General features: G+C 64.9%; 56 protein-coding genes and 1 pseudogene (1 of these 57 only partly in view). 19 read left to right on the forward strand and 38 right to left on the reverse strand.

All coding sequences use genetic code 11. From position 1 onward, the window contains the following. Nucleotides 1–961 (forward strand): annotated as a pseudogene (locus AC1RQK_RS30685) (hypothetical protein); the annotation flags it as partial. 738 nt (nt 962–1699) lie between these two features. On the opposite strand, the gene AC1RQK_RS30690 reads toward AC1RQK_RS30685, so the two are convergent. Then, complete coding sequence (locus tag AC1RQK_RS30690; protein ID WP_492375297.1) at nt 1700–2491, reverse strand: tyrosine-protein phosphatase; 792 nt, start codon at nt 2489–2491, stop codon at nt 1700–1702. Between the two features lie 59 nt (nt 2492–2550). Beyond that, nucleotides 2551–2805, reverse strand: a complete 255-nt coding sequence (locus AC1RQK_RS30695; protein ID WP_416050438.1) for an RNA-binding protein — start codon at nt 2803–2805, stop codon at nt 2551–2553. 401 nt (nt 2806–3206) lie between these two features. On the opposite strand from AC1RQK_RS30695, the gene AC1RQK_RS30700 reads away from it, so the two are divergent. The 3 genes from AC1RQK_RS30700 to AC1RQK_RS30710 are packed head-to-tail and all read left to right on the forward strand — an operon-like array spanning nt 3207 to nt 6578. Further along, nucleotides 3207–4748 carry a DASS family sodium-coupled anion symporter gene (locus AC1RQK_RS30700; RefSeq protein ID WP_477134319.1) on the forward strand — a complete coding sequence of 514 codons (1542 nt, stop codon included), beginning with the start codon at nt 3207–3209 and terminating at the stop codon, nt 4746–4748. Nucleotides 4749–4773: 25 nt separating this feature from the next. Beyond that, nucleotides 4774–5823 carry an Ldh family oxidoreductase gene (locus AC1RQK_RS30705; protein ID WP_492813083.1) on the forward strand — a complete coding sequence of 350 codons (1050 nt, stop codon included), beginning with the start codon at nt 4774–4776 and terminating at the stop codon, nt 5821–5823. Nucleotides 5824–5882: 59 nt separating this feature from the next. Further along, on the forward strand, nt 5883–6578 hold the full coding sequence (locus tag AC1RQK_RS30710) for a transglycosylase domain-containing protein (protein ID WP_309409935.1): 696 nt from the start codon (nt 5883–5885) through the stop codon (nt 6576–6578). A gap of 886 nt (nt 6579–7464) precedes the next feature. Here the strand turns inward: AC1RQK_RS30710 and AC1RQK_RS30715 are convergent. The 5 genes from AC1RQK_RS30715 to AC1RQK_RS30735 all read right to left on the reverse strand — a co-directional run bounded on the left by AC1RQK_RS30715 (nt 7465) and on the right by AC1RQK_RS30735 (nt 13537). Next, entirely contained in the window at nt 7465–7689 is a 225-nt protein-coding gene (locus tag AC1RQK_RS30715; protein WP_492375294.1) for a formate dehydrogenase subunit delta, read from the reverse strand. Further along, entirely contained in the window at nt 7686–8531 is an 846-nt protein-coding gene (gene fdhD / locus AC1RQK_RS30720; protein ID WP_492813086.1) for a formate dehydrogenase accessory sulfurtransferase FdhD, read from the reverse strand. Before fdhD ends, AC1RQK_RS30715 begins: the two co-directional genes overlap by 4 nt. Further along, nucleotides 8528–11383, reverse strand: a complete 2856-nt coding sequence (gene fdhF, locus AC1RQK_RS30725) for a formate dehydrogenase subunit alpha (protein ID WP_492813088.1) — start codon at nt 11381–11383, stop codon at nt 8528–8530. Before fdhF ends, fdhD begins: the two co-directional genes overlap by 4 nt. 88 nt (nt 11384–11471) lie before the next feature. Next, nucleotides 11472–13025: a formate dehydrogenase beta subunit gene (locus tag AC1RQK_RS30730; protein ID WP_492813089.1), complete on the reverse strand. Its 1554-nt coding sequence runs from the start codon at nt 13023–13025 to the stop codon at nt 11472–11474. Continuing rightward, nucleotides 13022–13537, reverse strand: coding sequence for a formate dehydrogenase subunit gamma (locus tag AC1RQK_RS30735; protein WP_492375290.1), 516 nt, complete (start codon nt 13535–13537; stop codon nt 13022–13024). The genes AC1RQK_RS30730 and AC1RQK_RS30735 overlap by 4 nt, the downstream gene beginning before the upstream one ends. A 287-nt stretch (nt 13538–13824) precedes the next feature. Between AC1RQK_RS30735 and AC1RQK_RS30740 the strand changes: the two genes are divergently transcribed. Next, a complete protein-coding gene (locus tag AC1RQK_RS30740) occupies nt 13825–14922 on the forward strand; it encodes a substrate-binding domain-containing protein (protein WP_492375289.1) in 1098 nt (365 codons plus the stop codon). Nucleotides 14923–14943: 21 nt separating this feature from the next. Here the strand turns inward: AC1RQK_RS30740 and AC1RQK_RS30745 are convergent, their stop codons facing one another. The 3 genes from AC1RQK_RS30745 to AC1RQK_RS30755 all read right to left on the reverse strand — a co-directional run bounded on the left by AC1RQK_RS30745 (nt 14944) and on the right by AC1RQK_RS30755 (nt 18495). Then, on the reverse strand, nt 14944–15267 hold the full coding sequence (locus tag AC1RQK_RS30745) for a hypothetical protein (protein ID WP_492375288.1): 324 nt from the start codon (nt 15265–15267) through the stop codon (nt 14944–14946). A gap of 98 nt (nt 15268–15365) precedes the next feature. Beyond that, entirely contained in the window at nt 15366–17036 is a 1671-nt protein-coding gene (locus tag AC1RQK_RS30750; RefSeq protein ID WP_492813092.1) for a M30 family zinc metallopeptidase, read from the reverse strand. A 145-nt stretch (nt 17037–17181) separates the two neighbouring features. Continuing rightward, on the reverse strand, nt 17182–18495 hold the full coding sequence (locus AC1RQK_RS30755) for a cation:proton antiporter (protein ID WP_492375286.1): 1314 nt from the start codon (nt 18493–18495) through the stop codon (nt 17182–17184). 208 nt (nt 18496–18703) lie between these two features. Between AC1RQK_RS30755 and AC1RQK_RS30760 the strand changes: the two genes are divergently transcribed. Both AC1RQK_RS30760 and AC1RQK_RS30765 read left to right on the forward strand, forming a co-directional pair. Further along, a complete protein-coding gene (locus AC1RQK_RS30760; protein ID WP_492813094.1) occupies nt 18704–19591 on the forward strand; it encodes an alpha/beta hydrolase in 888 nt (295 codons plus the stop codon). Further along, nucleotides 19588–19713, forward strand: a complete 126-nt coding sequence (locus tag AC1RQK_RS30765; protein ID WP_492813096.1) for a hypothetical protein — start codon at nt 19588–19590, stop codon at nt 19711–19713. The genes AC1RQK_RS30760 and AC1RQK_RS30765 overlap by 4 nt, the downstream gene beginning before the upstream one ends. Here AC1RQK_RS30765 and ppk2 read toward each other — a convergent pair. The 4 genes from ppk2 to hisN all read right to left on the reverse strand — a co-directional run bounded on the left by ppk2 (nt 19707) and on the right by hisN (nt 24425). Beyond that, on the reverse strand, nt 19707–20624 hold the full coding sequence (gene ppk2 / locus AC1RQK_RS30770; RefSeq protein ID WP_492375283.1) for a polyphosphate kinase 2: 918 nt from the start codon (nt 20622–20624) through the stop codon (nt 19707–19709). The genes AC1RQK_RS30765 and ppk2 overlap by 7 nt on opposite strands. 82 nt (nt 20625–20706) lie before the next feature. Continuing rightward, a complete protein-coding gene (locus AC1RQK_RS30775; RefSeq protein WP_492813098.1) occupies nt 20707–21726 on the reverse strand; it encodes a transporter in 1020 nt (339 codons plus the stop codon). 516 nt (nt 21727–22242) lie between these two features. Continuing rightward, the gene (locus AC1RQK_RS30780) at nt 22243–23496 is read right to left on the reverse strand and encodes an Hsp70 family protein (RefSeq protein WP_459372993.1); all 1254 of its coding nucleotides are present in this window, start codon (nt 23494–23496) and stop codon (nt 22243–22245) included. A gap of 137 nt (nt 23497–23633) precedes the next feature. Then, nucleotides 23634–24425 carry a histidinol-phosphatase gene (hisN, locus tag AC1RQK_RS30785; RefSeq protein ID WP_492813100.1) on the reverse strand — a complete coding sequence of 264 codons (792 nt, stop codon included), beginning with the start codon at nt 24423–24425 and terminating at the stop codon, nt 23634–23636. Between the two features lie 384 nt (nt 24426–24809). Here hisN and AC1RQK_RS30790 point away from each other — a divergent pair, with 384 nt between their 5' ends. The 4 genes from AC1RQK_RS30790 (at nt 24810) to AC1RQK_RS30805 (ending at nt 28566) form a co-directional block, all read left to right on the forward strand. Beyond that, on the forward strand, nt 24810–25454 hold the full coding sequence (locus AC1RQK_RS30790) for a cytochrome b/b6 domain-containing protein (RefSeq protein WP_492373378.1): 645 nt from the start codon (nt 24810–24812) through the stop codon (nt 25452–25454). A gap of 69 nt (nt 25455–25523) precedes the next feature. Next, the gene (locus tag AC1RQK_RS30795; RefSeq protein ID WP_459372991.1) at nt 25524–26297 is read left to right on the forward strand and encodes a molybdopterin-dependent oxidoreductase; all 774 of its coding nucleotides are present in this window, start codon (nt 25524–25526) and stop codon (nt 26295–26297) included. 61 nt (nt 26298–26358) lie between these two features. After that, nucleotides 26359–26649 (forward strand): pentapeptide MXKDX repeat protein, encoded by a 291-nt coding sequence (locus AC1RQK_RS30800; RefSeq protein WP_492373377.1) that lies wholly within the window; start codon nt 26359–26361, stop codon nt 26647–26649. A 414-nt stretch (nt 26650–27063) separates the two neighbouring features. Next, a complete protein-coding gene (locus AC1RQK_RS30805) occupies nt 27064–28566 on the forward strand; it encodes a tripartite tricarboxylate transporter permease (RefSeq protein ID WP_006157964.1) in 1503 nt (500 codons plus the stop codon). A gap of 371 nt (nt 28567–28937) precedes the next feature. On the opposite strand, the gene AC1RQK_RS30810 is transcribed toward AC1RQK_RS30805, so the two are convergent. Continuing rightward, the gene (locus AC1RQK_RS30810; protein WP_043344159.1) at nt 28938–29159 is read right to left on the reverse strand and encodes a hypothetical protein; all 222 of its coding nucleotides are present in this window, start codon (nt 29157–29159) and stop codon (nt 28938–28940) included. 228 nt (nt 29160–29387) lie between these two features. Next, complete coding sequence (locus tag AC1RQK_RS30815) at nt 29388–29525, reverse strand: hypothetical protein (protein ID WP_006157962.1); 138 nt, start codon at nt 29523–29525, stop codon at nt 29388–29390. A 225-nt stretch (nt 29526–29750) separates the two neighbouring features. Here AC1RQK_RS30815 and AC1RQK_RS30820 point away from each other — a divergent pair, with 225 nt between their 5' ends. After that, on the forward strand, nt 29751–30020 hold the full coding sequence (locus AC1RQK_RS30820; RefSeq protein ID WP_006157961.1) for a hypothetical protein: 270 nt from the start codon (nt 29751–29753) through the stop codon (nt 30018–30020). Nucleotides 30021–30130: 110 nt separating this feature from the next. Beyond that, nucleotides 30131–30373, forward strand: coding sequence for a hypothetical protein (locus tag AC1RQK_RS30825; protein ID WP_043344153.1), 243 nt, complete (start codon nt 30131–30133; stop codon nt 30371–30373). A gap of 27 nt (nt 30374–30400) precedes the next feature. Here AC1RQK_RS30825 and AC1RQK_RS30830 read toward each other — a convergent pair whose 3' ends face one another. Further along, a complete protein-coding gene (locus AC1RQK_RS30830; RefSeq protein ID WP_150988681.1) occupies nt 30401–30601 on the reverse strand; it encodes a hypothetical protein in 201 nt (66 codons plus the stop codon). Nucleotides 30602–31085: 484 nt separating this feature from the next. Here AC1RQK_RS30830 and AC1RQK_RS30835 point away from each other — a divergent pair, with 484 nt between their 5' ends. The 3 genes from AC1RQK_RS30835 to AC1RQK_RS30845 all read left to right on the forward strand — a co-directional run bounded on the left by AC1RQK_RS30835 (nt 31086) and on the right by AC1RQK_RS30845 (nt 32022). After that, the gene (locus tag AC1RQK_RS30835; RefSeq protein WP_492813105.1) at nt 31086–31391 is read left to right on the forward strand and encodes an isochorismatase; all 306 of its coding nucleotides are present in this window, start codon (nt 31086–31088) and stop codon (nt 31389–31391) included. A gap of 74 nt (nt 31392–31465) precedes the next feature. After that, on the forward strand, nt 31466–31687 hold the full coding sequence (infA, locus tag AC1RQK_RS30840) for a translation initiation factor IF-1 (protein ID WP_006157957.1): 222 nt from the start codon (nt 31466–31468) through the stop codon (nt 31685–31687). Nucleotides 31688–31767: 80 nt separating this feature from the next. Then, nucleotides 31768–32022 carry a translation initiation factor 1 gene (locus AC1RQK_RS30845; protein WP_150988684.1) on the forward strand — a complete coding sequence of 85 codons (255 nt, stop codon included), beginning with the start codon at nt 31768–31770 and terminating at the stop codon, nt 32020–32022. Nucleotides 32023–32094: 72 nt separating this feature from the next. Here AC1RQK_RS30845 and AC1RQK_RS30850 read toward each other — a convergent pair whose 3' ends face one another. The 6 genes from AC1RQK_RS30850 to AC1RQK_RS30875 form a co-directional block, all read right to left on the reverse strand. Continuing rightward, a complete protein-coding gene (locus tag AC1RQK_RS30850) occupies nt 32095–32469 on the reverse strand; it encodes a hypothetical protein (protein WP_150988687.1) in 375 nt (124 codons plus the stop codon). A 213-nt stretch (nt 32470–32682) separates the two neighbouring features. Continuing rightward, nucleotides 32683–32967, reverse strand: a complete 285-nt coding sequence (locus AC1RQK_RS30855) for a hypothetical protein (RefSeq protein ID WP_150988690.1) — start codon at nt 32965–32967, stop codon at nt 32683–32685. A 95-nt stretch (nt 32968–33062) separates the two neighbouring features. Beyond that, nucleotides 33063–33386, reverse strand: a complete 324-nt coding sequence (locus AC1RQK_RS30860; RefSeq protein WP_416047718.1) for a hypothetical protein — start codon at nt 33384–33386, stop codon at nt 33063–33065. Nucleotides 33387–33578: 192 nt separating this feature from the next. Next, complete coding sequence (locus AC1RQK_RS30865) at nt 33579–33863, reverse strand: hypothetical protein (RefSeq protein WP_043344135.1); 285 nt, start codon at nt 33861–33863, stop codon at nt 33579–33581. Nucleotides 33864–33933: 70 nt separating this feature from the next. Next, the gene (locus AC1RQK_RS30870; RefSeq protein WP_492373374.1) at nt 33934–34830 is read right to left on the reverse strand and encodes a trypsin-like peptidase domain-containing protein; all 897 of its coding nucleotides are present in this window, start codon (nt 34828–34830) and stop codon (nt 33934–33936) included. A 97-nt stretch (nt 34831–34927) separates the two neighbouring features. Continuing rightward, nucleotides 34928–35131 (reverse strand): cold-shock protein, encoded by a 204-nt coding sequence (locus AC1RQK_RS30875; protein WP_006157950.1) that lies wholly within the window; start codon nt 35129–35131, stop codon nt 34928–34930. Nucleotides 35132–35476: 345 nt separating this feature from the next. Here AC1RQK_RS30875 and AC1RQK_RS30880 point away from each other — a divergent pair, with 345 nt between their 5' ends. Further along, nucleotides 35477–35716, forward strand: a complete 240-nt coding sequence (locus tag AC1RQK_RS30880) for a hypothetical protein (protein WP_267605672.1) — start codon at nt 35477–35479, stop codon at nt 35714–35716. 191 nt (nt 35717–35907) lie between these two features. Continuing rightward, complete coding sequence (locus AC1RQK_RS30885) at nt 35908–36786, forward strand: lipid A biosynthesis lauroyl acyltransferase (protein WP_492373373.1); 879 nt, start codon at nt 35908–35910, stop codon at nt 36784–36786. 37 nt (nt 36787–36823) lie between these two features. On the opposite strand, the gene AC1RQK_RS30890 is transcribed toward AC1RQK_RS30885, so the two are convergent. From AC1RQK_RS30890 to AC1RQK_RS30910, 5 genes are all read right to left on the reverse strand, one after another. Beyond that, the gene (locus AC1RQK_RS30890) at nt 36824–37018 is read right to left on the reverse strand and encodes a hypothetical protein (RefSeq protein ID WP_043344120.1); all 195 of its coding nucleotides are present in this window, start codon (nt 37016–37018) and stop codon (nt 36824–36826) included. Between the two features lie 91 nt (nt 37019–37109). Continuing rightward, nucleotides 37110–37409 (reverse strand): hypothetical protein, encoded by a 300-nt coding sequence (locus AC1RQK_RS30895; protein WP_492373372.1) that lies wholly within the window; start codon nt 37407–37409, stop codon nt 37110–37112. Between the two features lie 284 nt (nt 37410–37693). Then, entirely contained in the window at nt 37694–38728 is a 1035-nt protein-coding gene (locus tag AC1RQK_RS30900) for an alpha/beta fold hydrolase (protein WP_492373371.1), read from the reverse strand. Nucleotides 38729–38769: 41 nt separating this feature from the next. Continuing rightward, a complete protein-coding gene (locus tag AC1RQK_RS30905; RefSeq protein WP_492813111.1) occupies nt 38770–39753 on the reverse strand; it encodes a glutathione S-transferase family protein in 984 nt (327 codons plus the stop codon). Nucleotides 39754–39790: 37 nt separating this feature from the next. Beyond that, a complete protein-coding gene (locus AC1RQK_RS30910; RefSeq protein WP_492813112.1) occupies nt 39791–40744 on the reverse strand; it encodes an alpha/beta fold hydrolase in 954 nt (317 codons plus the stop codon). A 166-nt stretch (nt 40745–40910) separates the two neighbouring features. Between AC1RQK_RS30910 and AC1RQK_RS30915 the strand changes: the two genes are divergently transcribed. Next, nucleotides 40911–41828 carry a LysR family transcriptional regulator gene (locus AC1RQK_RS30915; RefSeq protein ID WP_174427085.1) on the forward strand — a complete coding sequence of 306 codons (918 nt, stop codon included), beginning with the start codon at nt 40911–40913 and terminating at the stop codon, nt 41826–41828. A gap of 155 nt (nt 41829–41983) precedes the next feature. Here the strand turns inward: AC1RQK_RS30915 and tagF are convergent, their stop codons facing one another. The 10 genes from tagF to AC1RQK_RS30965 form a co-directional block, all read right to left on the reverse strand. Further along, nucleotides 41984–42715 (reverse strand): type VI secretion system-associated protein TagF, encoded by a 732-nt coding sequence (gene tagF / locus AC1RQK_RS30920; protein ID WP_492813114.1) that lies wholly within the window; start codon nt 42713–42715, stop codon nt 41984–41986. Continuing rightward, the gene (tssM, locus tag AC1RQK_RS30925) at nt 42712–46536 is read right to left on the reverse strand and encodes a type VI secretion system membrane subunit TssM (protein WP_492813116.1); all 3825 of its coding nucleotides are present in this window, start codon (nt 46534–46536) and stop codon (nt 42712–42714) included. The genes tagF and tssM overlap by 4 nt, the downstream gene beginning before the upstream one ends. Nucleotides 46537–46549: 13 nt before the next feature. Further along, a complete protein-coding gene (tssL, locus tag AC1RQK_RS30930; RefSeq protein WP_492813118.1) occupies nt 46550–47830 on the reverse strand; it encodes a type VI secretion system protein TssL, long form in 1281 nt (426 codons plus the stop codon). Then, on the reverse strand, nt 47827–49170 hold the full coding sequence (gene tssK, locus AC1RQK_RS30935) for a type VI secretion system baseplate subunit TssK (protein WP_492813120.1): 1344 nt from the start codon (nt 49168–49170) through the stop codon (nt 47827–47829). Before tssK ends, tssL begins: the two co-directional genes overlap by 4 nt. Nucleotides 49171–49174: 4 nt before the next feature. Then, on the reverse strand, nt 49175–49723 hold the full coding sequence (gene tssJ, locus AC1RQK_RS30940; RefSeq protein ID WP_492813122.1) for a type VI secretion system lipoprotein TssJ: 549 nt from the start codon (nt 49721–49723) through the stop codon (nt 49175–49177). Beyond that, nucleotides 49720–49995 carry a PAAR domain-containing protein gene (locus tag AC1RQK_RS30945; protein ID WP_492813124.1) on the reverse strand — a complete coding sequence of 92 codons (276 nt, stop codon included), beginning with the start codon at nt 49993–49995 and terminating at the stop codon, nt 49720–49722. Before AC1RQK_RS30945 ends, tssJ begins: the two co-directional genes overlap by 4 nt. A 64-nt stretch (nt 49996–50059) precedes the next feature. After that, complete coding sequence (locus AC1RQK_RS30950; protein WP_492813126.1) at nt 50060–51649, reverse strand: hypothetical protein; 1590 nt, start codon at nt 51647–51649, stop codon at nt 50060–50062. 2 nt (nt 51650–51651) lie between these two features. Further along, nucleotides 51652–53220 carry a hypothetical protein gene (locus tag AC1RQK_RS30955; protein WP_492813128.1) on the reverse strand — a complete coding sequence of 523 codons (1569 nt, stop codon included), beginning with the start codon at nt 53218–53220 and terminating at the stop codon, nt 51652–51654. A gap of 2 nt (nt 53221–53222) precedes the next feature. Beyond that, a complete protein-coding gene (locus AC1RQK_RS30960; protein ID WP_492813130.1) occupies nt 53223–54785 on the reverse strand; it encodes a hypothetical protein in 1563 nt (520 codons plus the stop codon). A 6-nt stretch (nt 54786–54791) separates the two neighbouring features. Then, nucleotides 54792–55542, reverse strand: the 3' portion of a protein-coding gene (locus AC1RQK_RS30965) for a T6SS effector phospholipase Tle3 domain-containing protein (protein WP_492813132.1). 1544 nt of this gene lie beyond the right edge of the window; 751 of the gene's 2295 nt are visible here — the last part of the coding sequence; its start codon lies off the right edge, out of view; the stop codon is at nt 54792–54794.

Genomic DNA, 55542 nt, shown 5'->3' on the forward strand with positions numbered 1-55542 from the left:
GCTCGTGTTGCCACCGGAGCTGCCGCTGGAAGAACCACTGTTGCCGGACGAAGAGCCGCTACCCGACGAGCCGCTGCCACTCGATGAACCCTGGCCGTCGCTCGTGTTGCCACCGGAGCTGCCGCTGGAAGAACCACTGTTGCCGGACGAAGAGCCGCTACCCGACGAGCCGCTGCCGCTCGATGACCCCGGGCCATCGCTCGTGTTGCCGCCGGAGCTACCGCTGGAAGAGCCACTGTTGCCGGACGAAGAACCGCTGCCCGACGAGCCACTGCCGCTCGATGAGCCTGCGCCATCGTTCGTGTTGCCGCTGGACGAACCACTGCTCCCGGATGACGAACCGCTACCGCTCGACGAGCCCGCGTCATCGGGCTTGCCGCTGGAGCTGCCACTCGACGAACCGCCGCTGCCGCTCGAACTGCCGGAGGACGGATCCAGTGGCGGCGGCGACGGCATCGGCACGGGAACGGGCGCCGGAGGCGGCGGAATTGGCACCGGGAATCCACCCGACGAGCTGCCGGATGAACCGCTACCGCTAGAAGAGCCCGATCCGCTGGAGGAACCCGAGCCACTCGACGAACCTGAACCACTCGATGAACCCGAGCTACTCGACGAGCCCGAGCTACTCGACGAACCCGAACCGCTCGATGATCCCGAGCTACTCGACGAACCCGAACCACTCGACGAGCCCGAGCCGCCAGACGAACCGGAGCCACTCGACGAACCCGAACTGGAGCTGGTGGCACACCCGCCGAAAACGCAAAGGACAGGAGCGCTGGTCCCTGACGCAGCCGCCCCCCAGATCGGCGCCTTGGCGGTGGTATCACTTGCAGACGTGGAAATCTGGGTGACGGTCTGGGTCGTCTGGAGGAGCTTTGTCCATGCCGCATTGGTGGGATCCTTCATCTGCGCTGGAGTCAACGCGGTCCCTCCTACCTGTGCAACGGCTTGCTTGTTTTGATTGTTCCAGACTCCCCACGCGGTATCGGGGGGAGGAAGGGAGCCGCTCGGCCCGCCGATCAAGCCGCCTCCACTGCCATTGTTTACCAGCCCGCTCGCATAGCTCGTATCGATCTCTTGCAGGGGTAGGTTTGCAGTCTCCAATTGCCCCACCAATCCACCTGCATAGACCGAGCTCTTGCCGGAAATCGTGGCAGTGACGTCTCCCGTGGCATAGCTGTTAAGGATCAGCGTCGAGCTTGAATAGCCGACCAGGCCACCTGCTCTGGCGGCATAGGACTTGACACCGGTGGCCGCTACGGATCCCGTGGCATAGCTTTGCTCGATGTGCCCCAAAGCGTTCCCGATCAGGCCACCAACAGCGTCGCCCCCACTGACCGCTCCCGTGGCAAAAGAGGCCGACAGGTAATCAGAAAAAGGACTGACGTATTGCCCGAACAGCCCGCCGACCGCGAGCTTGCCGGTGACCGATCCGGTTGCGTAACAGGAAATAGGACTACGCATTGGAGAATGAAATCGGAGACTTTTATATAGGCTCCGACTCTATCCAACGGCCAGCCAGAAAAGCTGACAAGTCCTGACATTGGCAAAAACGACCCCACGAGCGACCGCGCTGGGCTAAAGTCCCGCCGGCCGTCCGCCTCGCACTGCTACGATGGCCGGCGCTGCGCTAACGGTCCGTTGGGGGATGACGCGCTCGGGATGACGCGCTCGCAAAGCACCTTGGAGACAAGGATCGCTAAGCGCGTACGAGATAGGCCTGGCGCAGGCGCTCGGCATCCACCTTGAGCACGTCGCCCAGGTAGGCATCGATGCCGCCGTAGTCCTGCTCGATGGCGTGCATCGAGGCTTCCAGGTAAGAGGCCTTCACCGCCAGCAGCGGCCACATCACCGCGGGATCGACACCGAACTGCGCCGCGCCGGCGCTCATCTTCTGGTTGAAGCCCTGGTTCCAGTGATTCGATTCCAGGTAGTTGGCCATGATGATGCCGCGCTCCACGCCCAGGCCGGCCAGCAGCAGCATCGAGGCAAAGCCGGTACGATCCTTGCCCGCGGTGCAGTGGTACAGCAGGTTGCCGCCCTGCTCCGCAGTCTTCAGGAAACCGCCAAAGGCGGCCTGGTACTTGCGCGGAAAGTCACCATAGACCTCCAGCATGAAGGCTTCCATCTGCTGCGCGCTGCCGTCGCGCAAACGCGGCATCAGCTCGGCCATCGACATACTGCCTTCGAGCACCGGCGTGGCGACCCAGCGGAAGGCCTCGCCAAAGGGGCTTTCCGCAGCGGTCTTCTCACCGGCCGAGCGGAAGTCGATCACCATGTCCAGCTGCAATGCGCGCAGCCGTTCCATATCCGCCGCGCTGGCCAGGCCCGGGTTGCCGCTGCGAAACAGCTTGCCGGCACGCACGCGGTGGCCGTCGCGCGTGGCGAGGCCGCCAAGGTCGCGCAGATTGACTACATTGTCCAGCGCAAGCGCTGCGTTGCCCGGCACGCCGGCACCTTGTGATGGCGCATCGGCCATGTTTTCCTGCATCGTGTGTCCCTGCCCTGTCTTTGTCGTTCGGTGGCGCGCGCACCGCACGTGTCGGCGGCTCAGCGCGCGCGATAGGCCGGCACATGCCAGCGCGTATGGCATCCAGCAATATAACGGCGATCGAGCTTCGCCACCAGTTTCCACACGCTCATCGGGTCCACATCGTCCAGATCCAGGTCGACCCAGGCCCAGGGATGCGCACCGTCGCCCTCGCAGATCAGCTCGATGTCCTTGACCCGCACGTAGGCGGCCAGCGCCGTGCGCAGCGCGGATGCGTCGACTTCGGCGCGTAGTCCTCTCACTAAAACCTTCATCATGCACTCCAAAGTTTTCAGATCACGTTCGGGCGGCTCATTAGTGTGCGGGGCTGCCGGTTGTTGTGCTCGCTGCGCAACGCCCGCAAGCCCTTGTATCGCAATGATCTGAAAGTCTGACCGCTTGGCGCATCGAAATTTCCCTGTGCGAGCCGGTTCTTTGATCCGCGTCATATGCGCCCGGATCCACCCTCGACAGGCACTGTTGGCCGGCACGATAATTTCCCCATGTCGAACGCGGCAGCCCGGCCGCAAGCCGGTCTCCCGCCTTCGCCAGGTCTTCACGGAACGCCGCCGAACGACGCCGCCACCCTGCCAGTCACAGGCTAGCCATCTGCCCGCGCGTGACGTCCGCCTTCCCGTGTCGAACCAAGATCAACAAGACAAGAAAAGGGAAAGCGATGACAGACCCGCGCACTCCAACCCAAGCCGTCCGCGCAGCCGCCCCCACCGCTATCGGTGTGGCTGCCGCCGTGCCGCAAGCCGCGCCCGGCAAATCCACGCCATGGGGGCTCTACGCCGCCGTCCTGGTACTGATCGGCATACTCGCCCTGCCCCTGCCCCCGGACCTGCCGGTGGCGGGACATCGCATGCTGGCAATCCTCGCCTTTGCCATCGTGGTGTGGATCACCGAGGCGGTCTCCTACGAGGCCAGCGCCATCATGATCACGTCGCTGATGGCCGCACTGATCGGCTTTGCGCCCACGGTGGCGGACCCGGCCACGCAGTACGGCACCTCCCGCGCGCTCGGCATGGCGCTGGCAGGGTTCTCCAACACCGCGCTGGCGCTGGTTGCCGCCGCCCTCTTTATCTCGGCGGCAATGACGGTGACCGGGCTCGACCGGCGCATCGCGCTGGTCACGCTGTCGGCCATCGGCACCAGCACGCGGCGCATCCTGATCGGCAGCATCGTGGTGACCATCGCGCTGTCGCTGGTGGTGCCGAGCGCGACCGCGCGCAGTGCCTGCGTGGTGCCGATCATGATGGGCGTGATCGCGGCCTTCGGGGTCGACAAGAAATCCAATATCGCCGCCGGCATCATGATCACCGTGGCTATGGCCACCAGCATCTGGAACGTCGGCATCCAGACCGCCGCCGCGCAGAACCTGCTGACGGTGGGCTTCATGGACAAGCTGCTGGGCGAGCGCATCACCTGGCTGCAATGGCTGATCGCCGGCGCGCCGTGGGCCATCGTGATGTCGGTCGTGCTGTATTTCCTGGTGCGGTTCCTGTTGCCCGCTGAAACCGAGGCCATCCCCGGCGGTAAGGAAGCCGTGCAAAAGGAACTCGCCGGGCTGGGCCCGATGAGCGGCCCGCAGAAGCGGCTTGCCGCCGTGTCCATCGGGCTGCTGCTGTTCTGGGCGACCGAGGGCAAGCTGCACCAGTTCGACACCGCCACCGTGACCTTCGTCGGCCTGGTGATCCTGATGATGCCGCGCATTGGCGTGATGGACTGGAAGACCATGCAGCAACGCACGCCGTGGGGCACGCTGATCGTGTTCGGGGTAGGCATCAGCCTGGGTACCGCGCTGCTCACCACGCAGGCCGGCCAGTGGCTGGGCAAGTTCGTGGTGGCCAACTCCGGGCTCGCCACGCAAGGCCCGATCCTGGTGTTCGCCATCCTGGCCGCCTTCCTGATCCTGATCCACCTCGGCTTTGCCAGCGCCACCGCGCTCACCGCGGCGCTGCTGCCGATCCTGATCTCGGTACTGCAGACGCTGCCGGGCGATATCAACCAGATCGGCCTGACGATGCTGCTCGGCTTCACCGTGAGCTTCGGCTTCATCCTGCCGATCAATGCACCGCAAAACATGGTTTGCCTGGGCACGGACACCTTCAACGGCAAGCAGTTCGCCAAGGTCGGCATCCCCGTGACGGTGATCGGCTACGCCCTGATGCTGCTGTTCGCCGCCACCTACTGGCGCTGGCTGGGCTGGATCTGAGCGCACACCGGGACAAGGAACGAACATGAAGATAACACTGCAATCCGCCACCCGGCTCGCCCGCGACCTGCTCGCCGCGCAAGGCGTGCCGACCGACATCGCCAACGACGTGGCCGAGCACCTGGTCGAGGCCGACCGCTGCGGCTACACCAGCCACGGCCTGTCGATCCTGCCCAACTACCAGCGCTCGCTGGCAACCGGCAACGTCAACCCGGCGGGCCGCGCCGAATGCGTGCTCGACCGCGACAGCCTGCTGGTGTTCGACGGCAACGGCGGCTTCGGCCAGCACGTGGGCAAGCGCGTCATCGAGACCGCCATCGAGCGCGTGCGCCAGCACGGCCACTGCATCGTCGCGCTGCGCCGCTCACACCACCTGGGCCGCATGGGCCACTACGGCGAGATGGTGGCCAAGGAGCGCTTCGTGCTGCTGAGCTTCACCAATGTGATCAACCGCTCCCCGGTGGTGGCCCCCTACGGCGGCCGCACCGCGCGGCTGACCACCAACCCGCTGTGCTTCGCCGGGCCGATGCCCAACGGCCGCCCGCCCCTGGTGGTGGATATCGCCACCAGCGCCATCGCCATCAACAAGGCCCGCGTGCTGGCCGAGAAGGGCGAGCCCGCGCCGCAGAACAGCATCATCGACAGCGAAGGCAACCCCACCACCGATGCCGGGGCCATGTTCAGCGAACACCCGGGCGCGCTGCTGCCCTTCGGCGGCCACAAGGGCTATGCGCTCGGCGTGGTAGCCGAGCTGCTCGCGGGCGTGCTGTCGGGCGGCGGCACCATCCAGCCGGAGAACCCGCGCGGCGGCGTGGCCACCAACAATATGTTCGCGTTGCTGATGAACCCGGAACTGGACCTGGGGCTGAGCTGGCAAGGCGCGGAGGTGGAAGCCTTCGTCAACTACCTGCACGACACCCCGCCCGCCCCGGGCTTTGACAGCGTGCAATACCCGGGCGAGTTCGAAGCCGCCAACCGCGCGCTCACGACCACCCACCTGGACGTGAACCCTGCGATCTGGCGCAACCTGGAAACCCTGGCAAAGGAGCTTGGCGTGGCGCTGCCGGCGGACTGAACCGGCGGGGCGGCTTGAGCCGGGGCAGGGACATGGCCGGTGCTGGCACAATACGGCCCATGGAACGTCTCTGGTCGAATTTTCTCAAGCTGGTGCTGCTGCTCATCCTGGGCGCGGCCCTGCTCGGCACGCTCACCGTGCTCGTCGCTCAGCGCCAGCTGCCCACGCTGGACGCGCTCACCACTTTCCGCCAGTCGCCCGGCTACGTGCCCATCGGCGAGATACCGCCCAAGCTGACCCAGGCGGTGGTAGCCATCGAGGACGACCGCTTCTACCTGCATGACGGCATCGACTATGTCGGCGTGATCCGCGCCGGCGTGGCCAACCTGTCCGATGAGCTGTCGCAGGGCGCCTCCACCATCACCATGCAGGTGGCGCGCAATTTCTTCCTCTCGCGCGAGAAGACCTACACCCGCAAGCTGTATGAGGTGCTGCTGGCTTACCGGATCGAACACGCCATGAGCAAGGATGAGATCCTCGAGCTCTACATGAACAAGGTCTACCTTGGGCAAGGGGCCTATGGTTTTGCCGAGGCCGCCGAGACGTATTTTGGCAAGCCGGTGGGCGAGCTGACTTTGGCGGAATGCGCGATGCTGGCCGGATTGCCGAAGGCGCCTTCGGCGAATAACCCGGTGGTGAATCCTCGGCGCGCCCGGCAACGGCAAGCTTATATCTTGCTGCGAATGCTGGAGTTGGGGAGGATTGGGAGGGGGGAATATGATGCGGCGTTGTTGGAGCCGTTGAGGTTGAAGTAGGGGATGGATTGGTGATGGGGGGGTGGTCGCTGTTTGATTGCTGCGGCGATGGCATCTTGCACCCAAGGGCGTACGACATCCCCCTGCGGGGGCTGCCGGTCACTCTTCTTTGCGTCGGCAAAGAAGACTAACGAGAAGAAAGCCGACCCTGCCGGGCGCAGAGCAATAAGGCTTTCGAATATCGGTGGTTACGTCGTACGGCCCCGAGTGTCGGCTAGCGTGTTCTACCGGCTCAAAGGGCATCGCAATTGCATGACCTATGGGTTACGTCGTGAGGCCCCTGACCTCGTGCGCGGTGACCATTCCCACATCTGCCGTTCGCGGGGCGAAGTGCTGCGCCGTTTCGGGTGTGGCTGGTTTCGTGGTTTTGTCTCAGTGGACGAGCGTCGTGGGTGTGAGCACGGCCCTCGCGGACGGGCCACGGTGCCCACCACGAAACCAGAGGGGGGTGAAGCAAGGTGCCGCTCGCGCCGGTACGGCAGGGCATCAAATGGCCGGGCGCCCGCCGCCAGAGACAAAACCACGAAACCACCAAGGCAGGCAGGATCGTGGTGCTACGCGCCGCGAACGGCAGATGGTCGAACGCGCACCGAGCAAAGCGATCAGGGGCACCACAACGTGACCATTGAGTCATGCATTTACGATGCCCTCCAAGCCGGTATGGCAAAGGCCAGCCAACACTCCGGGCCGTACGACGCAACCACCGATATTCGAAAGCCTTATTGCTCTGCGCCCGGCAGGGTCGGCTTTCTTCTCGTTAGTCTTCTTTGCCGACGCAAAGAAGAGTGACCGGCAGCCCCCGCAGGGGGATGTCGTACGCCCTTGGGTGCAAGATGCCATCGCCGCAGCAATCAAACAGCGACCACCCCCAACAACCTTCCCCCAATCACTCCAACGCCCCCCGATACCTCGTCACCGCCAACAACACAATCTCATCCAGCCCAGCATCTTCACTCCCATCCAGCCGCGCCAGCAAAGCGCGCCGCATACGTGGCTCCCAGAAGCGCTTGATATGGCTGGCGATATCCGCCACCGCTTCTTCGCGGTCCGGCATGGCTTCGAAGAAGGTGCCGATCTGGTTCGCCATCTTGACGAGGTTGTCGGAGTTCATGCTTGTTCCGTCCTGCTGTGCAAACGTTGGGGGTGGGAGTAGACCACGTGCCGGCCGGCGCGTACAAAGCCGGCCAGCGTGACGCCGGCATCGATCGCCAGGCGTACCGCGAGCGCGGTCGGGCCGGATACGGCGGCCAGCACGCCGACGCCGGCGCCGGCGGTCTTCAGCACCATTTCGTAGCTGGCGCGGCTGGTCACCAGCACGGCGCCGCGCGAGCGGTCCTCGCCGGTGCGTGCCAGCGCGCCGATCAGTTTGTCGAGCGCGTTGTGGCGGCCCACGTCTTCGCGGACCAGCGCAACCTGGCCGTCGGCGCGCAGCCACGCGGCGGCGTGCGTGGCGCCGGTGTGGCGCAGCAGTTCCTGCCGGGTCTGCAACTGCGCGAATGCGGCGTACATCGCCTCGTCGCTGAAGCTGGCGCCGCCGCTCACGGGTGCCGGGGCGCGCATGACTTCCTGCAGCGATTCGGTGCCGCACAGGCCGCAGCCGGTTCGGCCCGCCATGGCGCGGCGCCGATCCTTGAGCGCGGCGAAGGCTTGCGCCGCGATGCGCAACCGCACCGCGATACCTTCGGGGCGGACCTCGGTCTCTATCTCATAAACATCGCGCGGGCTGGCCACCAGCCCTTCGCTCAGGCTGAAGCCCAGCGCGAAGTCTTCGAGATCGGCCGGCGAGGCCAGCATGACCGCATGCGAGATGCCGTTGTACTCGAGCGCAACCGGCACTTCCTCGGCAATCTCGTCGTCCTCCAGTGCCAGCTCGCCGAGGTGGCTGCGGCTGACCGCGAAGGTGCTGTGGGTGGCCGGCTCGGCGTCGGCCATGGCGAGTTCGCAGAGTGTCATGCCGGCCCTGCCTCGGCGCTGGCCGCCTGCAGCAACTGCATCTGCTGATCGTGGAAATCGCGGTACTGGCGCTGCCATTCGGACGGCTGCGCCACCGGCATGACCTGCACCGCGGTGACCTTGTACTCGGGGCAGTTGGTCGCCCAGTCCGAGTTGTCGGTGGTGATCACATTGGCGCCGGACTCGGGGAAGTGGAAGGTGGTGTAGACCACGCCCGGCTGCATGCGCTCGCTGACGATGGCGCGCAGCACGGTTTCGCCCGCGCGGCTTTGCACGCCGACCCAGTCGCCGTCCTTGATGCCGCGTTCCTCGGCGTCGTGCGGATGGATCTCCAGGCGGTCTTCGTCATGCCACATCACGTTCTCGGTGCGGCGTGTCTGTGCGCCGACGTTGTACTGCGACAGGATGCGGCCCGTGGTGAGAATCAGCGGGAACTTGCGGTTCACGCGTTCGTTGGTGGGCACGTAGCGGGTGATGATGAACTTGCCCTTGCCGCGCACGAATGCGTCGATGTGCATGGTCGGCGTGCCCTCGGGCGCGGCGTCGTTGCACGGCCACTGGATGCTGCCGAGTTCTTCCAGGCGCTGGTAGCTGACGCCGCTGAAGGTGGGCGTGAGCCGCGCGATCTCGTCCATGATCTCGGAAGGATGCTTGTACTCCATCGGATAGCCCAGCGCGTTGGACAGCAGCACGGTGGCTTCCCAGTCGGCATAGCGCGCCTTGGGCGGCATCACTTTGCGCACGCGCGAGATACGGCGCTCGGCGTTAGTGAAGGTGCCGTCCTTCTCCAGAAAGGACGAGCCCGGCAGGAATACGTGCGCGTACTTGGCGGTCTCGTTGAGGAAGATGTCCTGCACCACGATGCATTCCATGGCCGACAGCGCGGCTGCCACGTGCTGCGTGTTCGGGTCGGACTGCACGATGTCTTCGCCCTGGCAGTACAGGCCCATGAAGCTGCCGGACAGCGCGGCCTCGAACATATTGGGAATGCGCAGGCCCGGCTCCGGGCTGATCTCCACATTCCACGCGGATTCGAACAGCCCGCGCGTGGTGGAATCCGACACGTGGCGGTAGCCCGGCAGTTCATGCGGGAACGAGCCGATGTCGCACGAGCCCTGCACGTTGTTCTGTCCGCGCAGCGGGTTCACGCCCACGCCTTCGCGGCCGATATTGCCCGTGCACATGGCGAGGTTGGCGATGCCCATCACGGTGGTCGAGCCCTGCGCATGTTCGGTCACGCCCAGGCCGTAATAGATCGCGGCATTGCCGCCGGTGGCGTACAGGCGTGCGGCGCCGCGCAGTTGCCCGGCGGGAATGCCGGTGATCTCGGCCATGGCTTCCGGCGAGTTCTCCGGCAGCATGACGAAGTCGCGCCATTGCTGGAACGCACGGTCCTCGCAACGCTCGGCGATAAACGATTCGGCCATCAGGCCTTCGCTGACGATCACGTGGGCCATCGACGTCACCACCGCCACATTGGTGCCGGGACGCAATTGCAGGTGGAAGTCGGCGCGCACGTGCGGCGAATCGACCAGGTCGATGCGGCGCGGATCGATCACGATCAGCTTGGCGCCGGCGCGCAGGCGCTTTTTCATGCGCGAGGCAAACACGGGGTGGCCGTCGGTCGGGTTGGCGCCCATCACCATGATGACGTCCGCCTTCTCCACCGAGCGGAAGGTCTGCGTGCCGGCGGATTCGCCCAGCGTCTGCTTGAGGCCGTAGCCGGTGGGCGAGTGGCAAACCCGCGCGCAGGTATCGACGTTGTTGTTGCCGAAGGCGGCGCGCACCAGCTTCTGCACCAGGTAGCCTTCCTCGTTGGTACAGCGCGAGGACACGATGCCGCCGATGGCATCGCGGCCATGCTTGGCCTGGATGCGCTTGAATTCGGAGGCCGCGTGGCTGATCGCTTCTTCCCACGACACTTCGCGCCACGGATCCGTGATCCTGGCGCGGATCATCGGGTTCAGGATGCGGTCTTTGTGGGTCGCATAGCCAAAGGCGAAGCGGCCCTTCACGCACGAGTGCCCCTCGTTGGCCTGGCCGTTCTTGTACGGCACCATGCGCACCACTTCATTGCCCTTCATCTCCGCCTTGAAGGCGCAGCCCACGCCACAGTAAGCGCAAGTGGTGACCTTGCTGTGCTCCGGCTGCCCCATGCGGATGATGGAGGTCTCGGCCAGCGTGGCGGTAGGGCACGCCTGCACGCAGGCGCCGCACGACACGCAGTCGGAATCCATGAAGCTGTCGCCCTGCCCCGCCGTCACGCGCGAGTCAAAACCGCGGCCGCTGATGGTGAGCGCGAAGGTGCCCTGGGTTTCCTCGCAGGCGCGCACGCAGCGATTGCACACGATGCACTTGGAGGGATCGTAGGTGAAATACGGATTGGACTCGTCCTTGGCCTCGGCGCGGTGGTTCGCGCCGTCGTACCCATAGCGCACTTCGCGCAGGCCGACCACGCCGGCCATATCCTGCAACTCGCAGTTGCCGTTGGTGGGGCAGGTCAGGCAGTCGAGCGGATGGTCGGAGATATACAGCTCCATCACGCCGCGGCGCAGGTCGGCCAGCTTGTCGGTTTGCGTCTTCACCTTCATGCCGGCTTCGGCCGGCGTGGTGCACGAGGCGGGGAAGCCCCGCCGGCCTTCGATCTCGACCAGGCACAGGCGGCAGGAGCCGAAGGACTTGAGGCTATCGGTGGCGCACAGCTTGGGCACGTTCACACCGGCTTGCACGGCGGCGCGCATCAGCGAGGTGCCGGCGGGCACGGTCACGTCGACGCCGTCGATCTCTAGGGTGACCTGCTGTTGTGAATCGCTGGCCGGCGTGCCGAAGTCGATTTCGTTGCGTGTGTTCAAGGCGGGCTCCCGCTGCGGCCTGGGCCGCATACTGGTGATTCAGAGTGGCGCAGTGGCAGCGCCGGTTCGATAGGCTGAGGCGCTACGCTCAGGCAGCTTTGGCTGGCGCTGCCACGCCAAAGTCTTCCGGGAATGCGTCTAGCGCCGACAGCACCGGGTACGGCGTCATGCCGCCCATGGCGCACAACGATCCGCCCAGCATGGTGTCGCACAGGTCGCGCACCAGCTTGACGTGCTTCACCGGCTGGTCGCCCGCGATGATCTTGTCGATCACCTCGACGCCGCGCGTGGAGCCGATCCGGCACGGCGTGCACTTGCCGCAGGATTCGATGGTGCAGAATTCCATCGCGTAGCGGGCTTGCCTGGCCATGTCGACGGTGTCGTCGAACACCACGATGCCGCCATGCCCCAGCACCGCGCCAAACGCGGCGAAGGCTTCGTAGTCCATCGGCGTATCCAGCCGCGACACCGGCAGGTACGCGCCCAGCGGGCCGCCCACCTGCACCGCGCGGATGGGCCGTGCGCTGCGCGTGCCCTGGCCGTAGCCCTCAAGCAGTTCGCGCAGGGTCACGCCGAAGGCTTTCTCCACCAGCCCACCCTGGCGCACATTGCCGGCGATCTGGAACGGCAGCGTGCCGCGCGAGCGGCCCATGCCAAAGTCGCGATAGAACTGTGCGCCGCGCGCGAGGATCACCGGCACGGTGGCCAGCGAGATCACGTTGTTGATGATGGTGGGCTTGCCGAACAGCCCTTCGATGGCCGGCAGCGGCGGCTTGGCGCGCACCACGCCGCGCTTGCCCTCCAGGCTTTCCAGCAGCGCGGTTTCCTCGCCGCAGACATAGGCACCGGCGCCCTTGCGCACTTCGAGCCGGAAGCGCCGGCCGCTGCCGCGGATATCGTCGCCCAGCCAGCCGGCCGCCTGCGCGATGCCGACGGCGGATTCCAGCACGGCGATAGCGTGCGGATATTCAGAGCGCACGTAGATGTAGCCATGCTCCGCGCCGACAGCTAGGCCGGCGATGGTCATGCCTTCGATCAGCATGAACGGGTCGCCTTCCATCACCATGCGGTCGGAGAAGGTGCCGGAGTCGCCTTCATCGGCATTGCAGACCACGTACTTGATGGGCGACTGCGCGTTGCGCACCGTCTGCCACTTGATGCCCGTGGGAAACGCCGCGCCCCCGCGTCCGCGCAGGCCGGAATCGGTCACTTCCTGCACGATCTGCGCGCCGTCCAGCGCCAGCGCGCGGGTCAGGCCGGCATAGCCATCGTGTGCGATGTAGTCCGCGAGCGAGAGCGGATCGGTGATGCCCATGCGGGCAAAGGTCAAGCGCTCCTGCCCCTTGAGGAACGGGATTTCCTCGGTGAGCCCCTGCGCCAGCGCATGCGCGCCACCCGCCAGGAAGTCGGCATCGAACAGCGCGGCGACATCTTCGGCGGTAACCGGCCCATAGGCCACACGTCCGGCGGGGGTCTGCACTTCAACCAGCGGCTCAAGCCAGAACATGCCGCGCGAGCCGTTGCGCACCAGTTCGATGCTGGCGCCACGCGCCGTGGCCTCACGCGTGATGGCGCGGGCCACCGCATCGGCGCCCATGGCCAGCGCGCTGGAATCGCGGGGTACGAAAACGGTGATGCTCATGCTTGCACCTCCTGGTCCACTGCCACGTCCGCGCAGGCTTTGATCAGGGCATCGAAGCGCTGCGCCGTGACGCGGCCAGCCAGCTCCCCGTCGATCATCACGGCCGGGCCACAGGCGCACTGGCCGAGGCAATACACCGGCTCCAGCGTGAACTCGCCATCGGCGGTGGTTTCATGGAATCCGCAGCCCAGCGCGCGCTCGGCGTGCGCGGCAAGGGCCTCGCTGCCAACCGACTGGCACGCTTCCGCGCGGCAGACCTGGACCACGTGCCGGCCCGGCTTGCTGTCGCGAAAGTGGTGATAGAAGGTGACCACGCCATGCACCTCGGCGCGCGACAGGTTGAGCGCGCGGGCAATCTCGGGCAAGGCGTCGGCGGGCACGTAGCCTACCGTGTCCTGGATCTCGTGGAGGATGGGCAGCAAGGCGCCCGGCATGTCGCGGCGCGCGGCCACGATGCGGGCGACCGGGTCGCGCACGGCGCTGGCGGCTGGCTTGGCAGCGGAATCAGACATCGAGTCTCCTGGTGGCGCAGCTCGGGCCGGCGCAAGCGCTCAAGCGCGGCGCCAGCGGCAGACGTTGTGGCGCATTGGCTTGCGCGTCTTGCCAGGATTTGCTGCGGGGTGCGGCACGCCGTGTCGCGGCGACCGCGTTATATGCTATTTTTTTCATATCTTGGGGGCTCTGAACGGGCATTCCCCATCTCGCCTGGGCAGTTAAGCGGGCTTATATCGGGTGCTATGCCTCTTCGAGCGGACTATAGGCAGTTGGCCACGTTCGAGCAATATGCTATTTTTCTCATATGATTCGCATCTCGATCCTGCCCCACCTCCAAATCCGCGACGACAGCGATGCCGCCAGCGCCCCACTAGACGTGTCCCGCCTGGTCACCTTGCTCGGGCATATCGAAAGCACAGGCAGCATCAGCCAGTCGGCGCAGGCGACCGGCCTGTCCTACCGCTACGCCTGGGGCATCCTGCGTGACGCGCAAACCCTGTTCGGCGGCGCGCTGATCGTCAAGACCCGCGGGCGCGGCAGCGCGCTGTCGCCGCTGGCACAGCAACTGGTGTGGGCCAGCAAGCGCATTGCCGCGCGGCTCTCACCCACGCTGGAGAGCCTGGCCTCGGAACTGGAAATCGAACTGAAAAAGCTGGTGGACCAACCCGGCCCCACGCTGCGCCTGCACGCCAGCCATGGCTTCGCGGTGGCGGCGCTGCATGATTTCCTGGATGCGCACCAGGTGCGCCACGACCTGAAATACTGCGGCAGCCTTGAGGCGGTTGCGGCACTTGCGCAAGGTGCCTGCGATATTGCCGGCTTCCATGTGCCGATCGGCGAATTCGAGCGGGACATGCTGGCGAGCTTTGCCACATGGATTCGCCCGCAGACCCATTGCCTGATTCAGCTCGCGGTTCGCTCGCAAGGCATCTTCGTGCGCCCCGGCAACCCGAAGCAGGTCACCACGCTGCAAGATCTCTGCCGCGCCGACGTGCGCTTCGTCAACCGCCAGACCGGTTCCGGCACGCGGCTGCTGCTGGACCTGATGCTCAAGGCGCGCGGCATCGACAGCGGGCGCATCGAGGGTTACAGCAATGGCGAGTTCACCCACGCCGCGGTGGCCGCCTATATCGGCAGCGGCATGGCGGATGCGGGGTTCGGCGTGGAGACGGCGGCGCGCCGCTTCGGGCTGGATTTCGTGCCGGTGCTCAAGGAACGGTACTTCTTTGTGATCGAGCGGGAGCGCCTGCAAAGCCCAGCACTGGCCGGCGCCGTCGCGGCACTCAGGAGCGCCGGTTTCCGGCAGGTGGTGGATGCCCTGCCCGGCTATGACGGTAGCCTGACCGGTACGGTATTGACGCTGGAAGAGGCGTTCCCCGACCGCGCGGGCCCGAGCGACTGACCAGGCTGGAGCTAGCCGGATCTAGCGCGCAGGCGCGCCGTCCGGCACGGCCTCGATCCGCTCGACGCGGATGGCCGGCGCCCACGTGCCGGGCTGGTTTGCGCGCAGCACGGTGCCGGTCACGCCCACCTTCTGGCCGCGCAACGCCTCGGCCTCGCCGACAGGGAATTTCTCCAGCACCCATGCCTCGCCATCAGCGGTGACCAGCACCGGCTGCTGGAACAGGGCGCTGCCCTTGACCATCACCGTGCCCGTCAAGGCGATGGACCGCCCGGCCGGCACCGCGTGCACGCACGCAGCCAGCACGACGGACAGGGCAGCAATCAGGAGCAGGATTCGGCGCATGAGGTTTGTTGGATTGACAAGTCCGGGCGGCGAACATCGCCGCCCGGGAGCCGCCGGAGGCAGATCCGGCGAGCCTGCGCTTAGCGCGGTCAGTACAATCAGTACACCACGACGGATAGCGTAGCGCCGGCAGGCACGCGCACGGTCTCGCTGAACGTGGCACCCCCGTTGCTGCGAACCACCGGGAAACTACCATACGGCTGCAACGTGGCGGGCACGGCCACCGGCAGCTTGCGCGAGGCGCGGAACAGGTCCGGATCGATCAGCGGGAGCGTAAAGCCGCCGTCGACACGGGCCGGGTAGCCGTAACGCGACGGCGACGTCGCGGCTGGCATCAGCGAATTGCTGGTCACGCTCCAGCGCAACAGTTCCTGGCTAAAGCCGGAGTCCGGGCGCGCGGCCTTGATGGCCTGGTCGAGCACGGTCTTGGAGTCCGCGCTGGAAGTCCGGCCCAGCAGGTCCTTGTAAAAGGCCAGGCCGAGTTGCCGGTCCAGGAAGCCGCCGAAGCTGCCCGACACCGAATAGCTCTCGCAGGTGGCGCCGAATCCAGTGAAATTCAGCATATTGCAGTTGAAGTTGCCGTTGCCATAGCTCACGTAGTCCCTGAAACGCACGTCGCGGATCGCGTTGTACGTGGGGTCGATGGTCTGGCTGGCGAAGTCCTCCATCATCATCGCGGACATTTCTTCCAGCCAGCTATCGAATGCGTACTGCTGGCCGGCCTTGACGCCGCGGCGGTAGAAGTTCTGCATATGCATCCCCTCGTGCGCCATGGTCATCTTCATCGACTTCAGGCCTTCGGCGCCGCCCAGGTACAGGGTCTCGGAATCGAGATAGAGCGACAGCGACTCGTTGCTGCGTGAATCCGAGGTGGCCTTCAGGTTGTGCAGGCCCCAGAAATAGCCCACGGTGCCGAATGGCTTGCCATTGTTGTCGAAGTTGAGCACGACGATATCCACCGGCTGGCCGCTGCCGGCGATCAGGTTGTTGTAGCTGTGCGCGCCCCACAACGGGCCGCCGACCGAGGTCAGCATGTCGTAGATGCCGCCGCCGCTAGCGAAGGCGGCAGCCAGCGTGTCGACGAGGGTGCCGGTGACCTTGCCAGGCGCCGACTCGGTGGTCTCCACCCAGATGTTGACGGTGGTGGCGTCTGTCGTGCTCACTTGCTTGACCAGCGTGGCCGCGCGGCGTGTGCCGTCGGTGTGGTACCAGCTCTTGGTATCGTTGAGCACGGAAGCGAGCGGCGGTGGCGGTGCGATTTCGGAAAGGCTGGCCACCTGCTTGCCGCCGGCCAGTGCTGCCCAGCCGGTGCGATTGAACTCGGCAATGTCGCGCAGCGTTTGTTCGTCCTGCCCGGTGGAGACCGACTGAATCGAGAGGTTGCCCAGCACGGACTGGATCACCGACAGCGACAGGCCGGCCGGCATGGCCTGCGCCGTGGCGCCGTTGGTGTAGAGCAGCGTCACGGCCTTGCCATTCACGCCGCCGATGGCAACGGGCACATCGGCTGGCGCGCCGGTGGTGTTGGAGGCAGACCAGACGCCGACGCCGGAACCCGAGTAATTGCTGGCATCCACGGCGCTGCAGCCGCCGCAGGCCGGCGCCAGCGTGGGCGGCACGGGCGCGCTGGCGACCGGCACGGAAGGACTCGCGTTTGTCTGGGCGGCAGCTGGCGCATCGCCGCCACCGCCACCGCAGGCGGCGACAGACATGGCGGCCAGCAGGGCAGCGAGCTGGCTTGCGCATTGGCGGAAGAGAGGACCCCTCATGTTCTAAAGCTCCGATTCTTGTTCTGTGGATGCAGGCCTGGGCGCACGAAGCCTAAGCCACACAAATAACGGCATCCGGGACAAGAGCTTTAACGAGGGAGAAAACTGCAGGCGAGTGCCAGAAGCGCTGCGCAAGCCAATGGATTCAGGCCTTGGCGGCGCCGCGCCAGCGCCGGTACATCGCCATCAGGGGCGTGGCCGATGAGCCGTGCAGCACCACCGATAGCACCACCACGCAGAGCGTGGCGTCGGCCAGCATGGCCCCGTGGCGGAAATCCGCACCATGCGCAAGCGCATAAGCCAGGTAGTAGACCGAGCCGATGCCGCGCACGCCAAACCAGGCAATGAGCCGCCGCTGCGGCGGCTGCAGCGCAACCCCGATGGTGGAGATCCCCACGGCCAGCGGGCGCACCACGAGGATCAGCGCCAGCCCCAGGCCAAGGTACTCCCAGCGCAGCATCCGTACGGAGAGCAGCGCGCCCACCGCCACCATCACGCTAAGCTCGGCTAGCCGCTCGAGGTCCAGCGAGAACTCGCTGACGGTGTGCGCCAGGTAGGCGGCAGCCTTGTCGTGCTGCACGGCCGTGCTCTCCTGCTCCGAGAACACGGTCGCGCCCAGCACTTCGTCAGCCTCGACGTCCTGGTTCTCCTGGTGCTCGACGTGGCGCATGGCCATGCCCGCGGCAAACACCGCCAGGAAGCCATAGCTGTGCACGGCCAGCGCGGCGCCGTAAGCCAGCCCGATCAGGCCGACGGCGAAGAAGCTCTCCATGCCGGCCGCGCCACGCTGGCGCTTGCGCAGGGCCAGCACCGCGCGGCTGCACAGCCAGCCCATGCTCCAGCCCAGGGCCAGGCCAGCCAGCGAGGCCCACAGCAGGTCGACCCACAGCCAACGCTGCCAGCCAATGCCGGCATCCTGCGCGCCCATCAGGCCAAGCGCGAGGATGACGAAGGGAAACGCGGCGCCGTCGTTGAGCCCGCCCTCCCCGGTCAAGCTAAAGCGCATCCGGTCGCGGTCCTGCGTATCCTCGACCTGCACGTCGGAGGCCAGCACCGGATCCGTTGGCGCCAGGATGGCCGCGAGCAGCAGGGCCACGCCCGCAGGCAAGCCCATGGCCCAGAAGCCAATCGCGAACAGCATGGCGATGGTCAGCAGCATCCCCACCGTGGCCAGCCGCAGGGCAACGCGCCAGAGGCGATCGCGCGGATGCACACGCAGCCGCAGCCCCACCGCGAACAGCGATACCAGCAGGGCGATCTCCGTCACGATCTCCAGCGCAACCGCATGATCGCGATCCGTCACATCGCCCCGGATCAGGCCAAGCCCCCATGGCCCGAGCCCGATGCCGAACAGCAGGTAAAGCGCCGACGCCGACAGCGGCAGCCGCTTTACCTGCGAACTGATCAAACCCATGGTGATGAGCAACGCGCCGATGACCCAAGCCCAGGTACCAAACAAGGAACACCTCCTGTAGCGAGCCTTCACTGAGAATAGCCGGAGCCAGGCAGGGCATGCACCGGGGTGAGACGTGCGAAGCGCGCGTGGCATTCAACTTGCTGTGCATCCATGCCTGGCCCGGCGGGCACGCCATGCCGCACTGCGCGCGGCGACTATGCAAGAATGGCTGGCAGCACTTGAAAAAGCTACCGAAGAGGAAGCCTTGCCGATGCTCAGACCGCGCTTTCTTTCGCTCCTCCTGGCATTGCCGCTGGTGGTCGGCCTAAGCGCCTGCTCCACATCGGACGTGCTCAATGCCTTAACCCAAAGCAAAGCCTATGCCCTGAGCACCAACGTGCCCTACGGCGACGGCGAACGCGCCAGGCTCGACATCTATGCGCCGCGCCAGCCGGCGTGCCCAGGCCAGGCGCCGGTCGTGGTGTTCTTGTATGGGGGCACCTGGAACAGCGGGGAAAAGGCCGAGTACGCCTTCGTCGCGGCAGCGCTGGCCGCGCGCGGCATCCTGACCGTGATCCCGGACTATCGCCTCTACCCCGAAGTCAGCTATCCGGATTTCCTGGTGGACAACGCGCGCGCGGTCGCGTGGACGCGGCGCGAGATCGCCGGCTACGGCGGCGACCCGCAACGGCTGTTCCTGATGGGGCACAGCGCGGGTGGCTACAACGCCGCCATGCTCGCGCTCGATGCGCGCTGGCTCGGCAGCTTCGACATGAGTCCCGCCCTGCTGCGCGGCTGGATCGGGCTGGCAGGGGCCTACGATTTCCTGCCGATCGAGAATCGCCAGGCGCAGCCGGTGTTCCACCACCCCGACTACCCGCCCGGTTCGCAGCCGATCGACTACGCCGATGCGCGCTCACCCGCAGCGTTCATCGGCGTGGACGACGGCGACCGCCTGATCAACCCGCTGCGCAACTCCGCGCAAATGGCAACGCGGCTGGAACAACGCGGCGTGCCCGTGCAGTTCCGCAGCTATGCCCGGCTCTCCCACACACTGCTGATCGGCGTGTTCGCCGACCCGCTGCACTGGCTGGCGCCCGTGCGCGACGACGTGGCCAGCTTCATCCTGCAGCGCGCCGGTTGCAGGAGCGCGGCATGAGCGTGGCGTCTGCCTGCCTCTATATCTGCAGGTTCGACAACGCCACCGGCTACGGCTACGGCAAGGGCTGCCGGCACCCGCGCAAGACGTCGTCGCGGCGCGCGAAAAAGAAGGCTCAGTAGACTTCCGGCACGATCATGTTGTCGGGCACCGGCTGGCGCGAGTAGTCGTCGTGCCGCTCGCGCTGCGGCAGCACCACGGGCGGCTGCACGCGCTCTTCATAAGGCATCTGCTGCAGCAGGTGATGGATGCAATTGAGGCGCGCTTTTTTCTTGTCGACCGCCTGCACCACCCACCACGGCGCCTCGTCGATATGCGTGCGCTCCAGCATGATTTCCTTGGCGCGGGTGTAATCCTCCCAGCGCCGGCGGGATTCGAGATCCATCGGGCTGAGCTTCCACTGCTTGAGCGGATCGTGGATGCGGGAGAGGAAGCGCAGGTGCTGCTCTTCGTCCGAGATCGAGAACCAGTATTTGATCACCTGGATGCCGGAGCGCACCAGCATGCGTTCGAACTCCGGCACCGAGCGGAAGAACTCTTCGTACTGGTCGTCGGTGCAAAAGCCCATCACGCGCTCCACGCCGGCGCGGTTGTACCAGCTGCGGTCGAACAGCACGATCTCCCCCGCCGCCGGCAGGTGCGAGACATAGCGCTGGAAATACCACTGGGTGCGTTCGCGGTCGTTGGGCGCCGGCAGCGCCGCCACCCGGGCCACGCGCGGATTGAGCCGCTGGGTGATGCGCTTGATCACGCCGCCTTTGCCGGCCGCGTCGCGCCCTTCAAACAAGATCACGACCTTGTGGCCAGTCTCCACCACCCAGCTTTGCAGCTTGACCAGCTCGCCCTGCAGGCGGAACAGCTCGCGAAAGTACAGCCGCCGCGCAGCCCGCTCGTCGTCGTCCAGGCCGCCGGCGGCTTCGCCGAACAGCGTATCGACATGGTGGTCTTCCAGCTCCAGTTCGAGTTCTTCGTCATAGTGATCGGCCACCTCGCGGTGGATACGCCGAATCAGCTCGTTCTCGTCTGGTCTCATTGCTAACTCCTGTTCGCAACAACGTGGTGACTGGCAGGCTAACCGCGAGATGTGACGCGCTCGTGAATGGTCACCCGTGCGCTCAGTAATCGCCCTGCTTGCGGAAGGCCCAGCGCCCCGCCAGCACGGTGAAGCTGGCCACCAGCACCACCAGCACCCAGAAACCGTGCGGATGGTCCGCCAGCGGAATCCCGCCCACATTCATGCCGAAGAAGCCGGCCACAATGTTGATCGGCAACGCCAGCACGGTGACCAGCGTCAGCGTGAACAGCGTGCGGTTGGTCTGCTCGTTGAGCTTGGCCGCGATCTCTTCCTGCAGCAGCTTGATGCGCTCGACCAGCGCGGCCAGGTCGCTCAGCACCAGCGAAAATTCCTCAGTGGAGGAGCGCAGATCCTGGATGTCCTGGTCCTGCAGCCAGGCGGGAGGCCGGTTGAGCAGGCGGAACAGCGCGCCAGGCTCGGGCGCGAGCAGCCGCTGCAAGCGCACCAGGCCGCGGCGCATGGAGCCAAGCTCCGCGCGGTTGCCGTGCAGACGATGCGAGAGCAGGCGATCCTCGACCTGGTCCACGGTCACGCTGGTTTCGCGCACGATGCGCACCAGCACATCGGCCTGGTCGCGCAGCAAATGCACCAGCAGCGCCAGCGGCGTGTGGAACAACTCGCCCTGGCGCACCGAGGCGCGCAGCTGGTCAACCGAGCGCAGCGGCTTCATGCGCGCTGTCACCAGGATGCGGCGGTCGGCGCAGGCCCACAGCGTGGAGATATCGGTGGTGGCCACGCCGAAGTTGTAGATCACGTCATTGACCACCGCAAGCAGCGCCGTATCCAGGCGCTCGATGCGGGTGGAGCGCGAGCCCTCGCGCAGCGCCTCGAAGAATCCCTCGGGCAGGTCGAGCTGGCCCTTGAGCCAGCGCTCGCACGCGCTATGCGACAGATTGAAGTGCAGCCAAAGAAACTCGTCGCCCGACGCAGGCTGCCCGAGCCACGCGGCCGCCGCGGCGGAATCGATGGGCTGGCCCGGCTCGCCGGGCAGGAAGCGGAAGCCGCTGACCAGACCAACCGGATCGGAGCCGTAGCTGGCTTCGACGATAGCCGCATGCATGTGGTGCCTCTTCGAAAACGCGAATTCGCGAAGATGGGACATTAGCATGCGGGGATGACGGACGGCACCCGGCCATGGGCTGCGGTCTAGGGCATCTCGCTCTTGCCTGCGCCCGCCCGGCCCCTCCCACTGCGTGGGGGGAGCGAACCAGAGAGAGCAGAAAACGATATTCCGTGTAGCCGTGATTCCCGCCTCCAGGCGGAAATCACCCAAGCGCGATGCAAACCGAGGCGTGGAGGTTTGAATCTCCCGTTATGCGGCGCCTCGTCGTCAGGCCAAAAGAGCGGAAAAGAGGGACCCGTGTCTGAGCATCGCCTTAAGGCGATGTGAGTTTGGGTCCCGGCCGCTCTTTTGGTCTGGCGACGAGGAGTCTTTCGCCGCATCCGGGTCGCCTTCTTTGCCTACTTTCTTGGCGAGACAAGAAAGTAGGTCGCCGCCCCGCAGGGGTGGTGAAACTGCAGTTGCCCTTGACGTTGAGCAGTTGCAGTTGCAGTCAACCTACCCCACCCAATCCCCTCACCCGAACTTGCGCCGGGCATCCAGCGCCAACCCGGAACCAATGCCGCCAAACAGATCGCCCTCGATCCGCTGCGCCCCGGGGATCAGCTCGGACAGCCGCTCACGCAGCAAAGGCACGCTGCTGGACCCGCCGGTAAACAATACGGTGTCGATCGCATCCGCCTGCACGCCCGCATCGCGCAACAACGCCTGCACCGTCACCTCGGTCTTGCCAACCAGCTTCGCAATGGACTGGTCAAAGTCAGCGCGGCTGATCGCCATGGTCTCGCCCGGGGCGATGCGCCCGAGGTCGAGCTGCGTCTGCGGCTCGCCCGACAAGGCGATCTTGGCGGCTTCCACCTGGATCGCGAGCCAGTGGCCGGCGCGCTGCTTGATCAGGCTGATCAGGCGGTCCAGCTTTATCTTGTCGGCGGCATCGCGATAGTTGTCCATCACGTGCGACCATGCCTTGCGGGTGTAGACCAGGTTGATGGTGTGCCAGCTCGCCAGGTCGAAATACTGGCCCGAAGGCATCGCCTTGCCATTGCGCAGCTCGCTGCCCAGGCCCAGGAATGGCATCACGCTCGCCAGGCTCAAGCTCTTGTCGAAGTCCGTACCGCCGATGTGCACGCCGCCGTTGGCCAGGATGTCGCCACGCCGGTCGACCTTGCCGGCCCGCTCGGGCGACAGGCGCACTAGCGAGAAGTCGGAGGTGCCGCCACCGATGTCGGCCACCAGCACCAGTTCCTCACGCGCGATCGTGGCTTCATAATCGAAGGCCGCGGCGATCGGCTCATACTGGAACTCGATGTCCTTGAAGCCGGCATCCGCCGCGATCTCGCGCAGCGTCTGCTCGGCGAGCTGGTCGGCCTTGGGGTCTTCGTCGATGAAGAACACCGGGCGGCCCAGCACGACCTTGTCGAAGCTGGCGCCGGCCGAGGTCTCGGCGCGCTGCTTGAGCTCGCCGATGAAGTGCGAGAGCAGCTTGCGAAACGGCATGGCCTGCCCCATGACCTCGGTGCTGTCCTCCATCATCGAGGTGCCGAGCAGGCTCTTGAGCGAGCGCATCAGCCGGCCTTCATAGCCCGCCAGGTAGTCGCCAAGCGCGGCGCGGCCGTAGCTGACCAGCGGATCCTCGGAATGGAAAAAGATCACGGAGGGCAGCGTGAGCTTGCCATCTTCGAGCGGCAACAGCGTGGGTTGTCCCGGCCGGCACCAGCCCACCGTGGAATTGGACGTGCCGAAATCTAGGCCGCAAGCGTTTGACATCATGTTTCTGGTTTCTTCCCTACTGCATGGTTAAGTCCGGGCCGGGATGGCCGTGCTGGCTGGGCCGTCTTTTTTCCGCGCCGGACGTTGCGGCCAGCATGATAGCAAGCCCGGCCGGCACGCCAGGGCCACGGGAGTGCTCAAGCAGGCGCATTCAGCAGCGCGAGTATCTGCTGGTGCAGCCGCGGGTCGCCGCAGGCCACCACGGTGCCGCCCTGCTGCGCATCCCCGCCGGTCCAACTGGTCATGACGCCGCCAGCGCCTTGCACGATGGGAATCAGCGCCTGCACGTCGTAGGCCTTCAGGCCGGCCTCGACCACGGCATCCACATGGCCTGCCGCGACCATGCAGTAGGCGTAGCAATCGCCGCCGTAGCGCTGCATGCGGGCGGCGTCCGCCACGCGGCGGAAGGCGGCGAACTGCGCCGCGTCCTCGAACATCTCCGGCGTGGTGCACATCAGCTTGGCCTGCGCCAGGTCGGCGCACGGCCGGGTACGCAGGGGCTGGCCGTTGAGCCATGCCTGGCTGCCATCGCCGCTGAACCGCTCGCGCGTGAACGGCTGGTCCATGATGCCGATCACCGGGCGCTGGCCGTCATTGAGCGCGATCAGCGTGCCCCAGAGCGGCAGCCCGGTAATGAAGGCACGGGTGCCGTCGATGGGATCGAGCACCCAGGTCAGCGGCGAGGTGCCGGCCACGCGGTCTTCTTCTTCGCCCAGGATGCCGTGCTCCGGGTATTTCGCCAGGATCAGGTTGCGCATGGCGCGCTCGGCTGCCTTGTCGGCCGCGGTGACCGGGTCGAAGTGCCGGCCGCCCTTGTCCTCTACCGCCGGGGCGCTGCGGAAGTACGGCAGGCTGGCGTTGCCGGCGGCCTGCGCGAGGCCTGCGGCGAAGTCCATGTATTCGATAAGCTGCTCTGCGGTCAAAGGCATGCGGAGGTCCTGGGGTCCGTGGATGGTGTCGGGGCGGCGGCCGTATGCGGCTGCGGGCAGGCCGGGCTGCGCGCGCGCTGTGGGGCAGCGCTGGCCACGCGGCCCGCCAGCATTGTAGCGGGCCGTGGGAGGCGGGCATCGATCGCCTTTGGCGTCTCGCGGGCGGAGTGCTAATGTCAAGAGTGCGGGTAGCCGTCCATGCGTCGCCCAGCAGTCCGTACCTTCTTTCGCCGAGCTCGCTGAGTGACTCCGGGGACACCCGTTGCCGACGTGCCCGCGTGCCAGGAAAAATTTCCGTCCCGCGTGTAAGTTCGTGCCGCCACCGTCGACAAAGGCACATAAACCGTTGCAGCCGCACCTGCGAGCGCCACGGAACATTGGAGAATGACGGTGGACACAGCCTCCCAGCTATCGCGGCCCGCACAGGGCCGCCGCGGACAAACGTCCGCCTCCATCCAGCCGGCATGGGTGCGCATCACTCATTGGCTCAACGCCATCGCCGTCATCATCATGGTGATGAGCGGCTGGCGCATCTATAACGCGTCGCCACTGTTCGGCCTGCATTTCCCCAAGGGCATCACGCTCGGCGGATGGCTGGGCGGGGCACTGCAGTGGCACTTCGCCGCCATGTGGCTGCTGGTCGCCAACGGGCTGTTCTACTTGTTGATGAACGTCCTCACCGGACGGTTCCGCCGCCGCTTCCTGCCGCTGTCGGTGCCCGCCGCGCTGCGCGATATCGCCGCGGCGCTGCGCGGCCGGCTGGCGCACCCGGACCTGGCTGAATACAACGCAGCCCAGAAGGCCATGTACCTGGGCGTGGTGGTGGTCATCGTGGTCACGGTGCTGTCCGGCCTGGCAATCTGGAAGTCGGTGCAATTCCCGCTGCTGCGCGACCTGATGGGCGGCTATGACGCGGCGCGCTGGGTCCACTTCGTGTGCATGAGCGCCATCGTGCTGTTCATCGTGGTGCATGTGGCCATGGTGGCGCTGGTGCCGCGCACGCTGCTGATCATGCTGCGCGGCCGCTGATCGCCGGCCGTGTTCACGCAAACGCATCCACAGAACTGAATCCACAGAGCCGCATCGCGGAGAACCGCCATGAACAAATCCAAACCCATCGTCACGCTAGACCGACGCCTGATCCTGCGAGACGCCGTGCGCGAACTCGATATGCCGTCGCGCCGCCTGTTCGCCAAGCGCGCCATCACGCTGGGCGGGCTGTCGATGCTGACGGGTTGCAGCCTGAGCGACGACGCCTCGGTGGAGCGCTTTCTCACCGCGGTATCGCGCTTCAACGATCGCGTGCAAGGCTGGCTGTTCGACCCCAAGCGGCTCGCGCCCACCTACGCAGAGTCCATGATCACGCGGCCGTTCCCGTTCAATGCCTTCTACGGCGAGGACGAAGTACCCGAGGTCGACGGTGCCGACTTCCGGCTGGAGGTCGGCGGCATGGTGGCGCGCAAGGATCCGTGGACGCTCGAGCAGCTCTACGCGCTGCCGCAGACCTCGCAGGTCACGCGCCATATCTGCGTGGAAGGCTGGAGCGCCATCGGCAAGTGGGGTGGCACGCCCTTCTCGGAATTCCTGCATCGCGTGGGTGCCGACACCAGCGCGAAGTACGTGGGCTTTCGCTGTGCCGACGACTATTTCACCAGCATCGACATGCCCACCGCGCTGCATCCGCAGACGCTGCTGACCTTTACCTACGACGGGGAGAAGCTGCCGCCCAAGTACGGCTTCCCCATGAAACTGCGCATGCCGACCAAGCTTGGCTACAAGAATCCCAAGCACATCATGGCGCTGTACGTCACCAACACGTATCCCGGCGGTTACTGGGAAGACCAGGGATACAACTGGTTCGGCGGATCCTGATCCGCTTGAAATTGGCCGGCATGATGCCGGCCTGCACACTGACCAACCCAAGGAGATCTTCATGAACAAAATTTTCGCAGCCACCCTGCTCTCGACCACGATGCTGTTTGCGGGTCATGCCTTTGCCCAGGACTCCATGAAGAAGGATGCCATGAGCAATGACAGCAGCATGGCCAAGGACACCATGGGCAAGGACACCATGGGCAAAGACAAGATGAGCAAGGACAAGATGAGCAAGAGCCACGACAAGATGAGCAAGGACAAGATGGGCAAGGACAGCATGAGCAAAGACTCCATGAGCAAGGACTCGATGGGCAAGGACACCATGGGCAAGGACACGACGAAGCAGTAAGCAGTGCGCCCGCTTGCCTGCCAGGCGAGCGGCGGGCCATGTGACAACGCCCCGGCTTTTGGCCGGGGCGTTGCTTTTCGGGCGCAAGGAATCTCAGGCATCACTCACGCGTCACTTCGGCGTCACTTAAGCATCACTCAGGCGTATCGGGACATACCCGCAGCTGCCGTCACTGAAAGGCGGATGAAAGCACTCGCGCCTACTGTGCTTGGTAAGCCATTGGGGTGCGCCTAAGCGCGCGCGCTTGCTGTCGATGACGATCTGTGGCGGAAACCAGCGTAGCCTCGCGCCGCGCCAGCTTCCTCCGATTCGCGCGCAATTCCGCAAAAAATACCGCGCGTAGCCTGGTCCGCCGTGCCTGCCTTGCCGCAGATGCGCGGCCCGGGTTTCACTGCAGGCGAGGGAGACAGCCTCATGGAACTATTCGAACACCTGGCCCTTGGGTTCTCCACGGCGCTGACACTGCAGAACGTTGGATACTGCTTTCTCGGCTGCGTGCTGGGAACGCTGATCGGCGTGCTGCCCGGCATCGGGCCACTGGCGACCATCGCCATGCTGCTGCCGGTGACCTACACGCTGCCCCCGGTGGCTGCGCTGATCATGCTGGCCGGCATTTACTACGGCGCCCAATACGGTGGTTCCACCACCGCCATCCTGGTTAACCTGCCGGGTGAGTCGTCGTCGGTGGTGACCACCATCGATGGCTACCAGATGGCCAGGCGAGGGCGAGCGGGGGTGGCGCTGGCAACCGCCGGCCTAGGCTCCTTCTTTGCCGGCTGCGTGGCTACGCTGATCCTGGCCGCGTTTGCTACGCCGCTGTCGGAACTGGCATTCAAGTTTGGGCCCGCCGAGTATTTCTCGCTGATGTGCCTGGGCCTGATCGGCGCCGTGGTGCTGGCTTCGGGCTCGCTGCCCAAGGCCGTGGCCATGATCGTGCTGGGACTGCTGCTGGGCCTGGTCGGCACGGACGTGAACTCGGGCGCCGCGCGCTTCTCCTTCGACGTACCGGAGCTGACCGACGGTGTCGACTTCGTCGCACTGGCCATGGGCATGTTCGGCTTTGCCGAGATCATCGCCAACCTGGAGCAGAAGGAAAACCGCGAAACCTTTACCGATCACGTCACCAACCTGTGGCCCTCCAAGGCGGACTTCAAGCGCATGGCGCCAGCGGTGCTGCGCGGTACCGCGCTCGGCTCCATCCTCGGGATCCTGCCCGGTGGCGGCGCGGCGCTGGCTTCCTTCGCGGCCTACTCGCTGGAGAAGAAGACTTCCAAGTACTCGCATGAATTCGGCAAGGGCGCCATCGAAGGCGTGGCAGGTCCGGAATCGGCCAACAACGCCGCGGCGCAGACCTCCTTCATCCCGCTGCTCACGCTGGGCATTCCGCCCAACGCCGTGATGGCGCTGATGGTGGGCGCGATGACCATCCACAACATCCAGCCGGGCCCGCAGGTCATGACCAGCAACCCCGCGCTGTTCTGGGGCCTGATCGCCTCGATGTGGATCGGCAACCTGATGCTGATCATCCTGAACCTGCCGCTGATCGGCATCTGGGTCAAACTGCTGCAGGTGCCCTACCGCTACCTGTACCCGGCCATCCTGGTGTTCTGCTGCATCGGCGTGTTCTCGGTCAACAACCAGACCTTCGACGTCTTCACCGCGGCTGGCTTCGGTGTGATCGGCTACCTGTTCATCAAGCTCAAGTGCGAGCCGGCGCCGCTGCTGCTGGGCTTTGTGCTGGGGCCGATGATGGAGGAGAACTTCCGCCGCGCGCTCTTGCTGTCGCGGGGGACATTCACCGTATTCCTGACCCGTCCGTTGTCGCTCGGCCTGCTGATCGCGGCCGGGCTGCTGGTCTGCATCGTTGCCCTGCCGTCGATCAAGGCCAAGCGCGAGGAAGCATTCCAGGAGGAATGACGCCGGCATGGCGACGCCGCCGCGGGCGGGCGCCTCATCGGTAACAGCGTTAGGGAAAGGGCCGGCACAAGCCTACACTGGGAGAGTGCCGGTCCGGCACGGACGGACATCGATGGGGGTATTGAATGAATTACAGTCCCAGGCAACCTGGTCAGCAAACAGCGCCGACCACACCCTGGAAGACACACTTCCAGCAACCCGGCGAAAAGCGCAGGACCTCCCAGCCCGGCCAGTTTGACCCGCAAGCGGTACAGCCCGCCGACAAGAAATAGCGTGACAAAGCCCGTGCCGCAATAGCCACGGGCTTTGTACTTTATAGCGGGGGATTTGGTTTGTCTGTGCGGCCGGGCTGGCGGCCGGCCGGATGCCTGCTAGGCCACGCTGCGCGCTTCCGCGCGGTCGTGGCCGGCCCAGGTCAGGCGCCACCCGGAGGTAGCGGTCTTGGCGACCAGGCCCGAATCCTGAAGCAGCAATAAATGGTGGCTGAGCTTGGATGCATCGGCATTGCCCAGCGCCTTGGCGAGCTGGAGATCCGTCATCATCGCCTGGCTGTCAGCGCGCAGTGCCGTCAGCACGCGGTCCGCGAAGGACATGTCACGCCTCATCTTGCACTCCCGGTGTCTCGAACGCCCCGGCGGCAGCTTGTCACCGCCACCGCCTCGGGTGAGCGTCAGGTGCTGAACGGGAGCACGCCGGCAGCGGCGGCACCCCGCGCTTCTTGCTGCAACGCAAGATGACACGGTCCAGCCTGACGTTCCGTCTCAGTCGCACTTCAGTTGCGCATTATTTGCGCTTTACTCGCGCCTTGATTTGCGCCTTGATTACTTCTTCTTGCCTGCTGCGCCATCATTGCCGACGCGCGACTGGACGGCACCGAACGGTGCTGCGGGCGCGACCGGCTTCTTGGGTTGCTTGGGCTTCTTGGTTTCGCGATTGCCGCGTAATTGACCTTTGGCCATGGTGTGTCTCCACGAGTGGGTTACTGCATTGCGTGCCAGGCGGCAGATCCAGCATACCCGCTTACTCCAGCGTTCAGGGAAATATCGCGCGCGAGGCGCCTGCGCATGACGGAAGCAGGAGAATCGCCTTCGGCCGCCGCCTGATAACCGCGTGCCATGGCCCCGCCAAGTAAATCGGACGCCACCGGGCAAACAGCGTATGCTCGTTGAAGAAAGGAGATCAACATGTCTCAAAATCATGCGATCTACAAGGGGTTCAAGGTTTCGGCCAATGTACGTCGCTCGTTCGACGAAAGCGCCAATGCCGAACTCGCACGGGCGAGCTTTCTCGCCACCGTGACCATCACGCAGGTCAGCGGCGACAGCGGCTCGCTCAGGCTGGTGCCACCTTTGCTCGAGCATGTCGCGCACACGCCGCACGATGCCATCGACCTGGCCGTGTCCTATGCCAGGACCGTCATCGACGACATGTCCACCTTCGTCAAGCGCAAGTAATCCCGCCCCCTCGATTCGCCCGGAATTGCAGTCCATCGCGCGGCCGCCCTGACCGGCCTGGCCGCAGCCACGCCCAGCAAGACTTCCCCACGAAAAAACAGGAGACGACCATGGACCGACAGATCAAGAACAAGGCGGAACTGCGCGCGATGATTCGCGCCGAGCAGCAGAAATTCGCGGAATGCAGCGGCGCCTGCTTCGGCGACGTTTGCTGGCATGCGCCGGACGCAGGCGGCTGCAATTGGAATCTGTCCACCATGGAGGGCGGCGACAGCGCGGCCTGCATCGAGAAGATCCGGCCATTCACGGCCACGCTGCAGGCGCAATACAACATTCCCGACGAGGGGAAGTAAGGCGGCCAGGCGCCTGGTGCCACGTAACTAGTGCCCCAGGCGCTCGATCCGGGCCTTGGCGTTCTCCAGGGCATCCGCCATGGCAAGCTCGCGCGAGCTGAACGCGTTGCCCTGGTTTTCAAAACGGCCGTGCGTATCCAGGGTATAGACCCAGTTCCATTGCCCGAAAGTGCGCTGCGTCAACTCCAGGTTGACGTAATGGCCCTGATAGAAAAAACTCTCCGGCATCGATCACCTCGTTCAGTTACGGCCTGCCGGGCATCGGGCACCGGCTTTCCCGTGATACGACAGGTAGCGCCGGGCCACACCAGCGCCACGAGGGGCGCTATGCGCAACGCCATGTCTATCGTACGCGCAAATCCGCGGGCGAGCGCCGATTGACGGAAAATGGTATCATTGTCAGTCTTGGCCGTTCGCCGACCCTCTTCTCGTCGGCCCAAACGTGCCGGCTGCCAGACATCATCAAAATATTAACGGCAGCCTGTCGGGCGTACACCCGATTCGTTCAGGGCGACAACCGCCCATCACCCTCCCGACCCGGCGGCATGTCCGCTCCGTAACCTGTGCGCATGTACCTGGCGCATCAGCCTGCGCAAGCACGGTCCACTCATCACCAGCTGCCTTTCCCGCGCAAATGCGCGAGATCTGACGTTGCTGGACAACGCAAACACGGCGACCGATCGCCAGAAGAGAGCACGCGGCGCACCATGAGATGCGCTCAACGTTGCCTCAGATCGTCCGCCCGCATAAGGGCAACACCTTGAATCAAAGCATCAATCGCACCAATAGCACCACCCGCGCCAACCGCGCCAATCCGTACACGGTGTCGGTCTACCCGATACAACAAGAGCCAGGCGTGTGGTTTGCGACCTATCTGATCGCCGAATACAAGAACGGCTCCGAATGCATCGTCGCCAACGTCTCGATGCGCCATGCCACGCATGGCACCGAAGCCCAGGCTAAACAGGCCGCCCGACGCGCGGCCGAGAGCGTCGCTGCCGATATGCGCCTGCAATAAGCCGGCCACACGAAAAGCAACCCGCATGCGTCTCAACCTACTGTGCAGCAGGTCTTGCTGCAAAAGGATCATCCTTGGCTAAAGAAGAACTAGTGGAATTTGGTGGACAAGTATCGGAAGTACTGCCGGACAACCGTTTTCGCGTCATCCTGGAAAATGGTTTCCAGGTGTGGGCCTATTCGTCCGGCCGCCTGAAGAAGAACCGCATTCGTATCCTGGCCGGCGATCGCGTCACGCTGGAAATGTCGCCCTACGACCTGACCAAGGGCCGGATCAACTACCGCCACAAGTACTGATACTGGTCGGCCGGATACGCTGCCGCGCCGTCAAGCTGTTGGCCCGCGGCCCCTCCCACCCTCTAACGAAAGGAAGAAACATGTCGATCAGCGAAGAATGGGAAGAGATGCACCTGACGCCAGGTGGCTGGGTAGGCGGAAGCTATCGCCACGTGCCGGGACCGGAAGTCACGGTGGAGCGCCCCGCGGATGAAGTGCTAACCGTGCGCAGGCATGTATGCGCAACCTATTGCGGCCCGTCGCGAGCCACGGAAGACAGGACGCCGCAGACCGAAGACATGGCACTGATCGAATCGCTGCTGGCCCGCTTCGGCAGCCCGGCATTCGGCGTCTAGCCAGGCAGTCCGGACCAGCACGATCTCCCGGGCGCTCCCCGCGCCCGTGCCAGCGCCAGGCAACGCGATGACTCAGCCAGGAAACCGCATGCGCGGCATGCTGACACCAACGCGCGAACCAACCGGGCGCAATTCGCCCTCGAAAGGCTGCGCGCCCAGGTCCAGCACGTAGTCTCCTTCGCCAGCCTTGTCATAGAGGTTGTCACGAATCGCTTGCCCGATCGCCAGCCGGCACAATGCCTCGAAGCTGTCGACCATTTCGCCCGCCAAGGCCGCCTCGTTGGCCTGAACCCCGAATGAACGCCTGCCGTCACCGACAAAACTGGTGAAGCGCACACCCGTCGGATGACTGGAGTCGAGAAAGCTGACGGCTACATGGTAGGCGATGCCCTTGCCTTGCCCCGGTAGCGTGCAGAGGAAGTTGGATGGTGTGGCAACCTTGTTCATGACGTATGCGCTCGCGGCGCCGGCGCAACTGCGCACGGCAGGTTTTGACAGGTAGACCGGCAGGGCGGGCATTGCACGGCGCGGTCCCGTTTCCTCTTGCTTCCCATTGCCTGGCGGTGGCCGGGCCACCCCTACGATACCAGTTGGCAACACCTGCATCACGGCAAGCACGGGCAACGCCGCGCTACTGGGCCAGATTCTGCCGGCGCAGCGTTACAGCGTAGCGACAGACTCCCCGGGGATCAGCCCGTTAATAATATCTTCACCGAACTTCACGGCACCCCTGCGCGCCGTGCCGATATTCTCCCAAGGGGTACTTTCCAGGCGGAACACGCGCGTGCGTTCACTGCCGGGCCGATGGCCTTCGCGGCAGATCACCACGGACGCGTTGAAGCTGCGATCCGGCTTGGTCCTCGGCCAGGATTGCGCGGGCTGGATCTTGTACACCAGCGGATAGAGGTCGAAACCCTTGTAGCAGGCGGAAGGCGTATTGTTCATGTAGTGCTCCAGGCGGCTTGATGCCGCGGCTGGCCTTGTGCCGGTTCGCTCGCAATGGCCAATGCCTAGGCCCAATGCGCCAGCACGCGGGCAAGCTAGGGAGCCATCAGGCGATCGACGACAATCACGATCGCGTTCCCTGGCTTGTCCTGCTTGCAATGGACGCCAAGGCGTGCGCGCAGATACCGGTCAAGGCTGCGTTGTAGTTGATATAAGGCGTCCTGGTCCGCGTTGCTCAATTGCTCCGCGACGTCCTGCGCCATCTCTATTTCAAGCGCCCTGGCTGGCCAGGTAAAGCTCCTGGCATCAGGGATCTGCCAGTTTGCCGTCACCACGCGTTGCCCCGCCGGCCAGATCCTGACGTCTTGCCCGGTGATCTCGTCAAGGACGGGCTTCACGAAGGCAACGAGATCTAGCATGACGATGCACCGACGAACGATCGGCGCGCCGTCGGTCCGATGGACAAGCAGGACATCCCGGGGATCTCGTCAACTGGCGACGACGCAGCGGTGGCTGGCTGCTCGGCCAAGCCATGGACAGGCGAGGACATGACAGGCGCGCCTGCGTCATCCTCGTGCAACGACGGACATTGCCGCATCTCGCTCTAGGCGTCAGAGCGAGACGACGGATTGCCCGGGAATCGCGCCGTTGATGATGTCCTCGGCGTAACGAACGACACCACGGCGCGCAGCGCCGACGTTGTCCCACGGCACTGTGTCGAGGCGGAACGTACGGGCCTGCGTTCCCTCGGGCTCGCCACCTTCGCGGCAGATCACGACGGCGGCATCGAAGGTCCGGTCCGGCCTGCGTTCCGGCCAGGTGCGCACCACGGCGTGCTTGTACACGAGAGGGTATAAGTCGAACCCTTTGTAGCTGGCAATCGGATTGACGTCCATGATGCACTCCACAGTTCCACTGAGTCCCACTCTACTCCTTCTACTCCTATTAGGAGCCGCTCCATGACCTTTATTTTGGCCGAGCGGGCGGGACTGGCGCGGGAGCAGCCGCCGGGGCAACCGACGGCATGGCTGCCGCATTGCCAATAGCCGCTGCAGCAGCAACGGGGGGCGTAGCAGCAGCGGGAGTAGCGGCGGCGCCAGGCGCGGTCCGCGCGGGCTTTGCCGCCACGGGCTCGGTCAGGGTCAGCAGCATGTCCGCATACCAGGCAGAGTTCAGCCCAAGCACTTCGTCCTCCGCCAGGTCGCGCGAGCCGACGTCGAAGCGAGCCGAGTGGATGCCGAGCAGCATCCACGGCAGGTCCAGCTTGTCGCCCCGGCCATCGCGCATGCGCGAGACTACGAGCGCGCCGCTGGTGCCGCGGTGAGTCCTGGCATCGGTCAGGAAAAACCCCTGGCCCTGGAAACGCAATCCGTACGCGGACGCGACCACGGCCTGGCGCGCAACCGGCAGATGATGGAGCGCGTCATGAAAACCCAGGGGAAACCCAACGATCAACAGGGAGTCGCCCACCTCGACGCGGTCGGAAGGCTGCGCCAGATGTTCCGGCGTGAAGGCCCGGTAAAGCAGCTTGGGCGGCAACGCCTTGCGCTCGATCTCCACCACGGCGACATCGACCGGACCACCGCCGTCCTCGCCTTCGCGCCAGACGGCAAGCCCGTCACGGTACAGCGGAATCGAAAAGCCGATCGAGTCGGCCATGTTTTCCGGCTGGCTGTGCAGTTCGATCTCGATACGGTCCGGGTGGTGCTTGCTTGGCTCGTCGAACACCACATGGCGGCTGGTCACCACGAAGAGCCGGCCATCGCGCTCGAAGAAGAATCCGCTCGCATTGGTCAGCGGCTGCTGGCCTTCGAAGGACGAGACCCGGACGGCGGCTAGAAGGATGGATTCGACCATAGGCATGATGTTTTATGCGCTTGCGCACCTCGATGATTCCCGGTCGGTAAAAAAAAAGCCCCGCTAAGCGGGGCTTCTTTCTAGGCGATTCGAATCGGCTCGATTAGATCGGCTCGATCTTGGTCGCTGCGGGGCCCTTTTGGCCAACGCCTGCGACGTAACGCACTTTCTGGCCTTCTTGCAGCGACTTGAAACCGCCGCCTTGAATTTCCGAGAAATGCGCGAACAGGTCGTTGCCGCCTGCGTCAGGGGTGATGAAGCCGAAGCCCTTGGAGTCGTTGAACCACTTGACGGTACCGGTTTCCATGCTGGATATCCTTTAAACCTTAAAAGTTCTGGATGAGCCTGATGCTCACCAGGCATGACGATCAAGGAAGGAACATGGAGCAAACGAATCGCCGCTTGGAGGGGACGATCCATAACATCTGAGTAACCGCTTGAAAGATCCTGCACCAACGTTTATACAGGGCTGGGATAGGCATGTCAACTTACTGAAGAAAAAAGTGCCTCATTGGTTGCGGGCACGGTCTTTTCCACACCTCGCGCCACGCATCGCGCGCGCCCACGTGCGCGAACAGATACAAGCTCGCGGCGGCGGTTTATAGCAGCATGAACGTGCTACAGTCACCCACCTTCCGCCGTCGGATTCCGCATGTCGCCTTGCCCAGCCTGCCTCGCCATCGACACCAACCGTGGTGGCTCGCCAGGCCATGCGTTGCTCAGGATCACCGACACGCAGCGCATCAAGGTGCCACGCCGCCCTGCAATGACCGTCAGTACCTTTGTGTGCCAGGCCTGCGGCACCGGCTGGATCTACCGCGACGGCAAGAACGTCGATGCGCAGGGCTGGCAGCTAGCGCCGCAGCAGGCGCCGGTCCCGGACCTTCAATGATCCAGGCAGGCGCCTGCATCGACGCGGCGCCGTAGCACCACACCACCAAGACGGGCCCAACAAGCCCCGCAAGCCCATTAGCTGGCAATCACCACCACTGCCGCGTCTTTCACGCGAGACAGCGCTGCACGCCCGCGCCACCTGGCCGCGGCGGCGCGCGTCACGCCTCGCGGCAACCCTTCAGGAACAGGATGATCCAGCGTATCGGACTATTTTTCACCGTCAGCCTGCTGCGTTTGCTCGCCGCCTTGCCTTATAGCGTGTGCGCCCGCGTCGGCATGGGCCTGGGCGCCCTGCTCTATCGCATTCCAAGCCGGCGCCGCAGCGTGGTGCAGACCAACCTGCGGCTTTGCTTTCCCGACCAGAGCGAAGCGCATCGACATGCCCTGGGACAGGCGCATTTCAGCCACGTGATTCGAAGCTACCTGGAACGCGGGGTGCAATGGTATGGCTGTGCCGGCAAGCTGAATGACCTGGTCGAGCTGGAGTCCGCCATCGAGCTCGGCAACACCGAGGCCGGCCCGACCATCTTCCTGGGATTCCATTTCGTGGCGATCGAGGCCGGCTGCATGTTCTACTCGATCAAGCATCCGGTGGCCTCACTCTACTCGAAGATGTCGAACCCGTTGCTGGAACAACTCGCCAAGCAGCAGCGCGGCAGGTTCGGCACGGAGATGATCCCGCGCAATGGCAGCGTGCGCCAGGCCTTGCGCGCGCTCAAGTCGGGCACGCCGCTGATGCTCGCGGCAGACATGGATTTTGGCTTGCGCGATTCGGTATTCGTGCCGTTTTTCAACGTCCCCGCTTGCACGCTCACCTCGGTGTCGCGCCTCGCCGCGCTCAGCGGCGCGCGCGTCGTGCCCTTCACGACCTCTGTCCTGCCTGGCTACCGCGGCTACAAGCTGAAGATATTCGATGCGCTGGCGGGCTACCCCTCCGGCGACGAGAAGGTCGACGCGCTGCGCATGAACGCGTTCCTGGAGCAGCAGGTCCGCGCCATGCCGGAGCAATACTACTGGGTGCATCGCCGCTTCAAGCACCGCCCCGAAGGCGAGGCGCCTGTCTACTGAAATGCCTGGAGCGGCGCGCGCGCCGCCCACTTTCCCTTCAGCCTTCGTAGCCATCCAGGCCCACGCGATAGAGCGTGGCGCCCACCGTCTCCAGCAGCGCACGCGCCGCGTCGGAAAACGGCTCGCTGGCAAGCAGCGCGGCCAGGCCGGCCACGGCATCGTCCACCGATAGCTCCACCGTGTCGTCGTTGGCGATGCGCTCGAAGGTGCTGATCACTACTGTCGGATCCATCCAGATTCTCCTGCAAAAGTCGAACTCTGCCGCCCGGGCCTGATGCCCAGGCTAGCAAGCTGCGCGCATGGTAGCACCACGGCGCGGCCTGTCAGCGCTTTGGCGGCAAGGCGCGCAGGCGGCGATTCACTTCCAGCAGCGTGTCGCAATCGTCGCCTCGGTTGGCGCTGCGCTCGCGGATATAGGCGGTGATGGCCAGCAGCGGACGCTTGCGTTCGTTGCATGTCGCTGGCGAAGGGTGAGCACAAGGCACTTCCACCTCCTTGACCAGGCTATCGCGCACGATGGTGAGCAGATCACCGCACTGCGCCACTTCGACCGCAGATGCCGCCTCCGTCTGCTCGGCAAAGGCATGGCCTGCCGGCACGCCGAGCGTCACCGCAGCGAACACGACATGACGAAGGCAAACGTGTCTCCCGGGCGCGCACTTTTCGTGTGCGGCGGATCGACTGAGAACGGCGGCGATAGCACTGCATTTTTTACAAAACGCGGCCTGCATGGGTCGGAGAAAGTGCAAGATGGCGTGTTCTTGTTCGGTAACGACAGGCCAGGGATCTGATCTGGCGGCGGCAACCGCCTGCGCGTGACAGCCACGGGCAAAGCGGCCCTGCCCTGCCCCCCATGCAGGATTCATTCCCTCAGCCGCCGTCCCCCCGCACGCCTTCGGCATTCACGCTACCGGCTTGCCGGCAGCGCCGCCAGGCCATCCAGCAGCGCCTTGTGGAACGCCATTGGATCCTGCATCTGCGGCGCGTGGCCCAGCGCCGGAAACTCCACCAGCCTGGCATTCGGCAGCGCCTTCAAGGTGCGCAGCGCCAGCACCGGATAGTTGCCGACCTTCGCGCGGACTTCCGGCGGTGCTGCATCCTTGGCGATGGCCGTAGTGTCCTTGTCGCCGATCAGCAGCAAGGTTGGCGTCTTCAGCGCGCCCAACTCGTACACGACCGGCTGCGTGAAGATCATGTCGTAGATCAGCGCGGAGTTCCAGGCCACCTGCTGCTTGCCCGGGCCGCGGTTCATGCCCGCCAGCATCTGCACCCAGGGCTCGTACTCGGGGCGCCACGTGCCCACATAGTAGGTAGCCTTTTCGTAGCTGCGGATCTTGTCAGCGTTGGTGGCGAGCTCACGGGCATACCATTGATCCACCGACAAGGATGGCACGCCCAACGCCTTCCAGTCTTCCAGGCCGATCGGGTTGACGAGCGCCAGTTGCTCCGTCTGTTGCGGGTACATCAGCGCATAGCGCATCGCCAGCATGCCGCCCGTGGAATGCCCGATCACCGTCGCCTGCTGGATCCCGATGGATTCCAGCAAGGCGTGGGTGTTGCGCGCCAGTTGCTGGAAACTGTACTGATAGTGCGCCGGCTTGCTGGATTTGCAGAAGCCGATCTGGTCCGGCGCAATGACGCGATACCCGGCCGTGCTGAGTACCTTGATCGTGTCCCCCCAGGTCGCCGCGCAGAAGTTCTTTCCATGCAGCAAGACCGCGGTGCGGCCGTTGACGCGCTCTGGCTTGATGTCCATGTAAGCCATCTGCATCGCCTCGCCTTGCGAGGTGAACGCGAACTGCTGCACCGGCGCCGGATAGTCGAAGCCTTCCAGCTCGGGGCCATATGCGGGCCCATCGTCGGCGGCAGCCAGCGCGACGGGGGCGGTGGCAACGGCTGCCAATGTGAGCAAGGCAAGCAGGAATTGGCGATGAAACGTCATGGGCGTGGTCTCGGCTAACGAAAAGGAAACGGACAACGGCCTTACGCCGCCAGCCGCGCGCGCTCCGGCGGTGCGGCAAAATCCAGCACCGGCCCCGCCGGCACCACGCCACTCGGATTGATGGAGCGGTGGCTTTCATAGTAGTGCCGCTTGATATGGTCGATATTGACCGTCGCCGCAATCCCCGGCAACTGGTAGATGTCGCGCGTGAAGCCAGACAGGTTCGGATAGTCGGCGATGCGCCGCAGGTTGCACTTGAAGTGCCCCACATAAACCGCGTCAAAGCGTACCAGCGTTGTGAACAGGCGGATGTCGGCCTCGGTAAGCCGGTCGCCCAGCAGGAAGCGGCGCGTGGCGAGCCGCGCCTCGAGCCAGTCGAGCGTATCGAACAACGGTGTCACCGCCTCTTCATATGCATCTTGCGTGGTGGCAAAGCCGGACTTGTAGACGCCATTGTTGAGCGTGTCGTATACCCGTGCGTTGACCTCGTCAATTTCCGCGCGCAGCACCGCCGGATAGTAGTCGCCCGCCTTGGCGCCAATACCATCGAAGGCGGTGTTGAACATGCGGATGATCTCTGACGACTCGTTATTGACGATGGTTGCCCGCTGCTTGTCCCACAGCACGGGCACGGTGACGCGCCCGGTGTAGTCGGGATCGGCGCCGGTGTAGACCTGGTGCAAGAGCCGCGCACCGTTGACCGTGTCCGGCACCACGCCCGCGCCCTCGGCGAACGTCCATCCCTCGCCGAGCATCAGCCAGTGCACCGTGGATACGCTGATCATCTCTTCCAGCCCCTTGAGCGTGCGCATGATCAGCGTGCGGTGCGCCCACGGGCAGGCCAGGCTCACGTACAGGTGATAGCGCCCGGCCTCGGCCTTGAAGCCACCGGTGCCGCTCTGGCCGGCGGCGCCATCGGGCGTCACCCAGTTGCGAAAGGCAGCGTCCTTGCGAACGAAGCGGCCGCCGGTGGATGCCGTGTCGTACCAGCGGTCTTGCCATTTGCCGTTGACGAGCAGTCCCATGTCGATACTCCTTTTTTGATGCGGTGAGGTAGGCGTCTTAGTCGGCGCTAACGGGTTGCGACGGCGCGTCGATGAACTGCACGATAGCTGAAATGGTCTGCCCTGGCGCTTCTTCCATCAGCCAGTGCCCCGAGCCCTTGACGATCACGCCTTGCACATGGGTGGCGACGAGACGCGCCTGGTCGATCAGGAAACTACCCGAAGCCTTCTCGCCCGCCAGCACCAGCATGGGCATCGGCAGCGGGTGCTTTGCCAGCGCCGCGAAGTCTTCGGCATCCTGCGGGAACGCACGGAAGAACTCGAATCCCGCGCGCATCCGGCCCGGCTTGGCGTAGTTGGCAGCATAAATCCGGCGATTTGCCTCCGACACCGAGTGCTTCGGGTCAGCGGCGAAATCGTTCCAGAAGTGTTCAAAGTAGGTACGCTCGCGGCCCTTCACCAGCTTCTCCGGCGTGTCGCCGTAGAAGTTGAAGTGCCACTTGTCGCGCAGCAGCCAGACCTTTTGCCAGTCGCCCACGCCGGGCAGGAACGCGTCCATCAGCGTCACGCTTTCCACTTCGTCCGGGTATTGCGCGGCGTAAGCGTAAGCCACCATCAGGCCGATATCGTGGCCAACAATGTTGATCTTGCGATAGCCGAGAGCCTGGACCATGGCGTGAATGTCCTGCGCCAGGTTCTTCTTCTCGTAGCCCGACTCGGTCATCGCCGAGTCGCCCGTGCCGCGCAGGTCCGGCGCGATCACGGTACGCTTGTCACCAAGCTTCGCCATCAGCGGCAGCCACATATGGCTGGATTCCGCGTAGCCGTGCAGTAGCACGACCGGCGTGCCACTACCGCGCCCGGATTGCAGGTAGTGCAAGGCAACGCCGTTCGCCTTGATCGTATGAGAGACGACGGCGGCGGCAGCGGCTTCGGCGCGTGGCGCAGCGAGCGCGCCGAACACCAGCAATGCGGCGCCGGCGTAGCTTGCGATGCGATGAATGAGAGCCATGACTTTTCTCCGGTGACTGTGCCATGGCTGGACGTACTCTCCTGGCCGACGGCGCTTGCAAACAAAGGGGTTTCGGGAATCGGGTGAAGCATTGCGACGAATATTGCGCCGGCACATGTGTTTTGCCGTACGATTTTCCCGATGAACTCGTTCGACGGAGTTGAACATGTTGTCAGAAGACGAACTGGCCTTGCTGGAAGCCATCCGGGACAGCGGCAGCCTCTCGCGCGCCGCGGCGCGCCTGGGCAAGGCGCCATCGACCGTCTCCCACGCCGCCCGGCAACTGGAGGGCCGCTTTGACGCCCTGCTGTTCGACCGCCGCCGCTACCGCCTGCAACTCACCCCTGCCGGCCACCTGCTGGCCGAAGAGGCCGCGCGCCTGATGCAGGACGTATCGCGCATGACCCAGCGCGTGCGGCAGGTGGCGAGCGGCTGGGAAGATCGTCTATGGATCGTCACGGATGAAGTGCTCGAGTTCGAATTGCTGATGCCGGTGATCCGCAGCTTCGATGCGCTCAAATCCGGCGTGGCGCTGCGCCTGACCCACGAAGTCCTCAGCGGCACCTGGGAAGCGCTGCGCGACGGCCGCGCCGATGTGATCGTCGGCGCGACCAATGAGCCACCCGCCATCCCCGGCCTGCGCTGGTTCGAGCTCGGCGTGGTCGAATGGGTCTTTGCCGTGGCGCCGCGCCACCCGCTTGCCAGCGTAGCCGAGCCGCTCACGCGCCAGCGCATCTCGGCGCACCGGGGCGTGGCTGTGGCCGATTCATCGCGCGGTACCGCAGGGCGGGCCTACGGCCTGGTGGGCGGGCAAGCCTCGCTGGCCGTGCCGAGCATGCGCGCGAAGATCCTGGCGCAGCGCGAGGGGCTGGGCGTCGGCTGGCTGCCGCGGCACCGCGTGGCTTCGCTGCTCAAGCGTGGGGAGCTGGTGGAAAAGCGCACGGCCGATCCGCGCGAGCCCAACACGCTGTATGTGGCGTGGCGGGGCGACCATGAGGGCCGCGCGCTCGAATGGTGGCTGGATCAGTTTCGGCAGCCACGGCTGGCGAAGCGCCTGGTGCAGGGCATGGATCTGTTTGCGTAAGCGGGCCCGAACTGGCCGCCGGCAGGATAAGCAAGATCAACAAGGTGCCGATGCTGCGGGCCGTTCCATACCGCTGCTGATGTGTGCACTCCGACAGGCAGTTGCCCGCAAGCAGCAATTTATAGAGCGTGGCCGCGCGTGGTCGAGGAATGAAATCAAAGCCCGGCCACAATGTGGCGCATGGCCGGAACGCCGTCGATTTCCATGGCGCAGCCAGTACCGGCCTGCCAGACGCTGCCAAGGCTGCCACTGCGCAACAGGTGCGGCGGCCAGTCGTCACGGATGGCTTCGGGCCCAGTGAAGCTGTCGCTGAGCAAATTCCCCGAGGCGGCCTGATTCCGTGCGCCGGCCAGGCGCTTGAACGACACCTGGATGCGACCCCGCCAGCCGGGTCGATGGTTGGCCCACAGGGCATCGACTGCCGCGGCCAGGCCCGTTCGGTCCGGCAGGCGGGTGTGGTTATGCACCAACTGCACCAGATCGGTGAGCCAGTGCGCCGGTGCGCCGAGCAGCTGCTCGGCCCATTGAGCGCTGACGCTCTGCCAGACCACCAGCGGGTAGCGGCGCCCCACCCGGTCTCGGGACGCGGCCATGACACCAATCAGGTAGCTGCCCTCGCTGGGGAACTTCAGGCCTCGCGTGCGCAGGATGAAATGACACGGCTCAGCCGCGCGCAATCGGGCTTGGCCCGCGAGGCTGGGTGGCGTCAGATGCAACCAATGCGGCGCCTGGCCAACGATGGAAAGCGCTGGCGCCCGGACCGGGACTTCGGTCTGCCCGGGGTCGAACCAGTTCCGCCACATCGCCACCTGGGCCAGGGGCGCATTGTGGCGAACAAAGTCCCCTTGCGCTGGCAGCTTGCCGAAAATCGACGGTGCCGTAATCACCCCGATCTCCCCGGACACTGGAAGCCCTGCAGCAGGGCGGTGGTCCATGGATTCGCGAGACTGCCGGTGTTGATGTCGAGCTTCGCCTTGCGGCCGTCAAAGTCATACTCGGCCACGAAGTGGCTGGCTGTCGCCGAGCCGGCCAGCTTACCCTTGGCAATCACGCGCATCAGGGCCCACGGGCCGTTGGCTGTCAACGTCGAGGTGTCGGGGCGGATGCGCGGGCTGGCGGTGATTTCGGCACCCTGCCCGCCGCGCGGGCCTGGCCAGGTCACCTTGAGCGGGATCACCGGGCCGTGCACGTAGCGCTGGCTCTGCCCATCGAAATCCATGTTCAGCTCGACGATTTCGGGATCGAGCTCTATGACCTTCAGGTCGACCTTCCAGGCCATCTTCTTTGCGCCCGGATCACGGAAGAACACCTCCCGGATCTCCTTGGCGCGCTGGAACGGCACCAGGCTCGGGCCGGCCACCGGTGGCACATCGGGCGCGGTCAACTTGTAGCGCCACGGCGAGATGGTGGTATCCACGTGTGGAGCCAGTACCTTCTGGAAGAAGTCGTCCAGCACACCGCCGGTAGCAAAGACGCGTGCAAGATCCTCCGGATCCACGTCCTGCATCGACGTCGGCGTGAACGGATACTTGCCGTCGACGGCACTGCGGCAACTTTCGCCGATCACAGCGTCCATCTGGGCAATCAGGATGTCGCCAACGCCCTTGTTGACATCCCGGGTGCCCTGCACGACCAGATCGGCCAACACCGCCTTGAAGGGCGCCGGCAGCTTGGCCGCCTCCATGCGCAATTGCGCCCCAGCCTCTGACGGGGGCGGCAGGTTCCGGGTGTTCAGCGCATTGTTGGCCACTACCAGGCTGGTGTAGTAGGCGTTAACCATGCCGGCTATCGTATCCAGCTGCGGCTTCCCGGCGGCAGCCTGCGCCCCCGGGTTGGCGGCATCGGCCTGGCCAGTCACCACTTCGCGCAGCGCGGCGAAGCGGCTGTCGACCACCTCGCGCTCCTGGCGAGCCTCGGCGCGGGCGGTCAGCGCGTTGACCTTGTCGGATTTCTTGTCCAGCGCGGACAGCGCCTTCTCCGCCAGGGACTTATCCTCGGGATCCACCGGACGGCTCAGCGTGGTTTCCTGCACCGCTGCCCGGCCCAGCCGGGCCAGCGGGGAGTCCGGCGCGGCGAAATTGCGCAGGATCTCCAGGTCAAAGGCCAGGTTGTTGCCGGTCACCGTCCGGATATCGCCCAGGAATTCCTCCCAGTGCCGCGCATACTCGCTCAGGTACAGGCGTCGAATCTCGCGCGTCAGGGGATCGTTGCCGGTCAGCTTGCCCGCGGCGCTCTCAAGCGTTTTTTTTTGAGCGCCGAGCCCCGTACCCCTTCCCATGACCCAGGTATCAACCGCCTGTGCCTTGCCGACGAATTCCGGCAGGCGCGCATTGAACAGGTCGTGGTAGCCGGCGTAGGTGAAGAGCCCAGGGATGCCCCGCTCCAGCGGCTCACCACTGGCTCGGGTGAAGACCGTGCCAGCCTGCGGCCCGACCGCGCGCACCAGCGTGAAATCCTGTGGCGCCTCCTCCATCATGGCCGCCTTGGCGCGGTCGTAGAGGCGTTCGACGGAAGTATTTCCATCCAGGAAATCCCGCGCCGAGCGGATCAGCGCCTCGTTCTTTGCGTATGGCGACAACACGGGACGACTGCCATCCAGCAGGCTGTCCAAATGCGCGAGCACAGCCACCCGACCACCGAAGGCCTCCGCCCCGTTGCCGGTTGCCCAGTCGCTTTGCAGCCAGCTGCGCAAGTTGGACGCGTTGAACTTGTCCCTGTCGTGCAGCATCAGGTAAACCCGCAGGGTGTCGTAGGTCTGCTTGGCATCGCGCTGATCGACAGCGGTGGACAGCACGGCTTCGACCCGGCGTACCAGGTATGGCACCAGCAGGTTGTCCTGCAATCTCGTATGGGTCTGGGTCGCAGCGCCCAGCACCGGCGGCACGCTGTAGAGGCCATACCGCCAGTCGACAGACGGATCGGCCAGATTCAGGCTGGCGTAGGCGGGCAGGTCGCGGGCCGCAGCCAGCACCTCGGGCATCGTATCCGGCTGCGGCTTCTTGTAGAACGCCGTCACCGTCGCGGCCAGCCCCTTGGCTTTCTCCTGCACCACGTCCAGATAGTTATGGTTGTGGCCGAAGCTGTTATAGAGCGCACCGGCAAGCCAAAGGAAGATCACCAGTGCCAGCGCGTGGCCGAGCAGCCGCAGCAGGCGGAAGCGGAATTCCCAGCGCAGGTTCGGCTTCACCAAGTGCGCCTCGGGCACAATGATGCGATTGAAAACATCCTGCAGGAAGTAGCTGCGGTTGCCGGTGGCCTTCGCGCCGGCGTCCTCCGCTGCTTGCGCGCCTGGCTTCGTCGTGCGAAGTACCTGCCGGATCAGTGTGCTGGCATCAGCGACAACCGACTGCGCGGTCTGCGTTGCACTGGTGAAGTACACACCGCGCAGCATGGAGTTTCGCTCGGTATCGTCGTAGCGGGAATCCAGAAAGATCTGTTCCAGCATCGCGACGAGCGGTTCTGTCAGGCTCTCGAGTTCGTCCTCCAAGGCGTAGAGCGCCTTGCGCCGGCTCAGGTCAAACTCCTCATACAGTCGACCGTCCAGCCCTGCCTCCAGCCGCATCACCAGCGACCGCATCTCCTCGCGGCACTGCGCAGCGGCATTCACTGCCGGCTGTCCCCGCCGCCGCCTGCCCGCGACCGGCAAGGTGAAGCCCCAAGGCTGGGCCCGCCCTTCGCTGGTCAGGTACTGGAAGTACTCGGTAAAGCCGGCAAGCTGATCGAGCTTGGTCACCAGCACATAGATGGGGAACTGGATGCCCAGTTCCTCACGCAGTTCGGCCAGGCGCGCCCGAATCCTGGCCGCTTCGGCAACCCGCTCCTCGGCGGAATGCCGCAGCAGGTCCGCCACGCTGATCGTCACCAGCGCACCATTGATCGGGGCGCGGGCACGGTGTTTTCGCAGCAGGCCAAGAAAGCCCTTCCATTCGGCCAGCTCGATCGCCGAACCCGATTCCTGCGCCGTATAGCGGCCTGCCGTGTCGATCAGGACCGCCTCGTTGGTGAACCACCAATTCGTCTGCTCTGTGCCCTGCCGTGCGCGAGCCGCCGCGCTCATTTGCTCGGCAATCGGGAATTGCAGCCCGGCGTTCAACAAGGCTGTCGTCTTGCCAGCCCCTGGCACGCCGACCATCATGTACCAGGGCAGTTCGTAGAGGTAGCGCCGTCCCTCGAACAATCGGCCGATCCGGCTGCCGGTGCGCATGCCCTTGAGCTGGCGCAGCGCAGTCTGGATGGCGGTGTTGAGCGCGGCAACTTCATCCTTGGCGACCACCTCCTGGCGCTTCCCGCCAAAGTTCAGCAGGCTCGCGACGAAGGTCTCATCCGTACGTGCACGCTGCCAAAGCAGGTACAGCAGGTACGCAACGAACGCGAGGACAATGGCCGAGATCAGCAGGATACGAACCGAACTCGGCGCCAGCGGATGGCTGGCCCCGACGGCAAGTAACGGCCCCGCGTGCCAGATCAGCAGGCACAGCGCGGCGACCCCGATCGTGGACACCGGCCAGCCAAGCAGCCAGAAAAGCGCCAGCGCCAGCAACAGCACGATGGCCGTGGCGCGCGCGCCGAGGCCTGCCAGCGGATGCATGCCATTGAATCCAAGCAGCGGTCCGATAAACCAGATGGCTGCCGCCACCAGAAGCACGGCGACAAGTGCTAGCGTCTGCCGGGAGACGAGCGCGCCCCCAATACGTTTCAGAAATTCCATGCCTTGACCCCGGTCACTGCGTAACGACGATCTCAACCCGGCGATTCTTCGCTCGGGCTGCCGGCGTCTTGTTGTCGATAAGTGGCTCGGTATCGCCCTTGCCAATGGCTTCGAGGCGCCCCTTGGCCACGCCCTTGCTGGCCAGGTACTCCGTCACGGTCGCGGCACGCTCCTCGGACAACGCCTGATTCGAGGGGAACCTGGCCGTCTTGATGGGAGCGTTGTCGCTGTGGCCGATGACGGTCACCTTGCCGGAGACCTTGTTGATCTCCCCTGCGACCTTGTCCAGCAGCGGCAAGATCTTGCCGCTTACCTCGGCCCGCCCGCCGCCGAACATGTCGTCGCCGCGGAAGGTCACAGCACTACGCGTCGCATCCTCCTGCACGCTGACGACCCCACGCGCAATCTCGTCCTTGAGCAACTCTGCCAGGCGCAGCGCCTTGGGCGGCTCCGGCGGTGTGATCTTCCCAATGGCAAGGATCTGCTGCTCGAGATCATGTGTGCGGAACAGCAGCTGGTATTTGTACCAGGTAAACAGGCCAAAGACCGCAAGGGCCAGGACCGAAACCGTGACCCAAACCGGTACCGTGCGCAACAGGCTCAGCCGGCCGGCATCCGCGCCGCGCCAATGCGGCGAAAGGTCGCGCGGCACGCTCGCGCGCGCGCCACTGATCAGGTGCAGGAGCTTTTGCCTGATCGTATCGAGATGACGATGACCATCAGTGTGGCCGGCATAGCGGCCTTGGAACCCGAGTGACAGCACGTGATAAATCACCTCGATCACGTCCAGATGCTCCGTCGGGGAGTCCACCAGGCGGCCCAACACCTGGAACACCTTTTCGCCACCGCCGTTCTCGCCGTGCAACTGGATCAGCAGACTGTTGTCAGCCCACGCATGCTGGCCCCACGGCATGCCATTGGCCGCTTCGTCCAGCGCCGTGCACAAGCTGTAGCGCGCCGCGAGGATGTGCTCTCGCCGGATATTGGCGCGCTCGCAGATCGCCTGGAAATCCTGTGCTTCCCGCACCAGAAGCGATTTCAGGGTCACCATCTGGTCTTGCCGCAGCGATGCCGGCAGGTCCGCCAACGCGCGCAGCAGCGGCCTCGCCGCAGCCAGCAGCGGGTTGGCTGCGCGCAAGATGTCTTCGACCCGTTGCTCGACCGGCTTATGGAAAGTGCGCGGCGCTGGCTCCTGCTGCGCGGCATGCGGTTCCGCTTGATTCGTCCCCGATGGCGCTTGCCCGGCCAGATCACCGACCGGACTATCTGCGGAGAACGTCGGCTGGTTCTTCATTGTCGCACCCCCCACAACTCCATGCGCAGCCCAGGGAAATTCCCAGCCACATGCATCGCCAGGCCACCATAGCGCTCAATCTGCTCCCACAGCGGATGTTGCTGCGAGAGCTCGAAATAGATGTGGCCGGCATTGAACGGAATCTGCCGTGGCGGCACGGGCAGCACTTGCAACGGCAGGCCGGGCAAGTGAGAGTGAATCAGGCCCGCGAGGCGATCGGAAGGGCCGACCTTCGTCTGCGCCGGAAACTGCTGTTGCAGCACGTCCGCCGGAACCTGAGCGGTCACGGCGAGCACGAAGGTGCCAAAGCGTTTGAAGTCGTTCGGGTCAATCACGGCCAGCCGGATCCCGTTTGGCCGCGGCGCAAGGTCAATGCGCTGGGCCGCCCGCTCCAGGACCACATTGAGCAGGAAGCGCAGATCTTCGATCAATGGCTTCAAGCAAAGGTGGGGGGCATCATGACGGTAGGCATCGAGCCGCAAAGGCCGCCGCGTATCGGTACGCACGAAAGTCGACAACTCTCCCGATAGCGCCGCCAGGTGTACATAGAGAAGCTCCGGCGATGCCGCTTTCGCGGCAAGCAGATGGGTCAGTATCGGCTCGTACCGGTTCAGAAGCTGGAGGATCAGATATTCGGATATCTCCGCTGCATCGCCGCCGCGCATGGTGGCTGCGGACAAGCGCTGCGCCAGGGAATCGGCCCGCAAGTGCAGCAGGCCGTGGATCTCGGTAAGCCAGGTATTCAGTAGCGTGCTGGCCGTATAGACGTTGACCGGTGGAATCAAGCCGGCATCCAGCCGGGCACTGCCGTCTGCCCGGATCTCGGTCACCCTGGCCAGTGGCAGTCCAAGCCAGGACTCTGAAAGTTCCTTCCCGGGGAGCAACCGCAGACGCAGGTTCGCCAGTTGCACCAGCTTCGGCCCCTGCGCAATGGAGTTTGCGTCCAGCAGTTCTTTCTCGAAGGCTCGATACCGTGCCAGGGAATCCGCACCATCCTCGAAATTCGTCTCTTCGGCGTTTGGCGTCCGAATCGGTACCGCCAGATAGATGATCTGATCCAGGTGTTCATGCTGCAGCGCCAGTGGCGCCGGCAACGCTGCATGCCCAGGCGCCTCGAACGGTGTTCCGTCCTGGAAGATGCCGGCAACCCCTGAAACCACCAGCTTACCCAGCGCCAGCGCCTCGGTATCAATGGCGAATTGATGGAACCCCCAGAAGAACGGGCTAAGGGCAGCACTGCGCTTGTGTGCGTAGTGCTCCAGATAGCGCTCCTGCTGCTGGAAGAGTTGTGGGCGCAGGAAAAGTCCTTCGCTCCAGATGACCTTGTTATACCAGCTCATGAATTCAATCAGGTTTGGAAATGGTGATGGTCTGCTGGTCCAACGAGACTTGCAGTTTGACCTTGCGCGCGGGAATTGCCGTGCGATACCACGCCGCTTCCGGCGCCGGTGGCAATTTGTGGACCGCTCTCCAGGTAGCTTTGCCAAGCTCCCTGTAGCCAACCAGAATGCCGAGGGCCTGCGTATCCGGGTTGAGCTTGCGCTCGATGTCCCGTGACTCGCCGGGACGGAGGATGAACTCGTCCCGCGCCAGCAGATCCTGCGTCAGAAGCGCTTTGTCTGCCGTCTCCAGCGAGAAGTAGTCAGCATTCTCAAAGGCGCCGTCGGTCTTGAGTTCATAGACGCGAACCAGGACCGGAGACGGCCTGCCCTTGTCATCGGGATTGACGGTGTCTTTGGCGGTCACCGCCAGATCCAGCTTCATCTGCTCGCGCTGGGCGGGCGTGGTAGAGCAGGCAGCAAGCGACAGCAGCACAACGCCGGCTGCCGACTGCCAGCGAACCCATCCGGCGCCCGCCGGGGCCATGCGCCATGGCTTCATGAATGCCTTCATGCCCGCGCCTCATGACTGCCGATCAGCGCGCAGCCGCATTCGGTCAGGTCGCCCGCGCAGGCGCCGGGTATGCCGCCCACCTTGAAACGCCCGGCCACCTGCACAATCCGGTTGATGCCGTGCGGGCGCCCGTCGGGGTAGCTCTGCGGACATCGCACCAGATCGCCCAGGCGGGCAATCGCTTTGCCTTTGATCTTGCTGGTCGGCGAACCACTGATCACCACGCCGCCATGGGTGGTGATGTCGCCTACTGTAATGATGTCTGCGGACATGAAAGACTCCTGTCTGTCTGGTTTCTACACGGCAGCCTGGGCTACCGTCCCTGCATCCCGTTTCTCATCCTGCTCGTTTGCCGAACCACGGCCAGTACGCGCTGCCCTCGCCGCGCGCGCGGTCCCATGTCTTCACCGGCGGCTGCAGCTGCCAGCCCGGCGGCGGTGCAATCAGCACCGCCCATGCATCGTCCGGGTTGGCCAGACTGGTCACCACCGCGCTCTTGCCGCTCTGGTTGGCATAGGCCGCCGCAAACGCCGCGTTGACGGCGAAGCTGGCCGCGCCGGCTGGCCCCACCATCTGCTCCGATACGCTGTGCACCGCATCGGCCTGGTCCAGATCCGGCCACTGACGATGCAGCGCCTCGCGCAAGGCCCGGGTCTGCGCCACGATCTGCGGCGACTTGGGATGCACGTCGTGATAGACCCGCTGCACGGGGCTGGCCTGCGGCGCCTGCGCGGCCGCTGCCTTGAGCAGGTCATTCCATGCCCCGCCGGGATTGGCCGCGTTGGCGTGGATGCCGCCCTCGCGCTGCTGCGGCGCATAGATGGCCGCCAGCGGCGCGTAGCCCCAGTCCGCACTGGGATGCCCAAGGATCAGGAAGGCCGAGTTCTCGTTGGTCTGCGCCCCCAGCGGATAGTTGGGGGCATCCATGTTCCAGACCCATACCAGGCGCTTCGGATTGGCTTGCAGGTAGGCCAGCGCTTCGCGGAGCGTATAGAAACCCACGGTTTCCGTGCCGGCTGCCACCGTCACCGTGGGCAGCTTGCCGGTCGGATTGAGCAGCACGCTCTTGCACGAGGCGGCTAGGGCCACCCTGTCGAACACCAGCCGGCGCACTGCATTGATGGTCAGGGTCCGCTCGCCGATGACCATCGCCTGAGTCGCAGGCGCGCCGCGCTCGGGGTCCCCCTTCCAGTTCGTGTGCATGGTGACCCAATAGTCGCGCATGCGTTCCTCGGCGTGTGCCGCATCGTAGGCAATCACGCTCGGCGCTGGGATGCCCATGTCTTCCTGCTCCTTCAGGAACCCACGTTCATGCCCATTTGGCGTTTCGTTGAGATAGGTCGGCGTGCCGATCCAGCGTTGCGCGATACCGGCGAAGACGCGCGTGTCCATATAGTCCGGCCGGTCGGTGCCCAGGCGCACCGAATAAAAATAATATGGGTCGATCGCGTAGGTATCGAGCGTACGAAGTGGGTTATCGAGCAAATCGCCCAAGCCATCCCTGTAGCGAATCTGAAGATTCGGGATATCCTCGACGCGCCTGCCCGGGCTGATCCCGGTGACCAGCCGGCCCACGGCGTCCCCAAGCTTGAAGCGCTTCGCTTCCGTGTCGTTCGCATTGGGCTGCGCCAGCCCCTGCGCCCACAGCAGGTTCCATTGGGTCGGGTAGTCCCGCCACATCAGCGGGTTCAGCCATTGCACCCCCAGCACCAGCGCGGCCGGCGCGGTGGAGGGATCGGTATTGGCGGTAGCCGCTGATGGGCGCGGCCATGCCACGGGCTTGCGGGAATAGTTGACGCCGGACGACTTGCAAGCGGCCAGCAAGAAACAGACACTTGTCGCAATGCACACGCGCACGGCAAGATGGCTCTTGCCTGATGCCTGCCTGCCCCGATGCACGAAGGTGCGGATATCCCTTTGCCTCATCGTCACCCTGCTCGCTTGCCAAACCACGGCCAGTACGCACGGCCCTCGCCACGCGCGCGGTCCCATGTCTTCACCGGCGGCTGCCAGCCCGGCGGCGGCGCAATCAGCACCGCCCATGCATCGTCCGGGTTGGCCAGACTCGTCACCACCGCGCTCTTGCCGCTCTGGTTGGCGTAGGCCGCCGCAAACGCCGCGTTGACGGCGAAGCTGGCCGCGCCGGCTGGCCCCACCATCTGCTCCGATACGCTGTGCACCGCATCGGCCTGGTCCAGATCCGGCCACTGACGATGCAGCGCCTCGCGCAAGGCCCGGGTCTGCGCCACGATCTGCGGCGACTTGGGATGCACGTCGTGATAGACCCGCTGCACGGGGCTGGCCTGCGGCGCCTGCGCGGCCGCTGCCTTGAGCAGGTCATTCCATGCCCCGCCGGGATTGGCCGCGTTGGCGTGGATACCGCCCTCGCGCTGCTGCGGCGCGTAGATGGCCGCCAGCGGCGCATAGCCCCAGTCCGCACTGGGATGCCCCAGGATCAGGAAGGCCGAGTTCTCGTTGGTCTGCGCCCCCAGCGGATAGTTGGGGGCATCCATGTTCCAGACCCATACCAGGCGCTTCGGATTGGCTTGCAGGTAGGCCAGCGCTTCCCGGAGCGTATAGAAGCCCACGGTTTCCGTGCCGGCTGCCACCGTCACCGTGGGCAGCTTGCCGTTCGGATTGAGCAGCACGCTCTTGCACGAGGCCGCAAAGGCCACACGATCGAACACCAGTCGGCGCACTGCGTTGATGGTCAGGGTCCGCTCGCCGATGATCATCTCCTCGGACGCCGGTACTCCGCGCATTGGCTTGCCATCCAGGCCTATATGCATGGTGACCCAGTAGTCACGCATGCGTTCCTCGGCGTGTGCCGCATCGTAGGCGATCACACTTGGCGCCGGCACGCCGGCCGCTTTCTGTTTGCCCAACACCCTCTGTTCACTCGAAGTTGGTGTCTCACTGAGATAGGTCGGCGTACCGATCCAGCGTTGCGCGATGCCGGCAAAGACGCGCGTGTCCATGTAGTCCGGCCTGTCAGTGCCCTGGCGCACCGAATAAAAATAGGTTGGGTCGATCGCGTAGGTATCGAGCGTACGAAGTGGGTTATCGAGCAAATCGCCCAGGCTCTCCCCATAGCTGATCCGAAGATTCGGGACATCTTCAACGCGCCTGCCCGGGCTGATCCCGGTGACCAGCCGGCCCACGGCGTCCCCAAGCTTGAAGCGCCTGGCCTCCGTGTCGTCAGCATTGGGCTGCGCCAGCCCCTGCACCCAGAGCAGGTTCCATTGGGTCGGGTAGCTGCGACGCATCAGCGGGTTCAGCCATTGCACCCCCAGCACCAGCGCAGCCGGCGCGGTGGCGGGATCGGTATTGGCGGCAGCCGCTGATGGGCGCGGCCATGCGACGGGCTTGCGGGAATAGTTGACGCCGGACGACTTGCAAGCGGCCAGCAAGAAACAGACACTTGTCGCAATGCACACGCGCGCGACAAGGTGGCGTCTGCCCCGATGCACGAAGGTGCGGATATCCCTTTGCCTCATCGTCACCCTGCTCGCTTGCCAAACCACGGCCAGTACGCACGGCCCTCGCCACGCGCGCGGTCCCATGTCTTCACCGGCGGCTGCCAGCCCGGCGGCGGCGCAATCAGCACCGCCCACGCATCGTCCGGGTTGGCCAGACTGGTCACCACCGCGCTCTTGCCGCTCTGGTTGGCATAGGCCGCCGCAAACGCCGCGTTGACGGCGAAGCTGGCCGCGCCGGCTGGCCCCACCATCTGCTCCGATACGCTGTGCACCGCATCGGCCTGGTCCAGATCCGGCCACTGACGATGCAGCGCCTCGCGCAAGGCCCGGGTCTGCGCCACGATCTGCGGCGACTTGGGATGCACGTCGTGATAGACCCGCTGCACCGGGCTGGCCTGCGACGCCTGCGCGGCCGCTGCCTTGAGCAGGTCATTCCATGCCCCGCCGGGATTGGCCGCGTTGGCGTGGATGCCGCCCTCGCGCTGCTGCGGCGCATAGATGGCCGCCAGCGGCGCGTAGCCCCAGTCCGCACTGGGATGCCCCAGGATCAGGAAGGCCGAGTTCTCGTTGGTCTGCGCGCCCAGCGGATAGTTGGGTGCATCCATGTTCCAGACCCATACCAAGCGCTTCGGATTGGCTTGCAGGTAGACCAGCGCTTCCCGCAGCGTATAGAAGCCCACGGTTTCCGTGCCGGCTGCCACCGTCACCGTGGGCAGCTTGCCGGTCGGATTGAGCAGCACGCTCTCGCATGAGGCAGCTTGGGCCACCCTGTCGAACACCAGCCGGCGCACTGCGTTGATGGTCAGGGTGCGCTCGCCGATGATCATATCTACGGATGTGGAAACGCCACGCTCCGGCTTACCCCCCAAGCCCGTGTGCATGGTGACCCAGTAATCGCGCATGCGTTCCTCAGCGTGCGCCGCATCGTAGGCGATCACACTTGGCGCTGGCACGCCCGCGCGGCTCTGCATCCGCAATATCTCGCGTTCGGTCGAATTCGGCGTTTCATTGAGATAGGTCGGCGTGCCGATCCAGCGTTGCGCGATGCCGGCAAAGACGCGCGTGTCCATGTAGTCCGGCCGGTCAGTCCCCTGGCGCACCGAATAAAAGTAGTTTGGGTCGATCGCGTAGGTATCGAGCGTACGAAGTGGGTTATCAAGCAAATCGCGCAGGCCCTCTCCATAGTTGATTTGAAGATTCGGGATGTCCTCGACGCGCCTGCCCGCGCTAATCCCGTTCATCAGCCGGCCCACGGCGTCCCCAAGCTTGAAGCGCTTGGCCTCCGTGTCGTTCGCATTGGGCTGCGCCAGCCCCTGCGCCCACAGCAGGTTCCATTGGGTCGGGTAGCTGCGACGCATCAGCGGGTTCAGCCATTGCACTCCCAGCACCAGCGCGGCCGGCGCGGTGGCGGGATCGGTATTGGCGGCAGCGGCTGACGGGCGCGGCCATGCCACGGGCTTGCGGGAATAGTTGGACATGTGGGATCCGGACTGACAGGCAGATAGAACTAGACAGAGGCACGTCACGACCCTGGCGGCAAGGCGCATTCGGAGACGGCGCGAATTGGGCAGCAGGCACATCATCGGCACCTAGGCGACGCGGGGGCCATTGCCGCCCGCGTCATTGTTGGCCTGCAGTGGCCAGGTGTTGCGTTCGCCATTGATCCGCAATGTCTCAAGGCAATTTCGCTCCCCTTCTTCGACTAGCTGGCTGTTGTACTTGCCCAATTCCCCCAGGCCCCTGCCACCTACCTTCGCAGACAGGTAGTACTCATGTTCGTTATCCACTTTCTGGTCACTCCCGATGTCGTCCTTCTTTGGCATGCACCAGCGCCAATCGGCCATACGCCGTAACTGATTCAGTTCCGCCGCGTTGAAGTAGCACACCCCCACATCCACGTCATAGGCCAGCACATGTTCGCTATGCACCGGGTTGGTCAGGATGGTCGAGTGGTTGGTGGCCTGCTGGTCCACGCCTTTGGCCAACAGGCCCATGCGGGTCTCTTGTGCATAGTCCCCAAACCTGGTGTTCCGGATTTCGCCGTTTTGCTTGGCGTTGAGCTTCTTCACATCTTCCTCGCTGTAGGGCGAGTCCGACTGCAGGCTGCCATCCTCGGCGTAGATATGCCGCCGCGCCTTCTGCCGGATGGCCGCGTTCTGCTCGTAGCGCATCCCGGCTTCGCTGGCGGCATCGCCATGTCCGCTGGCACGCTGCCCGGCATAAGGGTCATCGCTGCCCGCCGCACGGGCGGCATTCAAGGCGTCGGCAGCAGACTCCTTGTAGCGGTTGAATGGCCCTCTCACGCGCGGGTCGTCCGCGCCGGTGGCCGTCTTGAGCCCG

It is taken from the genome of Cupriavidus sp. GW822-FHT02D05 (genome assembly GCF_058802485.1).

Excerpts from the sequence above, each read along its gene's own strand:
- AC1RQK_RS30690 (WP_492375297.1), bottom strand. The coding sequence starts at position 2,491 with ATGCAGGAAAACATGGCCGATGCGCCATCACAAGGTGCCGGCGTGCCG.
- AC1RQK_RS30695 (WP_416050438.1), bottom strand. The coding sequence starts at position 2,805 with ATGAAGGTTTTAGTGAGAGGACTACGCGCCGAAGTCGACGCATCCGCG.
- AC1RQK_RS30700 (WP_477134319.1), top strand. The coding sequence starts at position 3,207 with ATGACAGACCCGCGCACTCCAACCCAAGCCGTCCGCGCAGCCGCCCCC.
- AC1RQK_RS30705 (WP_492813083.1), top strand. The coding sequence starts at position 4,774 with ATGAAGATAACACTGCAATCCGCCACCCGGCTCGCCCGCGACCTGCTC.
- AC1RQK_RS30710 (WP_309409935.1), top strand. The coding sequence starts at position 5,883 with ATGGAACGTCTCTGGTCGAATTTTCTCAAGCTGGTGCTGCTGCTCATC.
- AC1RQK_RS30715 (WP_492375294.1), bottom strand. The coding sequence starts at position 7,689 with ATGAACTCCGACAACCTCGTCAAGATGGCGAACCAGATCGGCACCTTC.
- fdhD (WP_492813086.1), bottom strand. The coding sequence starts at position 8,531 with ATGACACTCTGCGAACTCGCCATGGCCGACGCCGAGCCGGCCACCCAC.
- AC1RQK_RS30730 (WP_492813089.1), bottom strand. The coding sequence starts at position 13,025 with ATGAGCATCACCGTTTTCGTACCCCGCGATTCCAGCGCGCTGGCCATG.
- AC1RQK_RS30735 (WP_492375290.1), bottom strand. The coding sequence starts at position 13,537 with ATGTCTGATTCCGCTGCCAAGCCAGCCGCCAGCGCCGTGCGCGACCCG.
- AC1RQK_RS30740 (WP_492375289.1), top strand. The coding sequence starts at position 13,825 with ATGATTCGCATCTCGATCCTGCCCCACCTCCAAATCCGCGACGACAGC.
- AC1RQK_RS30745 (WP_492375288.1), bottom strand. The coding sequence starts at position 15,267 with ATGCGCCGAATCCTGCTCCTGATTGCTGCCCTGTCCGTCGTGCTGGCT.
- AC1RQK_RS30750 (WP_492813092.1), bottom strand. The coding sequence starts at position 17,036 with ATGAGGGGTCCTCTCTTCCGCCAATGCGCAAGCCAGCTCGCTGCCCTG.
- AC1RQK_RS30760 (WP_492813094.1), top strand. The coding sequence starts at position 18,704 with ATGCTCAGACCGCGCTTTCTTTCGCTCCTCCTGGCATTGCCGCTGGTG.
- AC1RQK_RS30765 (WP_492813096.1), top strand. The coding sequence starts at position 19,588 with ATGAGCGTGGCGTCTGCCTGCCTCTATATCTGCAGGTTCGACAACGCC.
- ppk2 (WP_492375283.1), bottom strand. The coding sequence starts at position 20,624 with ATGAGACCAGACGAGAACGAGCTGATTCGGCGTATCCACCGCGAGGTG.
- AC1RQK_RS30775 (WP_492813098.1), bottom strand. The coding sequence starts at position 21,726 with ATGCATGCGGCTATCGTCGAAGCCAGCTACGGCTCCGATCCGGTTGGT.
- AC1RQK_RS30780 (WP_459372993.1), bottom strand. The coding sequence starts at position 23,496 with ATGATGTCAAACGCTTGCGGCCTAGATTTCGGCACGTCCAATTCCACG.
- hisN (WP_492813100.1), bottom strand. The coding sequence starts at position 24,425 with ATGCCTTTGACCGCAGAGCAGCTTATCGAATACATGGACTTCGCCGCA.
- AC1RQK_RS30790 (WP_492373378.1), top strand. The coding sequence starts at position 24,810 with ATGACGGTGGACACAGCCTCCCAGCTATCGCGGCCCGCACAGGGCCGC.
- AC1RQK_RS30795 (WP_459372991.1), top strand. The coding sequence starts at position 25,524 with ATGAACAAATCCAAACCCATCGTCACGCTAGACCGACGCCTGATCCTG.
- AC1RQK_RS30800 (WP_492373377.1), top strand. The coding sequence starts at position 26,359 with ATGAACAAAATTTTCGCAGCCACCCTGCTCTCGACCACGATGCTGTTT.
- AC1RQK_RS30805 (WP_006157964.1), top strand. The coding sequence starts at position 27,064 with ATGGAACTATTCGAACACCTGGCCCTTGGGTTCTCCACGGCGCTGACA.
- AC1RQK_RS30810 (WP_043344159.1), bottom strand. The coding sequence starts at position 29,159 with ATGTCCTTCGCGGACCGCGTGCTGACGGCACTGCGCGCTGACAGCCAG.
- AC1RQK_RS30815 (WP_006157962.1), bottom strand. The coding sequence starts at position 29,525 with ATGGCCAAAGGTCAATTACGCGGCAATCGCGAAACCAAGAAGCCCAAG.
- AC1RQK_RS30820 (WP_006157961.1), top strand. The coding sequence starts at position 29,751 with ATGTCTCAAAATCATGCGATCTACAAGGGGTTCAAGGTTTCGGCCAAT.
- AC1RQK_RS30825 (WP_043344153.1), top strand. The coding sequence starts at position 30,131 with ATGGACCGACAGATCAAGAACAAGGCGGAACTGCGCGCGATGATTCGC.
- AC1RQK_RS30830 (WP_150988681.1), bottom strand. The coding sequence starts at position 30,601 with ATGCCGGAGAGTTTTTTCTATCAGGGCCATTACGTCAACCTGGAGTTG.
- AC1RQK_RS30835 (WP_492813105.1), top strand. The coding sequence starts at position 31,086 with ATGCGCTCAACGTTGCCTCAGATCGTCCGCCCGCATAAGGGCAACACC.
- AC1RQK_RS30845 (WP_150988684.1), top strand. The coding sequence starts at position 31,768 with ATGTCGATCAGCGAAGAATGGGAAGAGATGCACCTGACGCCAGGTGGC.
- AC1RQK_RS30850 (WP_150988687.1), bottom strand. The coding sequence starts at position 32,469 with ATGAACAAGGTTGCCACACCATCCAACTTCCTCTGCACGCTACCGGGG.
- AC1RQK_RS30855 (WP_150988690.1), bottom strand. The coding sequence starts at position 32,967 with ATGAACAATACGCCTTCCGCCTGCTACAAGGGTTTCGACCTCTATCCG.
- AC1RQK_RS30860 (WP_416047718.1), bottom strand. The coding sequence starts at position 33,386 with ATGCTAGATCTCGTTGCCTTCGTGAAGCCCGTCCTTGACGAGATCACC.
- AC1RQK_RS30865 (WP_043344135.1), bottom strand. The coding sequence starts at position 33,863 with ATGGACGTCAATCCGATTGCCAGCTACAAAGGGTTCGACTTATACCCT.
- AC1RQK_RS30870 (WP_492373374.1), bottom strand. The coding sequence starts at position 34,830 with ATGCCTATGGTCGAATCCATCCTTCTAGCCGCCGTCCGGGTCTCGTCC.
- AC1RQK_RS30875 (WP_006157950.1), bottom strand. The coding sequence starts at position 35,131 with ATGGAAACCGGTACCGTCAAGTGGTTCAACGACTCCAAGGGCTTCGGC.
- AC1RQK_RS30880 (WP_267605672.1), top strand. The coding sequence starts at position 35,477 with ATGTCGCCTTGCCCAGCCTGCCTCGCCATCGACACCAACCGTGGTGGC.
- AC1RQK_RS30885 (WP_492373373.1), top strand. The coding sequence starts at position 35,908 with ATGATCCAGCGTATCGGACTATTTTTCACCGTCAGCCTGCTGCGTTTG.
- AC1RQK_RS30890 (WP_043344120.1), bottom strand. The coding sequence starts at position 37,018 with ATGGATCCGACAGTAGTGATCAGCACCTTCGAGCGCATCGCCAACGAC.
- AC1RQK_RS30900 (WP_492373371.1), bottom strand. The coding sequence starts at position 38,728 with ATGACGTTTCATCGCCAATTCCTGCTTGCCTTGCTCACATTGGCAGCC.
- AC1RQK_RS30905 (WP_492813111.1), bottom strand. The coding sequence starts at position 39,753 with ATGGGACTGCTCGTCAACGGCAAATGGCAAGACCGCTGGTACGACACG.
- AC1RQK_RS30910 (WP_492813112.1), bottom strand. The coding sequence starts at position 40,744 with ATGGCTCTCATTCATCGCATCGCAAGCTACGCCGGCGCCGCATTGCTG.
- AC1RQK_RS30915 (WP_174427085.1), top strand. The coding sequence starts at position 40,911 with ATGTTGTCAGAAGACGAACTGGCCTTGCTGGAAGCCATCCGGGACAGC.
- tssM (WP_492813116.1), bottom strand. The coding sequence starts at position 46,536 with ATGGAATTTCTGAAACGTATTGGGGGCGCGCTCGTCTCCCGGCAGACG.
- tssL (WP_492813118.1), bottom strand. The coding sequence starts at position 47,830 with ATGAAGAACCAGCCGACGTTCTCCGCAGATAGTCCGGTCGGTGATCTG.
- tssK (WP_492813120.1), bottom strand. The coding sequence starts at position 49,170 with ATGAGCTGGTATAACAAGGTCATCTGGAGCGAAGGACTTTTCCTGCGC.
- tssJ (WP_492813122.1), bottom strand. The coding sequence starts at position 49,723 with ATGAAGGCATTCATGAAGCCATGGCGCATGGCCCCGGCGGGCGCCGGA.
- AC1RQK_RS30945 (WP_492813124.1), bottom strand. The coding sequence starts at position 49,995 with ATGTCCGCAGACATCATTACAGTAGGCGACATCACCACCCATGGCGGC.
- AC1RQK_RS30950 (WP_492813126.1), bottom strand. The coding sequence starts at position 51,649 with ATGAGGCAAAGGGATATCCGCACCTTCGTGCATCGGGGCAGGCAGGCA.
- AC1RQK_RS30955 (WP_492813128.1), bottom strand. The coding sequence starts at position 53,220 with ATGAGGCAAAGGGATATCCGCACCTTCGTGCATCGGGGCAGACGCCAC.
- AC1RQK_RS30960 (WP_492813130.1), bottom strand. The coding sequence starts at position 54,785 with ATGATGTGCCTGCTGCCCAATTCGCGCCGTCTCCGAATGCGCCTTGCC.